The organism is Pseudomonas sp. CCC3.1 (genome assembly GCF_034347405.1).
Classification (GTDB): Bacteria; Pseudomonadota; Gammaproteobacteria; order Pseudomonadales; family Pseudomonadaceae; genus Aquipseudomonas.
Genome location: NZ_CP133778.1, coordinates 4397844 through 4455514, shown reverse-complemented (window position 1 = coordinate 4455514; position 57671 = coordinate 4397844). Strand labels below are relative to the sequence as shown.

Here is a 57671-nt window from a genome sequence, read left to right as displayed (position 1 = left end):
CATGTGCCACGCTCCAGGTTTGGGGCGTGGCGTAGTAGTCCAGCGCCAGTGCCTGCAAGGTCGAGTGGGCGGCGAGAGCGCCGTCGGCACATTGGCTCACGCCGTCGGCAATGGCGAACAAGTAACCCTTGCTCGCCGCCAGTGCTGGCGCCGGAGTAACCCCGCGCAGCGCGTCTTGGTTTTCTGCGCGAGGGCCGGTGGCGCTGGCTTGGGCGAAGCTCAGTTGCAGGCTCATGGCGTGTTTACACGCGGGCTGCGGTGACAGCCGCCGAACCCCAGGTGGTTCTCCAGCGGCGTTTCACCCCGTGCAAGCCAAACCAGGCCAACACCCCCAGACTGGCGAACAACCACAAGGCCAACTGGTAGCTGCCGGTGCTTTGTTTAATGGCGCCCATGCCCGCGGCCAACGCAAAGCCGCCCATGCCACCCGCCATGCCGATCAGGCCGGTTATTACCCCGATTTCACGGCGAAAGCGCTGCGGCACCAGTTGAAACACTGCCCCGTTGCCAGCCCCAAGGCCAAGCATGGTGCACACAAATAACGCCAGTGCCGCGTAGGAATTGGGCAGGTTGAAGCCCACGGCGGCGATGCTGATGGTTGCCACGGCATACATTCCCAGCAAGGTGCGAATGCCGCCAAAACGGTCGGCCAATGCACCGCCCAGCGGGCGCATCAAGCTGCCGCCAAACACGCAGGCGGCGGTGTAGTAACCCGCTGTGACCGGGCTCAGGCCATATTGGTCGTTGAAGTAGCCGGGCAGGGCGCTCGCCAAGCCGATAAAGCCGCCGAAGGTCACGCTGTAGAAAAACATGAACCACCAACTGTCACGGTCTCCCAGCGCTTTGAAATAGTCGGCCATGGATTTGGCCTTGGGCCGTTCGGGGGCATTTTTAGCCAGCCAGACAAACACCATCAGGCACAGGATCAGCGGGATCAGGGCAAACCCGAACACGTTGCTCCAGCCGTAGGCGGCCGCCAGCACCGGGGCCAGCAGGGCGGCGAACACGGTGCCGGAGTTGCCCGCACCGGCGATGCCCATGGCTTTGCCTTGATGTTGCGGCGGGTACCATTGCGAGGCCAGTGGCAGAGCCACGGCGAACGAGGCACCCGCCATGCCCAGAAACAGCCCCAGCAACAGCGCTTGTTCGTAACTGTGAATGCCGTGTTTCCAGGCGACGAATAGCGCGCTGATGACAATGATCTGACCGATCACCCCAGCGATTTTCGGCGACAGGCGATCAGCCAGCAGGCCCATGGTAAAGCGCAGCACGGCGCCCGCCAGAATGGGTGTGGCGACCACCAGTCCGCGTTGCTGGGTGGTGAGGTGCAGGTCGGTGGCGATTTGCACCGCCAGTGGGCCGAGCAAGTACCAGACCATAAAACTCAGGTCGAAATACAAAAAGGCCGCGAACAGGGTCGGGGTATGGCCGGATTTCCAGAAGCTTGAATTCATCGCGCACCTCAACGGTTAAACGTTTAGAAGGAGTCATGAGCTTGCGATGGAGCGCCATAACGGCCGCACCACCGACCCCGTTCACTGGGGCCAAAACGAAAAAACGCCGCTGCCAGATCCGCGAAATGCGCATCAGGGAAGCGACGTCTTTGTCGTAGGTGGGGCAACCGCCGTTGGTTACCGGTAGTGATTACTAAGCTAAATGTGTGCCAACAGACGAAATACCAACCCTGTAGCCGCTGCCGAAGGCTGCGCAGCCCATCGCAGCCTTCGGCAGCGGCTACGGGTATCGGGGCGGCTCAGCTCAGCAGTTCGCTCATGGCGATGATCTGTTCGGCCACCTGAATCAGCTTCTGCTGGCGGCTCATGGCCTGACGCCGCATCAAGGTGTAGGCCTCTTCTTCGTTGCAGGCTTTCATCTTCATTAATAGGCCCTTGGCCAGCTCAATGCGCTTGCGCTCGGCCAGTTGCTGGTCGCGGGCGTGCAGTTGAGCGCGCAGGGCCTGATCGCTTTCAAAGCGGGCCATAGCCACGTCCAGAATCGGTTGCAGGCGTTGGGCTTGAATGCCCTCGACGATATAGGCACTGACCCCGGACTTAATCGCCTGACGCATCACGCCGGGGTCGTGTTCGTCGGTAAACATGACAATGGGCCGTGGCTGGTCGCGAGACACCAGCACCACTTGCTCCATCACGTCGCGACTGGGCGACTCGGTATCGATCAGGATCACGTCCGGACGCACCGTTTCGACGCGTGCCGGCAGATCAATGGTCAGCCCGGACTCGTCGATCACCTCAAACCCGGCCTCAGTCAGTGCGGCTTTGAGCCGCCCGACTTTCTTCGCGGTGTCGTTGATCAGCAGGATGCGCAACATAGGTCAGGCTCCTGTCAGCGACGGGCGTGTAGAGGCGGCTGGGGGCTCAGGGCGTGCAGCGTAAAGCTGTGTGCATAGCCTGCCGGGTCCGAGCCATCCCAGACTTTGCCATCAATCAGTTGGCTGCTGCGCATATCCTGCTCTGGGGCGGCTATGCCCACGGCGCTGGCAGCGTCGCGGTACAGCGCCAGTTGCTGCACCTGACGGGCGACGCTGAGGTAATCCGGGTCTTCACGCAGCAAGCCCCAGCGGCGGAACTGGGTCATAAACCACATGCCATCGGACAGGTACGGCAGATTGACCTCGCCGTCGCCATGAAAGCGCAAGGCGTGGGGGTCGTGCCAGTGATTGCCCAGGCCGTCGCTGTATTCGCCGAGCAAGCGTGGCTCGATGCAGTCCAGGTCAGTATCCAAGTACGCGGGTGCGCTCAACAGGTGTGCGGTGCTGCGCCGGTTTTCGGTGCTCTGCTCAATAAAACGGCTGGCTTCGAGCACTGCCATCACCAGCGCACGGGCGGTGTTGGGGTACTGCTCGACGAACTCGCGGGTGCATCCCAAGACTTTTTCCGGGTGGTCGGGCCACAGGCTTTGGGTGGTGGTCAGCGTGAAGCCCATGTTTTGTTTAACAGCGCTGGCGGCCCATGGCTCGCCGACGCAAAAGCCGTCAATGCGCCCCGCCTGCAAGTGGGTGATCATTTGTTGTGGCGGCACGACGACGCTGTCGACATCTTGCAGCGGGTGAATGCCTTGGCTGGCGAGCCAGTAATACAGCCACATGGCGTGGGTGCCGGTGGGAAACGTCTGAGCGAAAGTCAGTTTTGAATGACGTTGGTGCGCGTGCTGTTGCAGCGCCTCAGAATGGGTCACGCCCAGCGCCTGCAACCCGTGGGAGAGGTTGAGGCTTTGGCCGTTTTGGTTCAGGCCCATCAACACGGCCATGTCGGTGGCCGCAATGCCGCCAATGCCCAAGTGCACGGCGTAGATCAAACCGTACAGGCTGTGGGCGGCGTCGAGTTGGCCACTGACCAGATTGTCCCGCAGGCTGGCCCAGGACGACTGGCGCTTGAGGTTAAGCGTCAGGCCAAAGGGTTGCGCGAAGCCTTGTGTGGCGGCGACCACCACTGAAGCGCAGTCGCTGAGTGCCATAAAACCGAGGTTGATTTCGGTCTTTTCCGGGGCGTCGCTGCCGTTAACCCAGGCCAAGGGACCTGCGGATGGTTCGTTCATGGGGCATGCACCTTCGCGTTAACGTACTGAAAAGGTGCAAGGCATATGCCATGAGCAGGTTGAGGCTTACTTATCCCGCGACTTGCACGGGTAACCATCCGGGCCGACGGTACCGATACAGGCGCGTTCGGCTGGCAAGGCGTCCACGGGCTCGCTCAGGTGGTTGCGATTGTCGGCATCGCGCTCCAGGTCAAAGGCGTCATACAGCTTGCCCGCAGCGGTATAGCTGCGCACTTTGAGGCTTGAGTCCTGGACATCGATGGTTTGATACAACTGGGTTTCTTCGGCGCTGCGATCCGGTTGCACTTGGGCGCGGTCATTGAGGCCATACATCTTCGAACCCGCCACCGACACCATGTACACCGGCCCCTGAACCTGACCGGCAGCACGCGCCAGGCTTGCGGCTTCACGCCCGGCTTCGTGGGTCACGCGGCTGTAGCAATGGTCATGGCCCTGCAACACCAGATCGACCGAGTAACGTTCAAACAGCGGCTTCCAGGCGGCCTTCAACGGCTCGGTGTCTTCGGGGCGGGCGCAGGTGAACACCGGTTGGTGATTGACCACAATGTTCCAGCGCGCCGGGCTGTTTTTCAGGCTCTTCTCAAGCCATTCGGTTTGCTTGGCCAACGTGCCCATGTCGAGGGCCGCAGTGCCATCGAGCACGATAAAACGCACCCCCTGATAATCGACAAAATAAGTCGTGTTCTTCAAACCCGCCACGCCGTTGTCCGGCAACGCAAACTGACGGCTCCAGTGCGGGCTCAAGGTACGGCTTTCACTGCCGTCAGGGTTAGTGCTGTCCAGGTATTCGTGATTCCCGACGGCGACTACTTGGGGAAGCATCGCGTAGTTGTAGCCGCCAGCCTGATTCCATTCGCCCCATTGATCGTCGTGCACCAGGTCATCGCGTTGCGAGACCAAGTCCCCGGCATGCACGACCAACGCCGGGTTGGCGACACTGTGCAGCGCCTGACGAATACTGCGCGAGGCCAGCGACAAGATGTCGTTCTGCATATCGCCCATGTAGATAAAGTTAAACGGTTTGAACGCTTCGGTCGGGGTATGGAACTGCAACCATTCGCTCCAGCCCTCGGCCCCTTTGACGCGGTACACGTAGGCGGTGTCGGGCTGTAAATCATGCAGGCGCACTTGATGGTAAAGGGCGGCACCGTTTTCGGTGTCCAGGCTCACCTGTTTGCCTTCAAGCACATGAGCGGCCTTGTCCAGTTGTGGGCCGTCGAGCGCCACCGCCAACTGCAATTGAGAGGCTTGCTGGTGGGCGTCGGTGCGAAAGGTCACGGCCATTTCCCGAGCGGGATTGGCGCCGGGGGTCAGCACAATACGGTCTGCCAGGCCGCTGGCGGCATAAGGTGTGCCGGGTGAATGCGGCAAAGGTGAAGCGGATTGAGCCGACGCGCAGTTGATCACTGAACACAGCGCGAGAGCCAATAACGTTGGGCGAATCATGGAGCCTCCTTGAGTGGCGAAATGCGCCCAAGGAAACAAATCCCCGTGACATCGGGATGACAGCAGGGGGTCGATTCAGCTCGGTTTTAACCGGTTTTTGAGGTATCTAAAGACGAGGCTGACTAAACGTTGAGGGCTTGGGGGGTCGTTTAAGATCAGGCTTCAGGCCCGTGCTGATCTGTAGGAGCGAGCTTGCCTCGCGATCTTTTGATCTTTAAAAGATCGCGAGGCAAGCTCGCTCCTACAGGGTGTACAGCACCTACTTCGCCGTAATCACTGCCAGCTTGGTGATGCCCGCCCGTTCAATCGAAGCCATGAGTTTGGCGACTTCGCCGTAGCTCACGCTGTTGTCCGCCTGCAATTGCACGCGCACGTCCGGGTTTTTGGCTTTGACCGCTTGCAGGTTGAACTCCAGCAGGTCGGCCTGGATTTCGTCCTTGTTGATAAACACGCTGCCTTTGTCATCGATGCTCACCACCACCGGATCTTTTTGCTCCACCGGGGCTACTGCCTCGGTTTTTGGCAGGTTGATCGGGATGGCATTGGTCAGCAGCGGGGCGGTGACGATAAACACCACCAGCAGCACCAGCATCACGTCTACCAGTGGCGTGACGTTGATTTCACTCAGCACTTCATCGTTGTCTTGGGTTGAAAAAGCCATCTCAGGACGCCTCCTTCACTTTTGCCGCAGGGACAGCTGAGGTGTTCAGCACCGGGTGCAGGTGCACGCGGAAGGAGCTCTTCTGGGCCAGGCTGTAGAAGTCGTGGGCGAAGTCATCGAGGTCAGCGGCGGTCAGTTTCAGACGGCGCAGGAAGTAGTTGTAAACCAGTACCGCAGGCACCGCGACGGCGATCCCGACGCCGGTGGCAACCAGTGCCGCACCAATCGGGCCCGCCACAGTTTCAAGGCTCGCTGAGCCGGCAGCACTGATACCTTTCAAGGCCGACATGATGCCCCACACCGTACCGAACAGGCCGATGAAGGGCGAGGTGCTGCCGATACTGGCGAGGATCGCCAGGCCGGTTTCCAGCGAGCGGCGCTCACGCACGATTTGCTGACGCAAGGAGCGCTCAAGGCGGTCTTGATGATTGATGGTGTGGGCCAGGTCATTGGCTTGCGGCGCTTCGGTGACTTGAATCGCAGCATAGCCGGACTGTGCCACGCGAGCCGCAGCGCCAGGGGCGGTGCTGGCCAGTTCGGCGGCGGAGTCGAGGCTGGTGGCGGCCCAGAATTGCTTGAGGAAGCGTCGGTCCTGACGTTTCAGGCGACCGAACTGCACGCCTTTAAGCAGGAACAGGCCCCAGGTGGCGACCGAGAAAATAATCAGCAGCCAGATGACCGCGTGTTCAATGGACTCGAAGGGGGATGCAATCAGGTTCATGGTGTGGCTCTCCAACAAGGCGTTAAGTCGTGTAGTGCGATGCGCCTTTTGTCAGGTAGCCCGCTATATGCGATTAGGTTCAGTTATTTGATTTTGAAGTCGATGGGGACGCTGACCCAGCCGTCCTGGGCGACGTCGCCCTGTTTTGCAGGGACGAAACTCCAGCGTTTGACCGCGGCTAATGCGGCCTCATCGAGCTGGGTACGACCGCTGCTTTTCTGGATCTGGATCTCGCCCGGTTTGCCGCTGGCCAACACGTGCACACGCAGCAATACGGTGCCTTCCCAGCCGCGGCGCATGGCCAGCGACGGGTATTCCGGCGCCGGGTTATGCAGGTAACCGGCGTTGGCCGACGCCGGGGTGACCGGTTTTGGCGCAGGCGGAGCCGGTGGCGCGGGTGCGGCAACCGGGGGTGCAGGCGGTGCTGGCGGCTGTTCAACCGGTTTGGCGACAGGCTTGGGCACCGGCTTGACCACCGGTTTTGGCTTGGGCTTGGGCGGCGGCGGTGGTTTGACTGCCAGCTCGTCTTCGACGGGCGGAGGCGGTTCAGCCACTGGCTGCGGGATCGGTTCTGGCGGCGGTGGCGGCGTTTCGACCACGGGCGTTGGCTGTGAAAACTCGATGGTCATCGGCGGAATTTCTGGCGGCACGATGGGCAGCACAGGCGCGGGCGACTGGCTGATCCAATAAATCACTGCGCCGTGCAAGGCCAGCGCGAACACCCCGAGCAGCACCGCCTCGGGGCGGCTCAAAATACGCTTGGGTTCGCTTTGCAGCCGCCCCAGCGCCAGCGGTTCGCGATAGACGCGCCCCAGATCGACCAACTCGCCGATCGGTGCCTGGGGCCACAACGCCTCTGGCACAGCGCCTGCGGTTTGGACTTTAGCCATTGAATAACTCCATTAAAAAGTGTTCGTGCAGGGCCCTGTAGGAGCGAGCTTGTCTCGCGATCTTTTGATCGTTAAAAGATCGCTCGCGCCTACAGAGTCCGGCGTTCTGCTTCCTGGCTGGCGCTGCGCGGTGATTGCGCCAGTTCGCCAATTTTTTCCAGCCGGGCCCGTACGATGTTGCGGCTAATGCCCAGCACGCGGCCGGTTTGTAATTGGTTGCCATGGCAAAACCGGTAGGCTTCGCGAAACACCGTTTCTTCGATGTGTTCGTAAAGGTTGGGCAAGTTTTGCTCAAACAATGTGGACAAGGCGTCTTCAAGCGTCGCCGGGGCAAGGCTGGCAGGCGCAAAGGGCGGGGGGCTGGTGGCCCGCACCCCGTGATTGCGCATGTCCACCAGGTGCAAATCCTCTGGCTGCACGCGCTGGTTGCGGCACACCAGTAGCGCGTGGTGAATCGAGTTCTCCAGCTCGCGGATGTTGCCCGGCCAGCTGTGATCCAGCAGTTTGCGTTCGCACTCAGGGCTCAGCGTGGCGCGGTTGTAGCCCAGGCGCTGGCAGTGCTCTTCAAGAAAAAACTCCGACAGCGGCAGGATGTCACCCGGTCTTTCGCGCAACGCGGGCAAACGGATCGTCGCGACGTGCAAGCGGTAAAACAAATCTTCGCGGAAGTTGCCCGCGACCACGGCATCGGCCAGGTTGACGTTGGTCGCGGCAACCAGGCGCACGTTGATAGGAATCGGCGTGCGCGAGCCCAGGCGCACCACTTCACGCTCCTGCAACACGCGCAGCAACTTGACCTGCATGTTCAGCGGCAAGTCGCCGATTTCGTCGAGGAACAGCGTCCCGCCCTTAGCTGCTTCAAACCAGCCAGCCTTGCTGGTGGTGGCGCCGGTGAAGGCACCTTTCTCATGGCCGAACAGTTCGCTTTCGACCAGTGACTCAGCGAAGGCGCCGCAGTTAACCGCGACAAAGGGTTCGTTGCGCCGATAGCTCAGGCTGTGGATGTGCCGCGCGACCAACTCTTTGCCCGTGCCGGTTTCGCCCATGATCAACGCATTGGCGTCGCTGGGGGCCAAACGCTCGATGCGGTTGAGCAATTCCAGGGAACGTGGGTCCTTGAAAACCAGAACGGTTGCGCGAACCGATTTGGTCAGTTCACGGGCATGCGGATGAGTGATCAGTGACATGGGGGTATTCCTGAAGCCAAGAGCGCTGAAGAATCATGCACGATATTTATATAGATTAAAAAAGTCTTAATTAGCATTTAAATATGCTTAAAACGAATATCAGATCTTTTCTGTTCAATCTGTATAAAACCCCCGGCCACAGGGGCTCGCACGGCTGAAAATCCAGCTGTGAAATGACCCCGCAAGGCCATCAAAAGAACCGTGTGGGAGCCAAGCCCCCACAGGTTTTATGTCTGCACGCAGGCCAGCCGGATCACGTTGCGCCGCCTGAACACGTTGATCAGATCGCCAACCGGGTTTTGTCCAGCACCGACTCCAGCGGCCTTGGGTCAACCCAGTCGCGAACGTCAAACGCCTGCTCGATAAAGTGATGGCGGTGCAAGAAGTGCGTCAGGTCTTGCAGGGCCCGTAATGACTTTTCTTCGAGGCGTGTGACCAGTCGGCGGTGGGCGTCTTCGCCGTAGGCGGCCGCAACGAAATACTCACTGGTGTTCAGCTCACGGGCCAGAAAGCGCCGGGTTTCGTCAGCGTGACTCCAGGCCCATTGCTCAGCGCGCAGAACGGTTTCGACAATCAGCGCAGCGGCGTCGAAATGCTCGTCGAGCATGTGCTGGTCGACCGTCAAGGTGCGCGGCGTGCCGATATTGCTGCGCACCATCGGGTCTGGGTGCGAGCCGGTGTCGATCACCACATGCAGGCCGAACTCGTCGGCCAATTGCACGGCATGCGCGCCCTTGGCGAAAATCGCGTCAATGTCGCCGCGCAGCAAGCCGATCAACTCATTGTTGCGGCGTTTGCCCTGGCTGCTTTTAAGCGCGATCTGCGCGCCGAACACATGGCGGATTTGCTCGTCACTGTGTTTGCCGCCGTAGGGGTAGTCCACCAACTCAATATCGCCAATGCCCAGTCCTTCGAGCTGCAAGGCGTTTTCCAGTGCGCGCAAGGCCTGGGCGCGGCCGAAGTCGATCTGCACGTTGGCCCACTTGGGAATGCCAAAACGTCGATCGCGCAAATCGCGGATGGTTTTTACCCCGCTCTCCGGGGTGGTCAGAATCAGTTGCACTTCATCACTCCAGGACAGCCCCAATACGCGGGTATTTTTGCCGCTGGCCTTGGCCCAGATTGCCGGGGTGTTGCCGCCGTGGCGCACGGAGTTGTCGAGGTGATGATCAAAATGGGCTTCGCGGATTTCCCGGTCAGAAGACTCGCGCAGCGCTTGAATATTGGTGCCGTAAGGGCGAAATGCCTCGGCAAGGCGCCCGGATTCAACAGCGATGCCCAGCCCGGTGGGCACGGGGCTGTGTGTGTACCAAAGCGTATCGAGAGGTGTGCTCATGCCATTAATCCAGACCTGTCAAAAAATGAAACGGGCAGGGATCCGACCCTGCCCGCTGCTGGCGCCTCAGCCCGTACGGGTGGCCAGTGACGTGCGCAAGGTGTCGAGTGGACGGGTGTCGATCCAGTCGTTCACGCTGAAGCTGGCCGGGATGAAGTTCCAGCGTTGCAGGAAGTCGGTAAAGTCCTGAACGGCGTTGATCGAGCGCTCATCCAGGTTAGTGCGCAGGCGCTGGTGGGCGTCTTCGCCGTAGGCCGCCGTCACCCAGAATTCGCTGCTGTTGGTTTCGTGAGCGAGGAAGCGGCGGGTGTCTTGCGGATGGGTCCAGGCCCATTCTTCGGCGCGGATCACTGACGACAGAATCGCCACGGCGGTGTCGTAGTGCTGCTCCAGCAGGTGGCTGTCGACGCTCAGCGTGCGCGGGGTGCCGTTGTTGGAGCGGATCAGCGGCTCCGGGTGCGAGCCGGTGTCGATCACCGTGTGCAGGCTGAACTGATGAGCCAGTTGCACGGCGTCTGCGCCCTTGAGGAAAATGGCGTCGACTTCGCCACGCAGCAGGCCCACCAGTTCGGCGTTCTGACCGCCGTCACGGCGGCCGCCGAAACGGGCCACACCGTTGACCACATGGGTGGCCTCATCGCTGAACGTGCCGCCGCGCACATAATCCACCAACTCAACGTCCTTGACCTCAAGGCCCTCCAGCTTGAGCGCGTTTTCCAGGCCGCGAAGGGCTTGGGCGCGGGTGAAATCGATTTGCGCATTGACCCAGTGCGGCAGGCCGAACCTGCGGCCCTTGAGGTCCTTGACGGTTTTAATGCCGCTCGAAGGCAGGGTCAGAATCAACTGAACCTCATCGGCCCACGACAGCCCGATCACCCGTGTGTCACGACCGCTGGCCTTGGCCCAGATCGCCGGGATATTTCCGCCATGGCGCACGGAGTTTTTCAGGGTGTGATCAAAGTGCGATTCGCGCACCGTTTGTTCGCTGGACTCGCGCAACGACTGAATGCGCGTGCCTTGCTGTTGCAGAACTTCCTCCAGCCAACCCTTTTGAACCGCGATGCCCAGACCGGTGGGTACAGGGCAACGGGTGTACCAGAGTGTTTCGAGGGGATGAGACATTGCGCGTTCTCCAGAAAATTCGAGGATCGACAGGTCAAAGAGCAACTTCACAGGTTGCCGGTAAACCTTGATTGCAACGCCCATGCCACGCTTTTGATTGGCGCTCAAGCCGCCTGTTTCCGGGGCTTTGGGGGACGTGACGGGAGAGAGGGGCGAGGCGATTGCTGCTGGAGCAGCAATCGATCAGCAAGACACTGCTCTTGTAGGAGCGAGCTTGCCTCGCGATCTTTTGATCTTTGAATGTCAAAAGATCGCGAGGCAAGCTCGCTCCTACAGGGGGCGGGGATCAGCCTGCGGCCTTGAGGTTGGTGGCTACTGGCGAGGCGTCGACAATTGGGCGCTGATGCACCCGTGGAAGGACTTCCTGGCCAATGCGCAGGGCTTCTTCGAGGTGCGGGTTGCTGGCCAGGATAAAGGTCGAGAAACCGGCATCGCGGTATTCGGCAAGGCGCTCGGCCACGTTTTCGTGGCTGCCCACCAGGCCAATGGTCGGCCCCGGCTTGGCCTTGCCGAAACCGGCCCACAGGTTAGGCCCGATGATCAGGTCTTCGAAGCGCTGTGAGTTTTGGTGATAGGCGGTCTGGCGTGCGGCGCCCACGGAGTCGGAGCCGCTGGCGAAGGTTTTGATGAAGTCGCTGGTCTTGGCGTCGATGCGCTCGTACTGGCGGCGCAGGTCCGCCCAGGCGGCTTCTTCGGTTTCGCGGGCGAACAGGTCGATACGAATCCCGAAGCGCACTTCGCGGCCTTGCTTGTCGGCCAGTTCACGCACGCGTTCGATGTGCGGCTTGAGTTTATCCACAGGCTCGGCCCAGTTCAGGTACACATCGGCGTGGCGTGCGGCGACGTCCAGTGCCGGGTCGGAAAAACCCGAAAAGTACACGCCCGGTTTGCGCTCGTTCGTCAGGCCGCGTGGCAGCGAGCCGTTTTCCAGTTGGTAGATGTCGCCTTCATAAGAGAAGGTTTCGTTCTCCCACAGGCCCTTGATGATGTCGAGAAACTCGCCAGTGCGCTGGTAGCGTTTGTCGTGTTCCAGGAAGTCGCCGTGCGCTCGCTGCGAGGCCGGGTTGCCGCCGGTGATGATGTTCCAGTCCAGACGCCCGTGGCTGAGGTTTTGCAAAATGGCGGCTTGCTGCGCGGCATAGGCGGGCAAGGTCCAGGTGGCCTGGAAGGCGATCAAAAACTTGATGCGCTTGGTTTCTCGGGCCAGTGCTGCCGCCGCAATCCAAGGCTCTGGGCCGGTTGGCAGCAGCGCGCCTTCAAAGCCTGCCAGCTCGGCGGCCTTGGCCACTTGGGCGATGTAGTCAATGTAGGTAAAACCGTCAGGCTCGCCGTTGGGCAAACGGCCGGGGGCGATATTGCCAGGGCGATAAAACGCGCTGCCGCGGGTGTTTTTGTCACTTGCCAAATCATGCCCATCACTGCCCAGAGGCAGGCGCCAGAAGAACTCGGTACTCATGAATAACTCCAGAGTGACAGTGCTCGGGCCCATCACGTCGAGAGCCCTGTAACCGGGGTAATTGCAACGCCTGTGCCAAGGCCCGCAAGCGCTGTAGCACGGGGCTTTGAGCAATCAGCCAACGCCGGACTGCTGGTGCAGCAGCAATTGATCAGCACGTCATGCTGGCGCCGCAGCAAACTCAGCACGGTGCCGTTGGAGTTTTTCGAAGGGTTAAATAAACGTCTTAAAAAACAAGGCGTTAAATTTATTAAATGGGCTGGCACAGGAAGTGCTCTGTCACTCGACATGTTCGGATTGTCGTCCGGCATTACTGACCGATTAACTGGAGCCTGCGCCATGACTCACTCGTTGACTGCTGAACAACTGAACGTTGTTGAGCACACCAAACGTGATTTTGCCAAAGCAACTCGCGTACTCAAAAACACCCGTACGTTGACGGCCACCAATACCTTTCAAGCGTATGTGCGTGTGCCTGAAACCCGTTTGGTCATTGCCCTGCATGCGCCGGGCCCGTGGGCTGAAGATGAAGAAATCCATGCCGTGGTGGCCGACTACGACGGCGAGGTGTATCTGGATGAATCCGTAGAAGGCCCGCTGAGCGGTCGCAAGGCGGGCGGCAATGGCAAACGCTATGCCGCCATTTTTGCCCAGCGCCCGGAAGTGAACGTGGTGGCTCACGTACACACCCCATGGCTGGGCGGTTGGGCCAGCGCGCATCAAGTGTTGCCGATTCGCTATGCGGCTTCGCAACGTGTGACATTGGCGCGGGAATTGCCGATTTACATCGATCGTCGCCAACCGGAATCTGAATTCATCGTGCAGAGCCTGGAAAGCAATCCGCACCTGCCTGCGATTCTGGAAGCCAACGGCGGCGCGACCTTCTGGGGGACGGGGATTATTCAGGTGTCCAAATTGATCTTGCTGATCGAGGAAGGCGCCTGGTTCCAGGGCTTGGCAGAAGGCCTGGGCGGCTCCAAAGAATTCGGTCCGGGTGTGCTGGAACAGCAATGGAACATGACTGGCTTATGGGCTGAAGGCAAAAAACTGCTGGAAAACGCAGCCTGATAACAAACGAATAACCTTGCCTCGCGATCTTTTAAAAAACCAAATGATCGCGAGGCAAGTTCGCTCCTACAGGACGTGGACGAGGTTGTTTTGTGGTTTCAGGCAGGCACCAACGGGCTGGATTCGTTGCGCTTGAAACCCAGTGGCAACAAGAACAACGGCAGCAGGCTGGAGACAATCAGTGCCGCAAAAAACGGCACGCGGGTCGGCAAGGCGAACAACGGGTACAGCAGCACCGGCCCGAGGAACATCGAGATGTACAGCGCTTGTTCGGCCACGCCGCCCGCGCCCATGACGTCGCCATTGCGGGTCATTTTCGGGATGCTGGTAAACACCCAGGCCACCACGAAGCTGCTGAAGAAGCCTTGCGCGACTTTAGCCGCAATCGCCACCTCGACACTGATGCCGGGGATGAATACCAGCACCTCCAGGGTCACGCCAATCAATGCCCCAGCCACCACGCTGATGGGGCCGATCAGCCGCAGGTTGAGGATGAAACCTGCGAACAATCCGGCCACCACGCTGGACAAAATACCCACGGTGGAAATCACCCCGATGGTGGCGGGCGCGACGTTGAGCACGTGGATCAAGTAGTCCGGGGTGATGGTGATCAACCCGAGCGCCACGGTCAGCGGGGCGCCCACGGCAGCGGCCAGACGCAGCGCTGACGGGTCGGCGTAAATCTTGAACACCTGCGACAGCGGTTTGCGCTCGGCACGGTTGGCCAGGTTGATCGACGGCAGCAGCGGGGTGGCCAGCAACAGCAGCAACAGGATGACCGCATGGCCGCTGAACGCGATGCGCCATTGGCCGTTGTCGCCGCCGACGTAAGGCGACACAGCAAAGATCGCAATCGCGCCGCCCAATGGCGACGCCACCGACCAGAACGCCAGGGCGCTGGTGCGGCGCTTGCCTTCGGTGGTGTGTACCAACAACGCCAGGGCGGCGAGCACCACGCTGATGTAACCGGCGCCTTCGATCACGCGCAGGGTCAGTAGCACCGAAAAATCCGTGGTGGTGCTGGCCAGGTAACTGCACAGCGCGGCAACGATCAGGCCGAAGATGATGGCGCGGCGTTCACCCACGCGCGCCACGCCCCAGTTGACGATGGGCGAGGCGATGGCCGCGACGATGGCGACCGCCGAAACCACCCAACTGGCGTGGGAAGGGCTGACCGAATACGCCTTGGCGATGTCAGCGATCAGCAGAATGGTTTTGCCATGGCACGCCGCGATAATCACCGCGAAGGCGAGGGTCAGAATAATTGAGGGCCAGCTACCGGAGCGCATAGGGAGTCCTTGATCAGAAATAAACCAAAACCTTGTAGGAGCGAGCTTTCCTCGCGAGCTTTTTAAAAGATCAAAAGATCGCGAGGCAAGCTCGCTCCTACAGAGGGCATTTAAACGGCAGGGCGGGCGATGTTGAGCACTTGCAGGTCGCTGAAAGCTTCGTAGCCGCGTAATCCGCCTTCGTAGCCCAGGCCGCTCCATTTGTAGCCACCCTTCGGCGCGCCGGGTTGCACTTCCAGGTGCTGGTTAACCCACGCCAGTCCGGCATCCAGGCGCCGGGCAATGGCTTCGCCGCGGGCGATGTCGCGGGTCCAGACCGAAGCGCCCAAGCCATACGGGCTGGCGTTGGCCTGGCGGATGGCGTCTTCGACGTCGCTGAACGGGATCACTGGCAGCACCGGGCCGAACTGTTCTTCATCCACCAGCGCCACACCTGCGCCAATGCCGCTGACGATGGTCGGGGCAAAGAAGTAGCCGGGGCCTTCAGGCTGTTCGCCACCGCTGTGGATGACCGCGCCGTGCTGGCGTGCGTCGGCCACCAGCGCCTTGATCCGCTCCAGTTGCTGGCGATTGGTCAACGGCCCGAGTTCGGTGTGCGGGTCGAGGCCACTGCCCAAGCGGGTTTTTTCAGCCCGTGCGATCAAGGCGTCGATCAGGGGCTGGAACAGGCTCTCGTGCACGTACAGACGCTTGATCGCGAAGCACACTTGGCCGCTGTTCCAGAACGCCCCCCAGAACAACGCTTCGGCAATCGCTGGAACATCGGCGTCTTCGAGAACCAGCGCGGCGTCATTGCCACCCAGCTCCAGGGTCAGGCGTTTAAGGTCGCTGGCGGCGCCCGCGTACAGGCGTTTTCCGGTGGCGACGCTGCCGGTGAAGGTGATGTGGCGAACCAGTGAGTGACTGCTGAGTTGCTCGCCGACTTCGCCGTCGCCGGCAATGATGTTCAGCACGCCTGCCGGGAACACGTCTTTGAGCAGTTGCCCGAGCAGCAGCGTCGACAGCGGCGTGTGCTCGGACGGTTTGGCCACCAGGGTGTTGCCTGCGTGCAATGCCGGGGCGAGTTTGAGCACCAGCAAAATGATCGGCACGTTCCACGGCGTGATCGCTGCAACCACTCCCAATGGACGGCGTTCGATGCTGGCCCGACGTTGGTCGTCGTCGCGCAGTACCTCGCTGCCCGGTGCTTCGAAGTTGGCGTAGTAATCAAATGTGGCGGCAGCCCCCGCGACTTCGCCAAGGGTAAAGCGCAACGGGCGACCTTGCTCGCGGCTGATCAACTCGGCCAGCGATTGGGTGTTTTCGCGCAGCACCGAGGCGGCGAGGGCGAGCGCCTGGCGCCGTGCCTGCGGGTCTGCGGCCCACCCCGCAAAGGCGCGGTGCGCCGCTTTGACCGCCGCATCGACGTGCGCCTGACTGGCGCGTGCGGCATAGCCGACGACCTGTTCGGTGGCCGGGTCGAGCACTTCATCGGCGTGTTTGCCGGTGTGCAGTTGTCCATCAATCAACAAAGCGTAGTGAGTCATGGGGTGATCCTCAGGCATTGGCAAGGATGGCGTCGGCGAGTTTTTCGGCGATCATCACGGTCGGCAGGTTGGTGTTGGCGGTCGGAACCACCGGAATGACGGACGCATCGGCAACGCGCAAACCCTGCACGCCGAGCACTCGGCCAGCGGGGTCGACCACCGCCAGCGGGTCGTCGGCTCGGCCGATGCGGCAGGTGCCGCTGGCGTGCCAGACGCCGCTCACGTGGGTGCGCACATAGCGTTCGAGGGCGTCATCGTCGGCCAATAAAGCGGACAGCAGTGGGCCGTCCAGTGAGGCGTCGGCGAAGCGGTTCACGTGGGGAGGGCCGCTGAACGCTGCCACGGCGGGGTCGGCAAAGACCTTGGCCAGCAGCCGCAAGCCTTCGCGCAGTCGCTCAAGGTCGCGCGGGTCAGAGAGCAAATTGAATTCAATGGCCGGGTAATCTGCCGGGTCGCTGCTGCGCAAACGCAGGTGGCCGGTCGAGTCAGGTTTGTTGACCCACAGCACGGCGTCCGCGGTGCCGAGTGCCGCGTTGCGCGCAACACCCAAGTACAAATCAGCAGGTACATCCGGGTTGACCCCGGACGAGACTCGCGCCGCCAGCAAGTGCGCTGAGCCTGGCTCATCGTTGGCCGGGGCGTTGTCGTGCAGCCGGGCCGTGAGCCCGATGGAGCTGTGGTCCCACAGGTTGCGGCCCACGCCCGGGCGATCGGCGACGACGTCGATGCCCAGGTCGCGCAGTTGATCGGCCGGGCCAATGCCTGCACGCAGCAGGAATGCTGGGGATTGCAGGGCGCCCGCTGCGAGAATCACTTCAGCGGCGCTGACGTCCAGCCGTTGGCCGTTGCGCACGACCTGCACCCCGGTAATGCGCTGGCCTTGAACCAAGAGCTGACGCGCTTGGGTATCGGCCCACAGTGTCAGGTTGCTGCGGGCGCGCACCTCGCTGCTGAGGTAGGCGCGGGCACTGGACACGCGTTGCTGGTATTCAATGCTGACGGCGGGGGCAAAGTAGCCGTCCTCGAAGCGCCCGTTCTGGTCGACGATGTTGTCCAGTCCCAGGCGTTGCAGGGCGTTTGCCGAGGCGCGGGTGAAGCTGCCCCAGCGCCGCGAATCGACCCTGGCAATTGGCAGCGGGCCTGTATGGCCGTGCTGTTCGGGGTCGCTCAAGGCAAAATCGATGTCATGTTCCAGCTTGCGGAAATACGGCAGCACGCTTTGCCAGTCCCAGCCTTCGGCGCCCAGTTCAGCCCACTGATCGTAGTCGCGGGGCAAGCCCCGGTTGGCGACCATCATGTTGACGCTCGAACCGCCGCCCAGAATTCGCGCTTGCTCGTAACGTTGCGGGGCGCGCGGGATGTCGGGGTGCTGGCTGGCGCGCAGCACGCTCAGACCCGGCCAGAAGAAGCGTTCGCCCGCCTGACGCGGCAGCCAGGGTTGCAGGCCGTCGAGAATCTCGCTCGGGGTGTTGCTGTCGGGCGTGTCGGCCCCGGCTTCGATCAGCAGCACGCGCTTGTCTGCGCGTGCCGATAAACGATTGGCCAGCACGCTGCCAGCGGTGCCGCCGCCGACGATGATGAAGTCGTAGTGTTCAGTGCTCATGCAGGCTCCTCGGGGCGGCGGGTTTGCATGCCGCCCCTTTCGATCAGGGACGGTCAGAAACCCACACTCACCGAGGCCACCAGCGAGCGTGGCTGGCCTTTGTAGTATTGAGGTGCGCCGAAGAAGTTAGCGTCGCTCGGGTCCGCGTCGATGGTCCCGGACTTCACGCCAGACAAGTATTGCTTGTTGAAAATGTTGTTGGCATTAAGGCTGACAGTGGTTTCCTTGAGCCCGCTGACCAGGTCTTTGAAGCGATAACCCAGGTTTGCATCGAAGATGGTGTAGCCGCCGATTTTCTGGTTGTTGGCCAGGTCGCCGTAGTAGCTGCCGGTGTAACGGCCCAGGAAGTTGGCGTAGAAGGCTTCGTTGTCATAGCCGATGCCCGCGTTGAACAGCTTGCGCGGTGTATCAAAGAGCTGATTGCCCTTGGTGTCAGCGCTATGCCCGCCCGCGCTGTAATCCGACTGTTGGGTGGCGCTGAGCACAGTCAATGCGCTGAAGTAGTTGAAGTTGGCTGGCAGCTTGCCGTTGATCGACAGCTCCAGGCCTTTGCTGGTGACGTTGCCAGCGTTGAAGTAGGACGTCACGCCGGTCAGTTCCTGATACGCGGCCTGACGATCCTTGAACTTGTCGTAGAACAGCGCGGCACTGACCAAGGTGTTGTCAGTGCTGTAGCGCCAGCCCAGTTCCTGGTTCCAGGTGAGCTCGGGCTTCTGTTTGTCGCCGCCGTTGATATTGCCGTACACCGAGGCAATGGCCGGGACGCGCATGTTCGAGGTGGTGTTGTAGTAGAGCTGGTTTTGCGGGTCGAGCTGGTAGCTGAGGCTCAGGCTCGGCAGGAAGCGGTTGTAGTCTTCGGTGTTGCTGTAGCCTTTCAAGAGATCATCGCCCTTGAGTTCGGTGTGCTGCCAGGCAAGGCCTGCGGTCAGGGTCAGGTCGCTGACGATCGTCCAGGTGTCTTGGGCCCAGAGCTTTTGCGTGGTGATCTGGTTGGCCTGGTTGGTGTTGTAGTAGATGTTGCCGTTGCCATCGCGAATCGGCGTGCTGCCGTCGATGCTCGCAGGCTTGCCATTGCCTTTGATCGGGGTGAAGACGAACTGGTTGCGGGCGTGGGTGTAGTCGGTCCACAGGCCCAGTTGCAGCACGTTATTGTCCGCGAGGGTGAAGTCCAGGGTGTTGCTCGAACCGATGCGGTACTGAGTCGGCAGCAGTTGCAAGGAGGCCGGTACGACCGGGTCCAGCGCATCGCCGTCGTGGTTGACGTCGGTGCCCAGTTTGGTTTCGTTGACCGCTGCGGTGGCGATGGACGCCGTGCCGTCCGTGACCCGGATGTAATACGGGTTCACTTTGAGTTGCACGCCGTCCGACAGGTTGAATACCCCGTTCAGGCCATAGGTCTGGATTTTAAAGTCGGCCCGCGAGTTGGCAGCGCTTTGGCCCGGCACGGTGATGTCGGGGACGCCGTTGGTGCCGCCGTCCGTTGGGTACGCCTTGGTCGGGTAGCCGTGGTCGTATTTGTTGGCGCGGTATTGCGCCAGCGTTGGCGACAGGTAGCTGTTGGTGCGCATCAGGAAGCTGGAGAACAGCGCGTTGATCTGGTTGCCGTCACCCCATTTGTACTGAAGGTTGCCTTCGAAGCGGTTGGACGACAGTTCGCCGTCCGAGTCGTCCCATAAATCGGCCGTGGTGCGCGACCCTGACAACCACGCGGAAAAGCCGTTGTACTCGCCAGTGTTGACCCGCACGAACTCGCGGAACAGGTTGTTGCTGCCGATGCTTTGCTTGTACTCAACCCCGCCTTCCTTGGTGGGCGCGACCGATTTGATCTCGACGCTGCCGCCGCTGGCGGTCAGCGTGGGTGCGTTGATCGAGGCGCCGCCGTAGATCACCGACACCGATTCGTAGTTTTCCGGGTCGCCCAAGAAGTCGGCGTGCGGGGTCAGAAACTGCGGGTCGTTAAGCGGAATACCGTCACGGGTAAAGCCCAGTTGGTCTTGCGAGAAGCCGCGAATGTTCAGCGAGCCTTCGGTGATACCGCTGGAGTCACCGCCGCTTGAGTGCACGCCGGGCAAGTACTTCAGCGCCCCGGTCACTGCACTGTCGAGGCCGACAAACTTTTGCAGTTGGGCCTTGGTCAGGGTGGCTTTGGATTCGGGTGCTTTCTCTTTTTTCGCATCGCCAACCAGGGTGTCACTGGTTTGGTTTTGCCCTTGCACAACGACTGTGTCGAGCACCGAGTCACTGGTTTGCGCGATGGCATGGCCTGAGACCAGCAACGTCCCCGACATTGAAATGGCCAGCCCCGTTTGTTTGATTCCACTTAGATACTGCATGAGTGTGTTCCCCGGTTTGACAGCGTATGAGGGGAGCGTTGCAAGCCATGTGCCATGGCGTTTGGGGCAGTGTTTACGGGGGGTTGAGCCTGTTTTAAGGGTGGGTTGCTGATGCAGCAGCAGCCGTGTGCGGCGAGGGTGCTGCTGGAGCAGCACAGCGCTGGCAAGGTTTTTTTTGTCCAGACAAGACAATTGAAATGAGGGACTAAAGCTCGTTCTTGTGAAAGATTCTAGGGTGCCTAGCAAGCCGATTTTGTAGCAGTTGCCGAGCACCGCGAGGCTACGTCCGATGGCGAAGCGATCGTAAACCCTAAGTGCAGGGTACAACTGATACCCCGCAGTGCTTGGTTTTACGACTGCTGCGCAGCCGGACGTAGCCTCGCGGTGCTCGGCAACTGCTACGAGATTTGCGCGCGGCAGGGGCAGTTTTTTTTGTAGGGGGGCTGGTGTTTCGAAACGGCCGGGGGTTGCCGATAAGAAGGGGTTTTTGGTGTCGCCAAGGCAGGCTTCTTTACGGATCTAAACGCAAATACGGTATGGGTACATCGGTTTGTTTATGCATAAGCAAAGTCTGTGCAAAGTGTCTCCGCGCGCCCTGCCTCTCGCGGTAGCCTCGCGTTCTGAATTGAACACGAAGCAGGTTGCGCCTTGCCATGAAACGTTTGTTATGGAAGCTACTCCCCAAATATCAGCGTGAGCTTTTACTTCACCCCTTGTCTGTTGTTGATCGTCAGGTGGTGAATAAAACATTGTCTGGAACGCCTAAGTTCCCTGGGGTTTTTGATCGCTTGGAATGCATCTTCATTCATGTGCCAAAGTGTGCGGGCAGCAGCGTGGCCATGTCGCTATTCGGCAGCACGCCTACAGGGCATTTGCCTTTGTACTGGTATGAGCAGCAATTCAAAGAGCGTTATACGGACTACTTTAAATTCGGGTTTGTACGTGACCCGTTACAGCGCGCCCTGTCGGCCTACCATTACTTATTGAAAGACCCGCAACCGCGGGACAGGGCAGCTTATGAGTTGGTCAGTGGTTATTCGCGATTTGACACGTTCGTTGATGGCTGGTTAAACGCGGAGAATATTTGCAAGCAAATACATTTCGTACCACAGCATCATTTTTTACAGAACTCGATGGGCCAGATAGCGGTTGATTTTATTGGTCGCCAAGAACACCTGGACACGGATTTTTTTGCGCTGTGTGAGCAGTTGGGCGTCAGTGCGCAGCTTGATCACTTGAATCGCTCACCCCGATCGGCTTTTCAGTCCTCAGGCTTGTGTTCGACTGCGACGCGCAAGCGGATTCGTGAGGTGTATGCCCGTGACTATGAGCTGTTCTCCTATGACTGAGCCTCGGCCGCTGCTTGTCGCGCCTGAGATGAGCGTGGACCAGACCCAGCGCGAAACCATGAAGCATCAACGGGCTTGCTGCATTTGGCTGACAGGATTGTCCGGAGCGGGGAAATCGACGCTGGCAAATAAACTGGACCAGACCCTGCAAAACCATGGTTTTCACAGCTATGTGCTCGACGGCGATCGGGTGCGCAATGGGTTGTGTCAGGACTTGGGAATGAGCGACCTGGATCGCAGGGAGAACGTGCGGCGTCTGGGGGAGGTGGCCAGGCTGATGGTCGATGCGGGGCTCATCGTGATTGTGTCGGCGATCTCGCCGTTCCGCGCTGATCGTGATGCCTGCCGCACGCATTTCACCCCCGGTGACTTTATCGAAGTACACGTGAGCACGCCGTTGTCGGAATGCATTCGGCGCGATGCCAAAGGGCTTTATCGTGCTGTACGCGAAGGCAAGATACGCAACTTCACCGGGATCGACAGCCCGTACGAAGAGCCGTTGGCCCCAGAATTTGTGATCGATACCCGGACAGGGGATGACAGTGAACTGGTTGATCAACTGCTGATGCTGCAACGCGATCTGTTGACCGTTTAAACGATCAACAGATCGCAGTCTGCGATAGCTCCCACGTTTTAAAACGGTTCTTTTGCAAAATACCGGCTGGGTACTTCGCCCAATACCCGGCGAAAAACGCCGGTGAAGGCGCTCGGGCTGCTGTAGCCCAAATCAGTGGCAACGCGGGTAATCGCTTCGCCGTTTCCCAAACGCACCACGGCCGCCATCAGGCAGGCTTGTTGGCGCCATTCAACAAAGCTGATGCCGGTCTGTTGGCGAAACAGCCGGGTGAAGGTGCGACGGCTCATGCCCACTTGCCGGGTCATGTCATCTATCCCGATTTCCAGCGACGGTTGCGCCAGCAGATGACGGCAGGCAAGCACCAGCCTTGGCTCAGTGGGCAGAGGGGCGTTGAGTGACAGGGGCGTCATGTCGGCTATCTCGTGCAGCAGCAGGCTCATCACCAGCCCTTCGCGCAGGGCTTCGTCATACAGCGCAGGAATGTCCATGGCCTGCATCAGCAGTTGACGCAGCAGGGGCGATACGCCGAAGACCTGGCAGTGCGCAGGCAGCCTCAGTCGTTCAGAGGCAGGGTTGCTGATGTAGGTGTTCAGCATGGTCACCGGGCCCGCCATGCTCATTTCGTGCGGGACGCCCGCCGGTACCCAGATCGCCCTTTGGGGCGGCACCACCCAGTTGCCTTGGCGGGTGAACACGGTGATCACGCCGCAGGCGGCATAGGCAAATTGCCCGCGTTGATGGGTATGTAACGCAAAGTGCTGCCCGTCGTGGTAGTCATTGGCCGTGACCACCGCGTCGCGGGGCGTGTTTTCGTAAGGGGCTATCTGAGTTTCGCGCATGGCCCGAATTTAATGACTTATGACCTTATAGTGCAAGCGGGCCTGCTCTCCCATTGTTCATAGTGGCGACCGGCTGGTGCTTATCGCCACCAGCGCTGCCTATTGGACGTGGAACACTGTGCAAAGAAAACACCTGCTCCTGGCCGTTTTGGTCACGGCGATCTGGGGTCTCAATTTCCCCATTACCAAACTGAGTCTGGCGGCGGTTGATCCGCTGTTGCTGACGGCACTTCGATTTACCCTTGCGGCGCTGCCGTGGGTATTTTTTGTCAAACGCCCGCCGATCGCCATCCAGTGGCTGGCGGCTTATGGATTGATTTTCGGGGTGGCGATGTGGGCGCTGATCAATCTGGGCATCGAAATGGGTGTACCGCCCGGAACCGCTGCGCTGCTGATTCAGTTCAGTGCTTTTTTCACCATGGGCTGGGGGGTGTTGCTGTTTCGCGAACACCTGAGCCTTGGGCAGACACTTGGCGTTGGGCTCGCCGTGTTGGGGTTGGTCAACATCATTGCGGCCAGCCCCGGGCAGGGCACCACGGTGGGCTACGGTTTGTTGCTGGTCAGTGCATTCAGCTGGAGTGTTGGCAACGTCATCATCAAACAGTCGAAGGTGAGAGAAATGTTTGCCTTTGTGGTCTGGGCGAGCCTGTTCGCGCCGATTCCGCTGTTAGCGCTCACTTGGCTGGTGCACGGGGCTGAACCGTTTACCAACGTCGTCAGGCATTTCGAGTGGGTGGCGCTGTTCTCGCTTTTGTTTCAGGTTTATGCAGCCACGCATTTTTGTTACTGGGGCTGGAACGTGTTGCTGCGCGAGTACCCGGTGTCCAAGGTCGCGCCGTTGTCTTTGCTGATTCCGGTGTTCGGGGTTGTGGGCTCGATGTTGATGCTTGGGCATCGGGTGGGGGTGAACGAAGGGGTTTCGATGGGAGTGATTTTGCTGGCGCTGGTGGTGGGGATAGTGAAGTGGCCGCGACGGCTTCGCAGCCGCACGTAGCCTCGCAGAGCGGCGGTCCTGCGGGCCGCATCGCAGCCTTCGTGCCTCGTCAGCGGCTCCAGGCAGTCTTTGAATCAGGAAGAAAACGCTCTGGTGCGTTGTGGTACGTGGGCTGTGTGTTTGAACGAATGCTGCCAGTCCAGTTGCGCCTGGACATCACCGACGGCATCCAGGACGCGCTGCGCCCAGTTCTCATCTTCGGGATGAACGACCACAACGCGAAAACCGTGATCATGGCCTTCAAGCTTCACGCCCTCGGAGTCATCGACATGCAAGTCGATATCGAAGGCTGGCGGGAATTTCGAGGGAGAGTTTTCAAGTCCGTGGGCCGCCAGGGCATGGCCATGGCTAACACTGTTGACCACGCCGTCAACACGAATGCCGTGCAGTAACAGCCAGCGTCTGATGTAAGACGGGGTTCGGCCGGACGAGGTATAGACCCAGATGCTGCAACCCTGGCGACGCAGTTTTCGGGTCAGGGAGCGCGTTCCGAACCGCAACGGCTCACCCAGCCAGCGGTGCACAAAGTTCGGCAGCCAGCTGTGTTCAACGTCGCAGTGGTGGAGCTGGCAGGCCAGGGTGTCATCGATATCAAATGAAATACGGATGCGCTGGCGCTTTTGCAGCGTCACCGGGAGGCTGACCTGGAGGGCCTGCTTGAGTCGACCGACGACCGTTGGGCCTTTAACGAGCGTGGATTCTCTGTTCATCAGTGCCTTCCTTGAATGACGGTCAAGGGTTTGTCTTTAAGAAAAAACTTTCTTGGAGCCGGTGACTGATCTTCCAGGAAAGCCGCGTACTTCTTCTTGATCTTGGGCAACTCATACAACGCTCTGACGCCATGCTTGGCAGAGTTGCGTATGACCGATGACGGGTTGAAGTAGCCTTCAGCGTTTTCCAGCGTCAGTACAAACGGCGGCAAGCCCTCACGCATGAGCAAATAGCTGACGATCAGTGAACCGCTGCGGTGATTGCCTTCGATAAACAATTGCGGCTCACTGAGAATGCGCACATAGACACCGGCCGCACGCTTCCAGACTGATTCGTTGCGGTGCGCGCCGTACCAATTGAACAAGTCCTTTATGCCTCCCTCAACGTTGTTGAAGAAGTGCTCCTCGGTCGCCAACAGGTGCTGAGCGTATTCCTGGCGACGCTGCGGGTCGCTGCCACACAGAACGGTCGCATTGATCTCCAGCATCAGGTTCAGTTGCTGAAGGTCAAACAGGTCCACGCCACGGGCGACATAATCGTCAATCAGCGCGTAGCCTTCAAGTACATTGAGCAGCACTTCGTCAGTCAGAGGATCACGCGGCTCGGTAAAGTGCTGGCTGAGTTCGGCAAAGCCGCTCTGTACCTCACGGAGTGAGTGTTCAATCGCTGGCAGGTCAAGACGACGCGATGCAGGCATTGGCGTTCCTGAAAAACGGTGTTCGAGAATGAAAAGCGACCGTACGTCCGACAACGCTTTTAGGCGTTTGGCGCACGTACAGCCTTGAGCAGAGATCGATGGCTTAGCTGAACTTGCCGGTGATGTAGTCACTGGTCATTTGTTCGCGTGGGTTATCGAAGATCTGGGTGGTAGGCCCCATCTCAACCAGATAGCCGGTGCGCGTGCCCTGCGAAATATCCACCGAGAAAAAAGCCGTTGTATCCGCCACACGAATGGCCTGCTGCATGTTGTGGGTCACCAGGGCGATGGTGTAGTCCTTCTTCAACTCCACCATCAGCTCTTCAACCCGGCGGGTCGCGATCGGGTCGAGTGCCGAGCAGGGCTCATCCAGCAACAGCACTTCAGGTTCGGTCGCGATGGCGCGAGCGATACACAGACGTTGTTGCTGACCACCGGAAAGGGACAAGCCGCTGACCTTGAGCTTGTCTTTGACTTCATCCCACAGCGCGGCGCCTTGCAGGGCGTGTTTGACGCGGTCGCCAATGTCGCCCTTGTAGCGGTTGAGGCGCAGGCCGAAGGCGACGTTGTCGAAGATGCTCATCGAGAACGGGTTCGGTTGTTGGAACACCATGCCGATGTAGCGGCGCACGACTACCGGGTCAACGCCCTTGCCATACACGTCTTGCCCGAGGAAGTGCACGTGGCCCTCAAAGCGAAACCCTTTGACCAGGTCGTTCATGCGGTTGAGGCTGCGCAGCACAGTACTTTTGCCGCAGCCGGAAGGACCGATGAAACCGGTGATCTTGTTCTTTTCAATCGGCACATGGCTGTCACGGACGGCCAGGAAGTTGCCGTAGAAAATCTTGTCCAGTTTGCAGTCCATGACCACAGGTGCCTGGGTGATAAACGGAGCGGCTATTTGCGCAGATGATACGTTCAAAATTCAGATGCTCCCGTTCTCAATACTTGGGCTTGCCGAAAATACGGCTGACGATATTCACGACCAGTACGATCATTACCAGTACCAGCGAGGCCGCCCAGGCGAGCTCGAGCTGGTTGTCGAAAGGCATGCCGGAGAAGTTGTAAATCAGTACGGCAAGCGACGCCGTCGGGTTCATGACTGCCAGGCTGCCGTCGTGGAAGATCCAGTAGTTGCTGAACAACGCGGTAAACAACAAAGGTGCGGTTTCGCCGGCGGCGCGGGCCACGGCCAGCATCACGCCGGTCAGGATGGCCGGCATGCCGGTAGGCAATACGATTTTCCAGATCACCTGCGAGCGGGTGCAGCCCATGCCGTAGGCGGCGTCCTTCATGATCTTGGGCACCATCTTCATCGACTCTTCAGCCGTCAACACGACGATGGGCAGCATCAGTACCGCCAGTGCTATGCCACCGGCCGGTGCCGAGTAGGTCCCGGTGGTCATTACCACCAGGGCGTAGGCGAATACACCCGCCAAAATGGAAGGCAGACCTGTCAGCATCTTCGCGGCAAAGCGCGAGGCGTTTGCCAGTTTGCTGTCGGGCCCCAGTTCGGCCAGAAACACCGCCGCCATGATGCCGACGGGGACCGCGATGGCGGCCGCAATGCCGACCATCACAAACGTACCGGCCAGCGCGTTACCAAAACCGCCGCCCGTCTCGAAACCGGTGGGTGGCAATTCGGTGAACACTTCGAGGCTCAGGCGTGCACCGCCGCGGGTGATCAGCATGTAGAGCACGGAAATCAGCGGCACGCTGGCGATCACGGCGCCTGCCCAGACCAGCGTGGTCAACACCAGGCTGCGCAGGGCGCGGCCTTCAAACTTGCGTTGCAGGCTTGGCAAGGCGGCGATTGGGGACGTGAGATTTGTCATTGTTTGTGACCCCGCTGGGCGTAAAGCATGATCATGGAACCGAGGACGTTGACCAGCAGGGTGATGAACATCAGCACCAGGGCTGCGTACATCAACACTTCGATCTCGTTGGGGCCGGCTTCGGGGAAGTTCAGTGCCAACAAGGCCGCCAAGGTATTGGCCGGCGCAAACAGAGAGAGCGAAATGTTGTTGGCGTTGCCGACCAGCATCGCCAGCGCCATGGTTTCACCCAGCGCGCGACCCAGACCGAGGACCAGAGAACCGAAAATACCGGTGGCAGCGGAAGGCACCATCACTTTGAGAATCGCTTCCCAGTGAGTGGTCCCCATGCCGTAGGCGGCTTGCTTGGTTTTCATCGGCACTGCGGTGAGGGCGTCCTGCGAAACAGCAGCGATGGTCGGCAGAATCATGATCGCCAGTACCAGTGCGGCAGGAAGCAGTCCGGGGCCGCTCAACGATGTACTGAAAAAAGGTATCCAGCCCAGTTCGCTGTTCAACCATGCGGTGAGCGGTCGAATCGCCGGGATCACCACGTAAATCCCCCACAGGCCGTACACCACACTCGGGATGGCGGCGAGCAGTTCGACGATGGTGCGAAACACAGCGGCCAGCTTGGCTGGCAAGAAATCCTGGGTTAGAAAAATCGCCATGCTGACGCCGAAAACCCCGGCGATCAGCAGTGCGATCAGGGCGCTGTAAAGCGTGCCCCAAATAGCTGGCAGAATGCCGTACTTGCCTTGGTTAACGTCCCAGACGCTACCGAATATCACGTCAAAACCGTGTTTTTCCATACCTGGAAGGGCTTTGCGTCCCACCTCGAACACCAAGGCGAAGACCAACGCCAGAATCAGAACCACCCCTATTCGCGAAAGCGCGCGGAAAGTGCGATCAACCAGAAAGTCCTTCGCAGAGGGCGGTTGGCAGGCAGAATCCGGGTTAACCGGTACGACAAAAGGTGTGTTCATTGGCTAATTCCGGAGCAGGGGGGAAACTCTCTCGGCAGGGCTGAGCGCACATGCCGAGAGAGGCCTCACGAGCGTTACTGGATGTTGGCGGAAGCTTTGCGAACTTGATCAACAACCGAAGGTGGCAGCGGGATGTAGCCCATCGAGTCGGAGATTTTCTGACCTTCAGTCAGGCCGTACTCAACCATTTCACGCATGGCTTTGGCCTTGCCCGGGTTTTCGTTGTGCTTGCGGAAGATCATCCAGGTGTACGTGGTGATCGGGTAAGACTTGGCACCGTCCGGATCCGGCAGCCAGGCCACCAGGTCTTCAGGCATCTTCACCGCAGCCAGGGCTTCGGCGCCGCTTTCAGCGTTAGGCACCACATACTTGCCTGCCTTGTTTTGCAGTTGAGCGAAGTCAACTTTAGCCAGCTTGGCGAAGCCGTATTCGATGTAGCCAATCGCGCCAGGGGTCTGGCGAACGGTTGCCGTCACACCATCGTTTTTCGGCGATTTGATGAACTTGTCGCTGGCAGGCCAGTTAACGGTGTTGCCTTCACCCAGGTCTTTTTTGAACTCAGGGTTGATGGCGGCCAAATGCTTGGTGAAGACCGCGGTGGTACCGCTGGAGTCAGCACGCACAACCACAGTGATTGGCAGGTCTGGCAGCTTCAGGCCAGGGTTGGCGGCGGCGATCTGTGGATCGTTCCACTTGGTGATCTTGCCCAGAAAGATGTTGGAGTAAACATCGCGTGGCAACTTCAGCTCTTTAGGATTGCCTGGCAGGTTAAACGCCAACACGATTTCACCGGCGGTCATCGGCAGCAGCTGCACGCCTTCGGCAACCTTGGCGATGTCTTCTTTACTCATCGCCGAGTCGCTTGCTGCGAAATCAACGGTCTTGTTCAAAAAGTCTTGTACACCCGCACCGCTGCCCTTGGACTGATAGTCCACGGTGACGCCTGGGGTTATCTTGCTGAAATCCTTGAACCAAGTCAGGTAAATCGGAGCCGGGAAGCTGGCGCCAGAACCTGTCAGACGTACACTTTCAGCAGCAAAAGACATTGAGGTTGCACAAAGAGAAACCGCAACGGCCAGTGCAGCAGACTTCATTAAACTTTTCATCGAAGGAGTTCCGTGTGAGATCGGGCCCGAGAACTTTGCAACAATGATGTGACACTTTTATGAATGGCGAACGGTCCTACAGGCTCCGGGGTGAGTCAGATGGGGGCCAACACAGGGGTTGCAGCCTTTAAAAGGCTGAACTTAAGGCCCTCGGGGATGAAATATCTTCGTAACAAATTACGACCGAATCATGGCGAAATTCTTCGCCATTTGCCTCAGCAAGCCCGAAATTCCATCCCAAATGCTCGCGTCGACGGGCTGATCGGACCCTAGACATCAGCACCCACTGACGTTCATGGCCTCGATGACCTTGCTGGCGGCACACACACACACACAGCCATGAATATGACTAATGTTTCAGTGAAATCAATTCATTGTTCCTCATGCAAAGGCTCGGCATAGAATGCGTCTTAATGAAAGAAACTATAAGTACGGCTCATTAGAAAGCAGAAAAATAATTGAGCGGTGCTAGTAAGGCCGGAAGTAGATTCAGGTCATCTCAGAATTAGGGCGTCAGATAATCATGAGCAAAGAATTTGCATTTACGATTAAAAGTATTTGTTTTGATGAGGACTATCAGCCCTCAGACACTACGCGTACTACCACCAACTTTGCCAATTTGGCCAGGGGCGAGAGTCGCCAAGAGAATTTGCGCAACACGCTAACGATGATTGATAACCGTTTTAATGCCTTGGCGCATTGGGACAATCCCGAAGGCGATCGTTATACGGTTGAGCTTGACATTATTTCCGTTGAGATGAATGTTGCTGTTGAGAACAGTGATAATGCCATCCCTTTGATTGAAATACTGAAAGCGACTATTGTTGACCGTAAAACCAACGAGCGCATTGAAGGTATTGTCGGGAACAACTTCTCATCTTACGTGCGTGACTATGACTTTAGTGTTCTATTGTTGGGGCACAATAAAGGTCGGGCCGAATTTAGTATTCCAGACGATTTTGGTGATCTGCATGGAAAATTGTTCAAGTGTTTTGTGAATTCAAGTGCTTATAAAGAGCACTTTAATAAGCCGCCGGTTATATGCCTGAGTGTTTCGAGCAGCAAGGTCTATCAGCGTACTGAAAATCAGCATCCGGTATTGGGTGTTGAATATCAGCAAGACGAATACTCATTGACGGATGAATATTTCAAGAAGATGGGGTTGAAGGTTCGTTACTTCATGCCTCCCAATAGTGTTGCGCCTTTAGCTTTCTATTTTTCCGGTGATTTGTTGGGTGATTACACTCCTCTTGAACTCATCAGCACCATCAGCACCATGGATACTTTTCAGAAGATTTACCGGCCTGAAATTTACAACGCGAACTCTGCCGCCGGGAAGTGCTATCAGCCAAGTTTGAAACATCAGGATTATTCATTAACGCGAATTATTTATGATCGAGAAGAGCGCAGCCAGCTGGCTATCGAGCAGGGGCGGTTTGTTGAGGAACACTTTATCAAGCCCTATCAGACGACGCTTGAGCAGTGGTCCGCCAGTTACGCGCTTTGACTCATCCCAAATACAAGGTATTTATTATGAAAAAGTTATTACCCACATCAACGGCTGGCAGCTTGCCTAAACCTTCTTGGCTAGCACAGCCTGAGACACTTTGGTCACCTTGGAAGTTACAAGGTGAAGAATTGATTGAAGGCAAGCAAGATGCGTTGCTTTTGTCATTGCAAGAACAGCAACACGCGGGGATTGATATTGTCAGTGATGGTGAGCAAACGCGCCAACACTTCGTCACAACGTTTATTGAACACCTCAGTGGCGTAGATTTTGAGAAACGTGAAACCGTTAGGATTCGTGATCGCTATGATGCGAGCGTACCGACGGTAGTGGGTGCTGTTACTCGGCAAAAGCCGGTTTTTGTTGAAGATGCCAAGTTCCTGCGTCAGCAAACCAAGCAACCCATAAAGTGGGCGCTGCCAGGTCCGATGACAATGATCGATACGCTTTATGATAGCCACTATAAAAGTCGCGAAAAACTGGCGTGGGAGTTCGCTAAAATCCTCAATCAGGAAGCCCTGGAGTTAGAGGCTGCCGGCGTTGACATTATTCAGTTTGATGAGCCCGCCTTTAATGTGTTTTTTGATGAGGTAAATGATTGGGGAGTTGCAACGCTAGAAAGAGCCATTGAAGGCCTTAAGTGTGAAACGGCTGTGCATATTTGCTATGGCTATGGCATCAAGGCCAATACCGATTGGAAAAAGACGCTGGGCTCAGAGTGGCGACAATATGAAGAGGCTTTCCCGAAACTGCAAAAATCCAGCATCGATATCATCTCGCTGGAATGCCATAACTCTCATGTACCAATGGATCTTATTGAACTGATTCGAGGTAAAAAAGTCATGGTCGGGGCCATTGATGTGGCTTCCCACACCATCGAAACGCCCGAAGAAGTAGCCAATACCCTACGAAAGGCACTTCAGTTTGTGGAGGCTGACAAACTTTATCCTTGCACTAACTGTGGCATGGCCCCATTGCCTCGCCGAGTTGCAAGAGGCAAGTTAAATGCTCTAAGTGCAGGTGCAGAAATCGTCCGCCGAGAACTTTCGAACTAATCGTGGAGTGTCTGGGGGGATTGCCGGGATGCCTCAGGCCTTTCGAAATGCCCCCACTATTCAGGACTGCCTATGTCACTACTCAGTACGGCTATCGAGCCATTGAGCTTTCGCGAAGCGCTCGGGCATTACGCATCCGGCATCACGGTGATTACTTCCCACCTTGATGACGAGCCGATTGGCTTCACCTGCCAGTCGTTCTACAGCGTGTCAATGAACCCGCCGCTGGTGTCATTCAGCGTCATGTCCAGCTCGGCCAGCTACCCCAAAATTCGTCAGGCAGGCCGATTCGCGGTCAATATCCTGTCAGGTGAGCAGGTCAGGATCTCCAACCAATTCGCCCGGCGCGGCGCGGACAAATGGCATGGAGTCCAATGGCAGCAATCGCCGCTGGGCAATCCGGTCATAGCCGGCAGCCTGCACTGGCTAGATTGCGAAATTCACGCCGAATACCCCGCAGGTGATCACCTGATCGTGATTGGAGAAGTGAAAGCGTTAAACCTGCAAGACGCTGCTGCGACACAGCCATTGCTGTACTTCAAAGGGCAGTATTGCAACCTTGAGGCGCATAGCGGGGTTTGAGCGTTTAGCTGCGCCGTCCTCTTTTACGCGTCAATCAATCGAGAGCTTTAGCCTGGCCAGACGTCGAATCTTGCGGTTCGAACCATGCAGGCCAGGAACTGCAGTGCCTGTTATCTGCTTCTATGGCAGGAATCAACGTTTGCGCAAGCACGGGTAGCAAACGATAGCGTCAATGATTGCTGTGCTGGTTAAGCCGACTCTCGAAGTATTGCGCAGTCTCTTTGTCGGTGCAGTACAGGTAGCAACCCTTCATCCCGCGTGTCATCAGGGTTCGGTATGTATTTTTGATAATCACGTCTGTTTCATTTTTCGCGAGGGTAGGTTGCTCTTTCATCATTTTTTTCCAGCCGCGAATCGATTTATCGTGCTTGTCGCGCTCATCCGGGGATGTCACTACCTTACCGTCACGTACGACTAGGTCTGGCCCGATGATCACCCCGATGTAATCGACTTCCAAACCTTGGCAGGTATGAATGCAGCCAACCTGCTCGATGGAGTTCTCAGCGATGATCCATAGGCTGCCATCCTGGTCCAGGTTCCATTGGCGTTTGTAGTCACCAATGACGATATCAACAGCGGAGGGGTCTTTCTTGCTCAACCAAGGCCAGCAATAGCCCGCGACCACACGAGCCTTGTTTCCATGGTTTTTCTCGTCAATGGCGTTATGCAGCGCCTGAGGTGAGTCGAATACCTTGAACTCGTACTCCGAGGTGCTGAGCGTCGGATTTGCTGTCGAGCGAATGCCAAGCACGTCATCCAGCCATGCCATGTAACCGTCAGAACCACTGCAGCGAAACTGTGAAGACAGCACATATTCCTCGACTACAGCACCCTTGGCTTTGGCAAAGGCGCGTATTGCCTGCTTGCTGCCTATGTCGCTCAGGGTCACACGCTGGTCTTCATCGATGAAGAAAATTGAGCATTTCGCTGATTCAATCAGCTCCTTGATCTGGTTTTCGCCAAGGTTCCCATAAAGACCGCTTTTCTCATTCAGCCGGTGAGCTTCGTCCACGATAAGCGCATCGAATGTGTTGGGCTCAGTGTCGATGAACGCCCCAGAGCCTGAAAAGAAATTCGAGAAATGGCTGCGTTTTATGGTGCCAACCAGTTTGCTTTCGTAGACCTTGCGTGGGGCGGCATTCTTCGAGACATATTTGCTTAACAGCCTCAATTCTGTGAGCCTCACCAGTAAATTGATAGCTAGAACAGTTTTCCCGGTGCCCGGCCCCCCCTCAATGATCAGCACCTTTGGTGCCTGGTCCGAGGCTTCGCTTGCTGCCGCAAGCGCTGATTCAAAAATTGCTTTTTGATCGTCAATCAATACGAACTCTGGCTTGCCTGTCATCAGCCCTTCGAGGGCTTCGGCTAGCGCTTTGGATGGACGGATTTTCCCATCGGACAGTTCGTAGAGAACCTCTTTGTTGTCGCCGTGAGCAATATGCTTTTTCAGGAAGCTTCTGAGTTTGGTGAGCTCATCCGGCCCTTTCAGGAACAGTGGGGCTTTGCTGATGTGGGGCTCGTAGTGAGCTGAGTCGATGATGCCGTCGCTGACGTAGTTATGAAGGTAGGCACACGGACGGATTTCGATGCTTTTGTCATACACCGCTTCGTTGAAGCCTTCCAGCAGCGCGGCGTATGACCATACTTGATAGGACGGGTGAATGGTCTCAACGAGGCCGCCACCCAATGCCGTTTTGACGATGGCATCCTTGGTAGTGGCGCTGGCCTTGCTCCATTGCTTCAATTCGATCAAGACGGCTTTTTTTGCCTGATTTTCGTCGCGACCGGTGAGCAGAAAATCGATTCGCTTCGACGACTGCGGAATGTGCAGCTCAATGGCCAGGCCCGCGTCGCTCGGCAGGCCTTCATCCCTAAGGACCTTGGCCATATACGTTAGAGATCCTTGCCACGACCTGATTTCCGACCTGCTAACGTTCTTGCCGGTGGCTTCCTTGAAATGCCTGAGGATCACGTCCTCGATGTCATCGTTATCGTTGTCTTTTAGAAATTGCTGTTTGGTCGCAGCGTAAACGATCACGGGTTGTCCTTAGATTCGGGTTGATCAGAGTCGGTCGTACTTTTTGCTGCTGCTTTTGGCTTTATCCACGGGGTATTTCTGGCCGTTCGAGGCGAGTTTCCGTGTCACCGCCTCGTTGAGGTCGATGCCGAGCACGCTGCTCAGGCGAACCAAATACATCAGTACGTCCGCCAATTCGTCTTTTACGGCGAGGCCGATTTCGGGATCTTTAGCTACGGAGAGCGAATCGGCATCGCTCATCCATTGGAAAATCTCGCACAGCTCTCCCACCTCCCCAGTGAGCGCCAAGATGAGATTTTTGGGGGAGTGGAACTGCTGCCAGTCGCGATCATCTGCGAAACGCTGAAGGGATGCGGCAAGCTTCACTACATCAACCAGTGGTGCGGATGAGCTGTCTGAGTCACTCACGGGGCTATCTCTTGGGCATTAGTGGGGAGAATGTGTAGGAGATCCGGCCTTGGATTGTAAGAGTTTTTTCTGCTTTCGCAGATTTTTTTGCGTTTTTCTCACATGTTAGCTGCCGGCAAGAATTGCTAGCTAAGAAAGAGCTTGGTCAGGAGTCGATAGGGGGGGGGCGATCTACTCAATCGCTTGGCACCAAGGCAGTCATCAATGAACTTTGGTTGTTAACCGGGGGGGGCGGGCTAGCCACCCGCGTGCCCTAGGGCCCGGCGGGTGAAACGACGAATTTTGGACGGGCTGTCACAGGTTGGCATCGAGCAGTCGGCAATAACGATTGCATTCGAGAATGTGTCAGTTGAGATGTGGGACGTAATGTGGAGATTAAGAGACCATGAAAACGCAAAAACCCCCGGAATCTGAGTGATTTCGGGGGTTTTCGTTGTTTCATTTGGTGGGCCGGGGTAATCTGAATTGATTCTGTATCATATTGATTTTTATTGATTATTTTCGGTTAGATTTTCTATTGGAATACCTTATGGAATACCATTCGAGAATCTTCTGAAATTCCTGCCTTTACGTCGACCAAAGCTCAATTCCACAGCTGTACTTCGGATTTCGCCTTTGAGTGGAACCAACGGCTACTGATAGCGATTGCTGGCGCTTGGTTCATTCCTTCACTCGCTCTGGCGAGTCGGCGCGTGCCTTATTGCTGTCGCGTACGGCAAATGCGCTCGTGCTCCAACTCCTCAAGATGTCGCTCGTATTGAGCTGATGGTTCGCGAATTGGCTGTGCAGAATCAAAGTTTCGACACGGATTAAATTGCAGAGGGGCTGGAGGGGATTTGGTGTCTCTGTACAGTGGTCGCGGAGCACGCACCCGATAAGCCTATCGGATCTCTCAGATCAGGGATCCATTGATCGCGTCCGGCTTTACGACGGTCAAGGCTCAGGCTAAGGTGCTGGCATAAGGACATGATTTTCTAACATTTGTCCACGGAAGGTTCCTGATCAGTCGTAGTGAAACTACCGCCCTTCCTTTCCGACTTTGTTGTGCCCTGAAAAACGCGTGCCGAGCAAGGTGCTGTCATCGATCACCAACGGGATTGGCGATTGACGCATCAATGTGGTTGTTGCAAGCGTCCCGAACATCAAAAAATTGCTAAATTGAAGGCGGAAAGTATGGATTTTTCGACGCTGTTGCATCTATGGGGTGCAGCAAGCTCCGAGCAGCTGATCGCGCCAATAACGGTAGTTGGCTTCGTTTTCATTTTGTGCGCTTGGTACTTTGTCCGTTATTTTTGTCCATCCTTCAAACTTAGCAGTCAGCTGAAAAAACTGACTAAACGTGTGCACGGTGTGAAAGCGCTCGCCCCGTCTCAACGGCGCTCTGAATTGGAGCAACTGTTCAATGGAAGCAAGCTGGAGCACTCTTGGCACGAATACGCTGAAACGCTGCACGACCAGTTTGAGTTTCAAGAAGGCGAACAGGTTCTTGTCCGGTCGCGCGCCACCGCCGGAGCCGCGCATTTTTTCTCACCTCAAAGCGTGGTTGATACCCCGCTGGGAACCGAGTTCTATAAACACCTGCCTGGTATTTTGACCGGCATCGGTATTGTCGGAACCTTCTTCGGCTTGATGCTAGGCCTACAGCATTTTGATCCAAGCACCCCTGAGCAGGTAAATGCCAGCGTCGATAAGCTGCTCAAGGACGTGTTGTTTGCGTTCATCGGCTCCTTTATTTCAATCATGGCCTCTATAGCCGTCACTATTACTGAAAAGTGGCGTTTGGGGCAGTGCTATAGGCTCCTTGAGGCTTTCAACGAAACCATCGACGGGCTTTTCGACAGCGGTGTCGGTGAGGAATATCTAGCGGAGCTTGTGCGCTCGAGTGCGGAAAGCTCCGTGCAAACCCGTCAGCTCAAGGACAGCCTGGTAACCGATCTGCGGGAAATGCTGCAGAACCTCGTTGATACCCAAGTCCGCGAAAGCCTCAAATTAGCGGATACCTTGTCAACGACTTACCGTGACTCTGGGCAGTTGTTGGCCGATCAGGTAAGCAGTGCGATTGAGAACAGTCTCAAATCCCCCCTTGAAGCTATCGCGGGTGCGGTTCAGGCTGCCAGTGGCGATCAGTCAGGGCAAGTACAGAACCTTCTTCAGGATGTTCTAGTTGCCTTCATGAACAAGCTGGAAGGTACGTTCGGCCAACAGTTCAACGGTCTACACGAACTGATGGGCCAGTCCGTTGCCGCCATGCAGTCGATGCAGCAGGGCTTTTCGACGCTGATCCAGGATATGCGTTCGGCTAGCGAGTCCTCGACCCAAAACAGCTCGACCATGATCGCCCAGTTACTCTCCGATATGCAGGCCGGACAGAACGCCATGCAAGCGGGGATGAACGAGATGCTCGCCAATCTCCAGGCTTCGGTTGCCCGGATCGGCAACGAAGGGGAGGGGGCAGGTGCTCGAATGGCCGAGCAGTTGGAGAAGTTGTTTGCTCAAAGCGAGACTCGCCAACAGGCAATGGCTGAGAATCTCCAGGCTTTTGTTGAGTCGATCAAGCAGAACATCGGCCAAGGTCAACAGGACACCATGGCGAAAATTGCGGGCTCCGTTGAGGTGCTGGGTGAGCAACTCTCGGCAGTCTTCAAGCAATTGGAGCGCGGCCAGCAGCAGATGGATCAAACCACCCGCGCTGCACAGGCTGACCTGCATCAAGGCACCCGTGACTTGGTGGGCGGTCTTGACGAACAGGTCAAGGCGTTGCTGCAAACAGTGTCAGAGCAACAGAAATCTGCACAGGACACCGTTAAGGCATTGAGTGCCCAAACAGAGCAGCATTTGCAGAGCATGCAGCTAGGCGCAGACAAGATGCGGGCGGCGGCTGAGCGGTTTGAAACGGCCGGACAAAGCGTTGCGCGAGCCAGCGAGTCGACCGCTGGGCTGATGGGCACAGTCCAGGGCGCAGGTACTGAGCTTGCACAGGCATCACGTGAGTTGAACACCGTGGTCGCGGACTATCGAAACAATCGTGAAGCGCTTGCAAAAACTCTCGCGGTCATCGAAGGGGTTGTCGCAAGCGCACAAGGTGAGGCCAGCGGTCGCAGTCAGTATCTCCAGGACCTGAAGGTGCAAAGCGAGCGGATGCAGGCGCTTAACCGTGAAGTGTATGAATACCTGGAAAACATCAGTGGTGTGCTGGGTAACGGCTTCAAAGAGTTCGGTAATGGCATGGAAAGCGCATTGAAACAAACTTTGGGCAGCTTGGATAACGAGCTTCATAAAGCGGTGACTAGCCTCGCGGGCGGTGTAGACGGGGTCAAGGACAGTCTCGAGGAGTTTGGTGAAATCATGGAAAAAATCAGGCGATAACGGAGGCTAGTCGATGTTTGGTAAGCAAATGCCTTCGGTTGCCCGTTCAAAAGACGAGGGAGAGAAGCCTTTCTGGATCTCCTTCGCTGATTTGATGACCGCTATGATGATTCTATTTCTTGTGGTCATGGTGGCAGCTTTGAGCTCTGTGACACAGCGCATTAACCAAGCGGAGCAAGGAGAGAAGCAGCGTAATAGGGACATTAGTCAGATCTGCGAGGACCTGAGCCTTAAGGCGAAGACTGCCAGTAAAACTATCGTCGTGGATTGCAAGGACAACCGAATTAGCTTCGGGGATGCTGGCCGCTTTGGTCATAACCAGTACGCGCTGAGCAACGATGGCCAGTCGGCACTTCAGGAGGTTGTGCCAATGATTCTGGACGCGGCTAACAGTGAAGAAGGCCGAAAGTGGTTCAAACAGGTTGTGATCGAGGGATCGACAGACACCGACGGTTCTTATCTTTATAACCTGCACCTTTCACTGCAGCGTTCAGAGTGGGTGATGTGTAGTCTGCTCGATAGCCGCAGCCCGCTCCAAGTCGGATTGTCGGGGGAGCACCAACAGCAAATCAGATCGATTTTCCTGGCGGGCGGTGTGTCGTTCAACAATGCAAAGGACACCAAGGAAGAAAGCCGGCGAGTGGAGTTGCGCATGCAGTTCTTTGGCTTGAAGGAAAAGGAGGACAACCTCAAGCCAGAGGTACCGGTGTTCAATAACACTGATATGGAAAAGTGTCAGTTGGCGATGAGCCGATGACTAGCCCAATCGCGAGGCTTTCCGCCGCTATTAACCTGAGTCTGTTGGCACATCGCACGGGGCCGGCGCCTGAACCGTTGGCGCGATTCCCCCGTCTGGGTGCTGCGGGAATTGATCTTTACGAAAGATTCGAACGCGCTGAAAAAGCTTTGCCGCCACCTCAGGAAAAACGCCGCGCTGCGATAAACAAATTCCGCAATGTACTCCCACTCAACGCCTCAGAATGGCGTTTGGTTTTTGCCGGTCTCTCGGACAAGAGTGAGCGAGTCGGACCGATACTGGACGATGACCAGCTTTTTGACCGAGTGCATAAAGAAATCCATCACCGCATTGAAAAACGGAGATTGAGCCGCCGAGATTGGTTGGCGCTGTGCTTTAGCTACTTTGGGTACGAGGCCGCCACGCCTGATCAAAACGCCAATTGGTGTGTGTTGCGGGCAGACGTTCAGCTTGGCTTCGAATGCGTCAGAGGTCAGCAAAAACGCGAGAAGGAATGGGTGCATATCGTCCAGCAGCATCAGGAGCTTTTTTCCGAGCAGGCAGGTGCCAGGCTGGGTGACCAGATGTTCAAGGGAGAGATCAGCGACCTTTCGGCATTGCAGACGATTGCGCAGATCCCTGACAGCAGTTGGCTGTGGCGAAGGATCTTTAACGTACTTATCTCTCGTATTTTTATGTTGGATGACGCCGAGTTTTCTCAGCGCTTAGCCGACCTTGTCGACATCGGCCGGCAGCATCCGCGGCACATGAACGACATTCTGAGTGCATGCCTGTCGCGTTATCACTTGGCAGCGTATCGAGAGAAGCCGTCGTCGCTGCTCAAACAGGTCGCCCTCGACAACTGGGGTAGCCCTCAGATCCGTTCCAGACAAAACAGCTGGCTGCAGTACGTTGAAAAAGATGTCTGTGCAATGGTCGTTGCGTGGTTCGCGAAGGAAGATCTGGAGCACTTCTTCAACCTGTTGAAGGGAGACTCCGAGGTTGATCAGTCGCGCCTGTATTACTGGCTAAGATTTGCCAACCAAATGAGCTACACCCGAATCGTCATGGGCTCCGACGCCTGGCAAGACAGTGGGCGGGACTTCGTTCATTTCCGTGAGAAGAACAAAGGGCGCTTGAGCAAGTTGGTAGGCGGTCCCGGGCACAATAATGCTGTAGTCATGCAGATTGGAAACTACTTTTTCGTGGAGTTTTCTGGAACAGGTAATGCCTGCTATGTGTACAAAGCAGATAATTCACCGTTCAATCCGGACAAATCTCAGCTTGCACTTAAAGCAGATCTGAAGCAGGCAAGTGCTTTCAATCCTATGCGGCATTCACCTGCACCTAGCCGCCCAAATCGCGTAGAGGGCTGGCTCAGCAAATTCGATGATGCCCTCGAGAAATTGGGTATTCGTGTGCAAAGTCAGGCCGGAGCGCCAGGTTCAGCCAAACCATTGCCTTTCGAAGACCAAGTCCGTGACGCCCTGAAGTCGGTCAAACACAAAGTCTATGACCAGCGCGCGCGCGGCGGTGCGTTTCAGGTCCAGCTCGATGACAACGATCTGGCCGCTGTTGCTGCGCTCCAACGCCTGGGCTTCAAGCCCGTCAATCACCAGCCACTCCGGTTCTGGAGACAGTAATGCTCAAGCGTTTCCTCAAAGGCATTGGCCTGCAGCCGAATTCGGCGGTAGAAAATACTGAGCCTGTTTTTTCCATTGAGGAGCAGGGCATTTGTTATCCCCTGAGCTTGGCGGAGAATACGGAGTCCTGGCCGCTGGCAAGCTATCTAGATCAGTTGGAAGAAGAAGAGTTCGTCTCCCAACTCAGCGATGGCTGGCTGCTGACATGGGATGAGCTCTATCGGCTTCTGGATGAACCAGAGCACTTAACAAGCGTGCCGCTATTGGGCTTGCCATCAAAGACTGCACTCATTCCTCAACTGAGCAGCCAGGGCAGTCTTGCCTCCGACGACTTCAAAGTCTCCATCAGTGGATGGCGTGACCCCCAGTCCAATGCAAATGTGCAGGTGCAGCGTACGGGCGCCATTGTCCAGTATCACGGAACAATGGAAGTTCTGCCTGAGTCGTGCTGGAAACTGACTGGTGCGGTACGACAACTTTATCTGGCTCAACAAAGTGAGCCAGGTGAATTAACCAACCAGGTCGGCTGGGCCAGTATCAGGAAGCTGGCGCGCAAGGCGGGTGCCGGTTTGGATGGTTTCCTGGATAAGACCGTCGTTATCAAACCTGAAAGCTTGCGACTCAACCCGCGAAAATCGACAGTAGGTAATACGCCGGTTATCGAACTGCAACCAACTTTCGAAGGTCAGCCGGCAAACTGGCTTGAGAGTTTTGACGGTGCCAATCAGGTTCAGGATCGATATCGGGTGATCGGTGATGATGGATCGTTAACACACGTCCTGATTGAGCCCGAAGTCAAATCAGTATTGGACTATGTGCGCTCGTTGCCCGGGCGTCGGGTCGCTGGCGACGATGCTCTTTCATTCGTCCGCAATCCGTACAGCGTACTCGGCGAAAGTGCCGCGCAAGTGCTGGATACCGAGACCTATGAAGACGACCTGGCTGAGGCTGGGATTTTCTTTCACCGCTTTCATCTGGAACCCAAAATGGATGAAGCGGAACATCGCATCGAGCAGGTAAACCTGACGCTCGAACCGATCTCGCAAACCCCGCAAGCGCCCATCGAAGTCGAGTTCAAAGCGGCTTATGAACTCGCGCCATTCGTGCATGAGTTGCAGCTGAAATTGGCCGCTGGCATGCCAGCTGGTTTCTGGCAGGGCTATGAGCTGGAACTCAGCGATTTTGATTTGCGCCAGTTGGCAGGCATCAGCGATCTGCTTAAGCGTTGGCAAAACGAAGCGGCCGGTACTGAGTTCGACTCAGTCCTAGACCTGTCTCTTTACGGCGACCGTGTGACTGGCATCGGGGAAGCGGAAAGAATTACTTCGCCTTTCCTCGTCAAGGAGGCGACCGAGAACTGGTTGCCGAAGGATGTGGCGGCGCTGGGCATTGACGCAGAAATTTTTGGGCGTTGGGATCCATCCGACCGTGCTCAATTTGAAGCGTTTGAGCAGCGGCTGGACGAAGCTCGCGCTGCCGGTGATGAAACGGTCTGTTTGCCAGAGTCCGAAACACCGCTGTCGATTGCCGCCGCCGAGCAACTGTTTAATGCCTGGTCCAAGAAGATCGCCCCTGTCGAGACCGGCCTGGTCCAGCAACAGGAAAAAGTTGGTCGCGCCGTACTGCAAATCGGCCACAACATCGACGAACCGACCTACGTTGAGATTCGCCAAGCAGCATTACGCGCCGCTTTGGATGCAATACCAGAGTTGCCCAGCTTGCTCAAGCCTGAGGTCGTATTGCGTGAGCACCAGCTTCAAGGCGTCGCGTGGTTGCAGCATTTGTTCCGCTTGTCCCCCGCGGACGTGTCAGGTTGCTTGCTCGCTGATGATATGGGGCTTGGGAAAACGATCCAGTTGCTCACCTTCCTTGTCTGGTACCTGGAAAAATATCCACAAGACAAACCGACACTTATCGTCGCCCCAGTTTCGTTGCTTGATAACTGGGAGCGTGAGCTTCATCGGTTCTTCTTCGCTGATGCGCTACCAGTGTTGAAGCTCTATGGCTCAGCCTTGAGTGCAGTGAAGTTCAAGAAGGAAGAAATCCCTGCTGACTTGAAAGCCAAGGGCATCAAGAATTTGCTGCGCCCAGGTTGGGTGGGCGGCGCCCGAATCGTCCTGACGACTTACGAGACACTTCGCGATCAGGAGTTTTCCCTGGCGCGCCAGCAGTGGTCGATCGTCGTGTGCGATGAAGCGCAGAAGCTGAAGAATCCCGCGGCACTGGTGACTCAAGCGATCAAAGCCATTCCTGCAAGATTTCGAGTGGCGTGTACCGGTACGCCTGTCGAGAACACCCTGATCGATCTCTGGTGTCTATTCGACTTCATTCAACCAGGTTTTCTAGGGGGATTGAACCAGTTCGGTCGCGAGTATCAGCGCCCAATCGAAGCCGCGTTGGAGCGTGACACGGTTGCCCTGGAGCGCCTTCGAGGGCTTATCGATCCGCAGACTTTGCGCCGAACCAAGCAGGACATTGCCAAAGACCTGCCCGCCAAAATCGAAGACACAGCATGCCGTTCACTTAGCATGCATGCCTTGCAACGCAATCTGTACCTGTCCGAAATATCCGCGTACAGCCAGAAGCAGCAGATCGAAGAACAGCTCGATCAAAAGACCTCCGGCATGCTCGGGTTGCTGCACAAGCTCAAGCTCATTTGTGCTCATCCTTACAGCGTTCAGCCAGACAAGCGATTGCGCGACAACTCGCCGAAGCTGCAATGGTTGATGCAGACCCTTGAGTCGATCAAAAGAGCTGGAAATGGCGACAAGGTCATTGTCTTTACCGAGTTGCGTGATATTCAGCGGGAGTTGCAGCACTCGATCCAGGAGCATTTCGGGTTTCGGGCAACCGTCATCAACGGCGATACCAGTACCAGCAGCCAGAGTGCGAATAGCCGGCAGCGGCTGATCGACCAATTCCAGGAGCTGCCGGGATTCGCAGTCATCATTCTGTCGACCATCGCTGTCGGGTTTGGGGTGAACGTGCAGGCAGCCAACCACGTCATTCACTTCACCCGTTGCTGGAACCCGGCCAAGGAAGATCAAGCAACTGACAGGGCTTATCGGATTGGGCAGGAGAAGGATGTCTATGTGTACTACCCGACGGTTCGTGATGCGCAGATGCCGACGTTCGAAGCGACACTCGATGAGTTGTTGAGTAAGCGGCGGGCGTTGGCGCGGGACATGTTGAGTGGGGCTTCGGATATTCAGGCTTCGGACTTTGAGGCGCTGCTGAAAACACGCTGAGCCCGACTTGCAGGAAAACGTTGCTTGGCGATATGTCAAATATAAGTACAGGTAAGCACCTGCTCGGGTTTGCAAATAGGCAAAAACCAGCCAAGTGGCGCTTGTCTGGTACAACCTGTGAGCGGATTGCTTACCTGTGCACACGTCCAGTATTGGCGCCGAAAGCTCAGCGGCTTACTGTGCGCAGCATCCGAGTCTGCTGCCCACCTTAACCCGCTCTCCTGAGCAAGGCATGATGCAAGAACTCCTAACCGGAAGAACCCGACTGCTATGACCAATCTGAGCACGGAAGCGATTCACCTGCCGCAACCCACTGAACTATCCAGCCAGATCGTCAGTGTCTATGAACTGCTTATGGATTCTGCGCTGGATGTTCCCCAGTACCAGCGTCCCTACAAGTGGACCGGGAAGAATATCAACCAACTGTTCTCCGATATCGCCATCCACAAGGACAAGTCCGCCTACCGCTTGGGCACTATCGTTTTTCATCAAGAGGGTGGGACAAGGAACATCGTCGACGGCCAGCAGCGGACTGTCAGCCTGCTGCTGGCGGCCCGTGCGTTGATTCAGCGTAACAAAGAAAAAAAGCTCGAACGCAACGACCTGCAAGAGCGCCTGCTTAAACTTGAGCAAGCGATGGTGAACCCAAGCTTTAGCAGCGAGATCTCGCAGAAGAACATCCACAGCAATTACCTTGAGGTGGCCCGCATAGTTTCCCGTGCGGACTTCACCGAGGTGCATATCGACTTCTTCCTGAACAAGTGCCAGGTCGTGGCCGTGGCCTTGAACGATGTGTCGGAAGCCTTCCAGTTCTTCGACTCGCAGAATGCGCGGGGCAGGGACCTGGAGCCCCATGATCTGCTCAAGGCTTATCATCTGCGTGAATTCGGCCCGCATGACGAGCCATTGAAGGCGGCAACTGTAGCGCGTTGGGAGAACAGCGACTCCAAGGAGTTAGCCACACTGTTCTCCCAGTACCTGTACCGCATCCGCAACTGGTCGAAAGGGATTTCGGCCCGTTACTTCAGCAAAGATGACAGCGACTTGTTCAAGGGCGTGAACATCGACACGGTGGCCAGCTATCCCTATGTGGAGCAACTGCGCATCGCTCACCATTTTGTCGATAACTACAACGGGCAGTACGAGCGCAAGATCGACTCGCGCGAGCTCGGTTTTCCCTTCCATCTGGATCAGATCATCATCAATGGCCGGCGTTTTTTTGAGCTGATCAGCCACTACCAGAGCAAAGTGGCGCGGATCAGCGCCGAGTCCTGGAACGGGCATGAACTGGCGGGGGCTGAGGGGCTCGATGGCTATGCGAAAACTATCATGGATACCCTCAATACTTACCCGGCAAGAACCCGAACCGGCGATTGTTATGTACGGGCGATGTTCGATTGCCTATTGATCTATTACATCGACAAGTTTGGTCACGCGGATATCTCCCGCGCCATCGAAAAGGTTTTCGTCTGGGCCTATAGCCTGCGCCTGAAGATGCAGGTAGTGCAGCTGGCAAGCATGGATAACCATGTGCTGGAGAACAATCTCTTCAGGTTGATCAAGGAAGCCACACGTCCTTGCGACTTTATAAACTGCAGCCTGGCGGTGTTGAGCGGTACGAAGTCAACCAGGACCGGTGAGATCGAGGCTCTGTTCAAGGCGATGAAATATTATGAGTAATGAAATCAGCCAGCTTTCCATCAAGGCGCTGCTGAGCGGTAGCGTTGAGTATGTTATCCCGATGTATCAGCGTAATTACGCCTGGGAGGAGGGTGAGATCACTCAGCTCATTCAGGACGTGATCGACTACCTGCCAACGACCTCTGATAAAGCGCGCAATTACTACATTGGCACTCTGGTGGTGTATGAGCGCCCGGATAGCAAAACCCCGGTGTTTGAAACCATTGACGGCCAACAGCGGCTGACGACCCTGTCGTTGTTGACGTCGTATCTGAAAAACACCCGGTTGGTGGATCTCGCCTGGTATTCGACTTTGAGCATTCACTTTGACAGCCGCGAGAATTCGCGCGCGACCTTTGCGGCCATCTTCGAGGGGAAGTTCAACGACGATCCTGCCGAGGTATTGGTCGAGAGGCAGATCAATACCGGCATCCTCAATGGCTATCGGCTGATCCAGAAAGTCTTGCCTCAGAAGCTGAAGGAGAAGGGGATTTCGCCTCAGCAATTCGCCGACTACTTGTTTGACTACGTACAAATCATGCGGGTAAAGGTACCGGCTGATACGGACCTGAACCATTACTTCGAGATTATGAACAACCGCGGTGAGCAGCTGGAAAAGCACGAAGTGCTCAAGGCGCGGATGATGGAGAAGTTGCAGGGTTGCGAGCAGAGTCAGAATTGCTTGCACGCAGTATGGGAAGCCTGCGCCAACATGGAGCGCTATGTGCAAATGGGCTTCACGCCTGGCCAGCGAGGCAGCATTTTTGGCGAAAAAAACTGGGGACAATTTGAACTCGCTGACTTCGATTCGCTTCGGGCTGCGTTGCACAGTACGCAAGAGGTGGCTGCCCAGCAGGACAATCGCTTGACCCTTGATCAGATCATTGCCAAGGCACCAGTCGCTGCGAAGCAGGATGAGCCAAGTGAGGACTCGCCAGAGCGTTTCAACACGATTATTAACTTCCCGAACTTCCTGTTGCATGTGCTGCGCGTCGATATCCAAGCGGACATCCCTCTGGATGACAAGCGCCTGCTCGACACCTTTGAAGAGTACGTATTAAAACAACCCGACCCAGTGGCCGCGGTGAAGCGTTTTACCTTCAGCCTGCTGCGCTGCAAGTATCTGTTTGACCAGTATGTAATCAAGCGCGAGTTCATCAAGGGCGCTGATGGCTGGAGCTTCAAACGCTTCAAGTGGAATGAGGGCGGTGAGCGCAGCCGCGCTGGTCGAGGAAGTTATGTGAATACCTTCGGCGAAGAGGACGGTAATGAAGGCATCAACCGTCGCATTCTGATGCTGCTGTCGGCATTTCATGTTTCTACGCCAACGCTGGTCTACAAACACTGGCTGAATGCAGCGCTGCATCACCTGTTTCATGCTGATCAGATTGACGCTCAAGCTTATCTTCAGCACATGGAGTCGGTCGCCAAGGCGTTTGTCTTTGACCGATTTCTCGCTCCAGAGACAGGCCTGGATTACTACGCGATCATTTATCAGAACAAGGGTGGATGTCAGACACGTCGCGAAAGCATTACCGCGGAGAAAATTGAGTCCAGATTGACGTTTGGCAACATCGAAAACAACCTGGTGTTCAACTTTCTGGACTACCTGCTTTGGCTTGAGCACGGCGCAAGCGAGCCGGTTAAATCCTATGAATTCACTTTCCGTAGTTCGGTAGAGCATTACTACCCGCAGCATCCATTAGACGGACAAGTTCAGCTCGACGCTGGCGCGCTGAATTCGTTCGGCAATCTCTGCCTGATCAGCCATGACAAGAACTCACGCCTGAGTAATTTCATGCCCGCGGCTAAGAAAGAGTTTTATAAGAACAACACCATCGACAGTGTTAAGCAGTATCTGATGATGGAAGCAGAGCCTTGGGAAGCCGGTGCTATATGCACACATTCCCAACACATGAATAACGTGTTGCTCAGGAGCCTCGCCAGTAAACACGAAACCGAGTAAACCCTGCAGGATGCATCTGGTTACTCAAGAACCTCGCTCTGAACACCGCATCCGGAATGGCGCTCAGACCCAGGATGCGGTTCTCAGCGAAAACTGTCGGCTCAACCGTTCACGACACTCCCTGTCGCGAAGGCCCCTCATGCTTCTCTCATCAACAGGCAAAACGATGGTTTTCATCGACCCGAGCCACTGAGATCTGTAACCCCGAGAGGCCGCACCATGAAAAATCTGTTCGCAATTGTTGGCGTCATCGTCGTCGCCAAGAAAGGCTACGAGTTCTTCCGTGAATACATGGAGATGAAACAAGAGCTGGAAAAACGAGCGGCTGAATCGGCCTGACAACTGCGGCACTGTCGACCGCGTTTTTTTCACCACCAGCAGGTTGTTCTCTAATGCCCTGGCCACCACATCCCTTCACATTCACCTGCCCCCAATGCCATTGGCATAAAACAACTGTGCCACCTAGCGATGCGTTGCGTGAGGGCAAAGACTGGTTTTCAGCTTGCCCTGCATGCCAGCATGTCGACCTGGATGTCCGGCCTGCGACGGGGCTGGAAATCTTCAAGGCCAAGCTGGCGCGACCGTTTAGCTAAAGTCTCATTCAGTTCGAGGTTTGCGATGTGTAAAGATCAAGCTGAAGGTTACCCGGACACCCCATCACCCTCGGTAGTCGAAGCAGAGGGTGAGGTCGAGTACAGCGAGGAGTTCGCCGCCATGATCCTCGAACAGGAGCAGAGCGGCTGTTTCCAGGAAATTGATGTCGACGACATGCTCGCAATGCTCGACCGCATGATCCTTGAGGCCCAAGGCTTGGGCAGTGTGCATTAGCTCTCCAAGCAGAGCGTCAACAACTGATCCAGCTTGCATGGCGAGACTTGGCCGTCCATGCCCCAATGATCGCAGGAGTATGTGCCGCCGCGCACCGCTTTGCCTTCGTCGTCATAGACGGCAATGACCGCGTTCCACAGTGATGCCTTTGGTGCTTCGCTCAGAGGATCCAGGCACAGCAGATGAGTGGGTTGGTAGACACCGCCATCCTCATAGCCCTGATGCCCCACGACCATCAACCAGTGGCCTTCCAGCTTCGACCAGCTCACGCAGACCAGGACGACAGCGTCGCTTTTAATGGCGTCCTGTACAGCGTCGACGATCTCTTTCTTATTTCCATTGATCAGCTCAGACAAAATTCCCTCACCCCGAAAATGCCCCGCCAGGCCAATCAGGTCCTTGGTGGTTGTGCCCCGGGAAACCAGTGCGCCATGCTCTCGAAGTGCATTACGGAATCGGCCATCGCGACTGCGTCCATCCCAGTCGCCCATGTAGGCGATATGTTCCCTCTCAAGCGCACCCAGGGTAATCAGACCCATCATCAGGGCGTAGGGTCCGCAAGCGGCATCAGCATCTCCTTGACGCATGTGTATCAGGCCCGGTTTGTCGAGGGCGCTGGTAACAGGGCCGTCGGGGGAAACCATTAGCCAGGGACTGACAAACATTTTATTCATTGCAAATTTCCTTGTCGCAAAGCTTTGACCGCAAAGCGGTTGCTTCCCTTGATAGATGGATGTGGCAATCAGCGGTACTGACTGCGGACGTCAGACCCGGACCACCGGGTAGCAGGCGTCTCCCCAGAGGGTGGCGGGCTTATCAAGCATTAACTCAATGACCAACGGGACCAGCTTGCCGAGCAGATTGCTGCAGTCGCGCAACTGAGGTCGATTGATGCTGCTGTCCCAGGTCGCACCGCCGTGCATGATCTGATTACGCAAGGTGTAGATTCGATTGAACAGCACCGCGAGCACTTCAGCGGTATCGCGCTGTGCCAGCGCTGCCTGCGCTCTGCGTCGGCCATCGGCAAAACGCTCGGTCCATTGCTGTTCGCTGATCTTGCCATTCTGGTAATCCCAGAAACTCTGAAAAACGTACTGATTGTCCAACAGCACGCGAATGCTTCCGGAAAATTCAGACCACACCAATTTCTCAATCTGCCGCCCCTGGTCCAGGTCGCACAGCTTGCGAAGAAAGGCGCGGAAGGTTTCCTGCTCCGAAAGTCGATAGTTCTCATCGATGTCAGTCGCATAGGCCGCGTTGAAGGCAATCCACAAGAAGACGAAACGGCCGTCGGCGTCGTCTGCCTGCTCTGCCCGCTGCAGCCAGCTCAAGGAGCGGTGTACACGCAAAGTGAGATTGACGTGATGAGTGTCGCGTTCAAGGCGGTGACGCGCCTTAAGGGTCTGGAAATCCATGAGGGCTGACTCGTTAGGCAGATAGGTGGTTGTCGTTCACATCGTGGTGTCATGCAAGGCCAGACTTTGGCGCTGACTGTCGATCAAGGACTGGCGTAGAGTCTTTGGCTCGTCGATACGGATGGCGCCAGCTTGTGACAGCAGCCACCATTTCAGCTCCCAGCTGTTGTTGATCGTGGCGGTCAAGAGAGCACCGTCCGATTCATCAATCAGTTTCATATCCTCCGACAGCGGAGTCTCGCGCAGGCGTTTGGCGAGAGTGGGGTCGACCCAGGCGCGTAACTGGATCATCTGGCCTTCGCCAAACTGCATGGCACCACTCTGGACGTAATCGGCTAGCTTGAAGTCCGCGGGTCTTCGGCCGGGTTGACTGAGAAGAGTGACGGCTTCGAAGCGATGGGCTGCGTACAGTCGAACGTCGTCGAAGACCTCGGCGCAGGCGACCAGGTAGGTGATCTGCCCGCGCTGCACCAAACCCAGTGGACTGAGCGCGAGTTCATGCACGCGATTTTTATTCGCCGACCGGTACCGGCAGTGCAGTTGCAAGTCTTCGAGCAGTGCTCGATGCAACTGGTCCAGATGCTCTGCATTGATTTCCGGGGCAATCAAGTTCAGTGCCGGTTGTACGCTGGCGACCTTGTCGACCCAGCGCGCCGAAGCGCTTTCCTCACCAAGAGCCGTGAGCTTTTGTCGCGCTTGACTGAAGCGAGGTTCAAGGCTCTTGAGCATCAGCCCGGGTACCAATGGGCGAATGCTGTCCTCCACCAAACGCAGGGTCAGCGCTTCTCCCACCGTGATTCCAGGCAGGTCGATGGAGCGTCCAGGTTGCCAGTACCAACCATAAGGCGTGCCTTTATCGTTGCAGTGCAATGGAAACAGGCTCGACAGTTCGTTGAGGTCTCGCTCAACCGTACGTTTTGTCGTGCGATGGCCGGCCTCTTCCAACTGTTGGAGGAGTTCGGCGGCAGTAAGGCCTGGGGCACGATTTGGAAGCAGTTTGAGCATTTCCCATTGGCGGGAGATGGTTGTGCGGGTGGAGTGCGTGGGCAACGCTGGTTTCCTTACTCTGGCTCACGAACCGCAGAGCATGGCGTCAAGCGTGAGTAATATCAACTGGCCATAAGCTCGAGGCAAAAAAGTCATCTCAATGTCCGGGGAGCCTCTGCCTTTACCTTTGGATGAAGCACATTGCACTCATGCGCGTCACACCTTGTCGCCGAGTGAGGAACAATGGATGTCGACTGAATTGATGGTGTGCCTGAATTCTTTACATATGGACGCGGCAAACTCTGCGCGCAAAGGAATAGTGTCTATCCGGGGCTCCGGACCTGTTCCGTTTGTTTACCTGTATGAACAAACAACGTGGACGTAGCCTGTTCTTTTGCTTAGGGTGTGGCCTTTCGACACTACTTGGAAGGGCGCGGGATGAAGCGCAAACAGTTCCTGGCACAACCTGAAGTTCAGTCTTTCATTGCATGGCTGGAAGCGAATTTGCCGACGCTCACGTTCAAGCTGCGTTTCAAGTCCAGCAAGTTCGTACCTGACGGTTTGGTGACTGATGTCCAAGGGTTCGAGCAGGTCCTTGAGCACTATTGCTGGAAGGCAAGTTGGCTGGACACCCACCCAAGCGCGGTGGATTCACAAACCTGGCCTGAAACCCGGCGCTCTCTCGGGCAGCTTCGCGAGTGGCTGACAAGTGCAGTCAACGCGGGCGATGAACAACAAGCTTTGCAGGCGTGTTTGCAAATCCTTCGTTGGGGTGGCGTGCGTGGAGCCATTCCCTTTTTGCATCGTTTGGCCGCAAATAACGAGTTGTCGCGTTATTTGAAAAAGTTGGCCGTGCTTGTGTCGCTTGACGGTAGCAATGATCTTGATGATCTCGATACGAGTAGCGTCGAGCGTTTCGATGCTGGCCTGACCAAGATTCACGCCTTGTTGGATATCTCGGGATCCCCCATTTATGACAGTCGCGTAGGCGCTGCGATTGCCATGTTGTATTCGATGTTTCGTCAACAATGGGTGGGAGTTGGCAAACCCTTGCTCGCATTCCCGTCCGGAGCCGCTCGTGGCAGCCAGATTCGCAACCCGGGAGCTTTCTTGAACGGGCTGGCGGCGCCGCAGTTTTCGGCGATCGATTATGCAGAATGGGCACGTTGGCAAGTGCGCTTGGGCTGGATTATTCGAGACCTGCTTGAACGTACCAAATGGTTCGCCGAGCAAGGGTCAATGCCCGCGCGTTGCCACGCCTTCGAGGCCAGTCTGTTTATGCTCGGCTACGACCTGCGGTGCTTCGGTGCGATGCTGGCGACTGATCCGAATCCAGCATTGCCAGAGATCGAGGTGAAGACGCGGGAAAGTGACGGCAATGGTTGGGTACCTACGGGGCACCCCTTCAGTCAGGTCCTCAAGGATTATCTGACGTTCCGTCACGGCGGCGCACTCGACAGTAAAGCGTCCTTCGTTGCCTGGCTGATGGCCGACCCAAACAATGATCAATCACTCAAGCGTGCTACCGCCCTGGGCTACTGTTTCCCGTTTACGATCCAGGAGTTCGACCTGTTCGGTCGGCCGCTCGAAGAGCTTGAGCGAATCGTTGCTGGTGGCAAGGATGGATTGTGTGCGGCACTGGCGACCGAGACATTGGAGCCATTCTCTCTGGGTGATGAACGGGTAGGTGTCTGTTTGGTGGATGTATTGATCACGGGCAATGCGTATCTGCGTGCGACGACCGAGAAAGAGCGCATCGACTACATCATGAGTGCCGGGTATGCAGGTACCGCGAACTCCGCAAGGACGTTGATGGCATTGGGGCGTAACGTGGGCAAGCACTTCGGTCTGCTGGATGAACAACATTTGCCGACGACTTTGTTTGGGCAATTTTTCTGCGAATGCTTGCTCGACGCCTGACTCCCATACGACATTGAACCAGCGTGACGCGATCCAGGTCGCTTCACCGGACCGGAGCGACCATGCAAACCCGAAACGGAATTCAGCTGTACTCCGCCTCAGATATCTGCGGTTTTCTTGAATGTCAGCACCTGACGGCGCTAGACCTTCAGAACCTTGTCTTGCCCATGGCAAAAGCGGCGGCGAGCGATCAGAACCGATTGATACAGGACAAAGGCCTGGCCCATGAGGCGGCCTTTTTCGAGCGGCTCAAAAGCGAATATGCCAACGTAGTCGACATTGCCCAGGGCAATCCGAGTTTCGCGCGTCGGGTGGAACTGACTATCCATGCCATGAAGGCCGGTGTCGACATCATCTTCCAGGCGTCGCTTCAGGAAGGCGCATTTATTGGTCATGCCGACTTTCTGCGTAAAGTGCCGCTGGCGTCGGCACTGGGCGACCACAGCTATGAGGTGATCGACACCAAGCTGGCGAAAACGGCCAAGGCCAAGTTCCTTGTGCAGGTTGCGCTTTATTCACGAATGCTGATCTCGATCCAGGGTGTGCAGCCAGCGTTTATGTATGTCGTACTCGGTGATGCTGCGCGTACCGAACAGGCCTTTCGGGTCGCCGCCTACGCCGATTATCTGGAGCATGTGCTGCAGCGTTTCGATGCGTTCGTGAACAGTGCCGAACCGCCATTCACCTATCCCGAACCATGCGGGCATTGTGGGTTCTGCGCCTGGCGTGATCGCTGCGACGAACAACGACAGCAGGACGATCACCTCTCGGCGGTAGCGGGTATCAGCCGTTCGCAAATCAAGAAGTTACAGAGTGCCGGCGTGACCACATTGCACCAGCTGGCGGACAGTGCCGACGACCTGCGCATTCCGAAATTGCAGGCAGAGTCGTTGAGCAAGTTGCGGCATCAAGCGCGTTTGCAGTTCCAGGGGCGTTCCAGTGATGTCCCGTTGTTCGAACTTCTGCCTGTCTCCGGTGAGCGGCGTGGCTTCCATCGGATGCCCAAGGCGGTCGAAGGTGATCTGTTCTTCGACATGGAGGGCAATCCGCTGGAGGAGGGTGGCTTGGAATACCTCTTCGGTCTGTACATCGACGAAGCTGGGCAGCAAACCTTCAAGCCCTTCTGGGCGCATACCCGAGAAGAAGAAAAGGTCGCCTTCGAGCAGTTCCTCGACTGGGTCATCGGTCATTTCAAGCGTTACCCCAACGCGCATATTTACCACTACGCCAGTTACGAAGAGACGGCCATCAAGCGCCTGATGAGCCAGCATGGGACACGCGAAGCACAAGTGGACTGGTTGCTGCGCAACGGCAAACTGATCGATCTGTACAAGGTCGTGCGCGAAGCGATCCGGGTTTCGGAGCCCAGTTATTCGATCAAGAATATCGAGCACTTTTACATGGATCAACGCGACGGCGATGTCACCAATGCTGGCGCGAGTATCGTGTTTTATGAGCGGTGGAAAGAGACCGGCGAATCGGTGTTGCTTGAGCAGATCGAGCGCTATAACGAAGACGATGTGCTATCCACGTACCTTTTGCGCAACTGGCTGCTGAAGATCAAACCGTCAAATTCCGGCGTTTTTATCGGAGCTCAGGCCGAAAGCGAGAAGTCGGTCGTGGAGCAAAAGGAAATCGAGATTCTTCTGGAGAGTTATCGCGTTCGTCTGCTCGGTGGCCTGCCAATCGAGGAAGAGGCCATGAGTGACGAGGATCAGGTCACCTTGCTCACTTTCCAGTTACTCGACTTCCACCGCCGCGCAGATAAACCGACGTGGTGGCAGATGTTCAGCCGTCTGGACATGACGACCGAGGAGCTGCTGGAGGATATCGAGAGTCTGGCCGGATTGCAGCGTACAAAAACACCTGCGGAACCGATCAATCGGTCTTATCTGTATGAGTACAGTTTCGAGCCTCAAGAAACCAAAATGCGTACTGGCTCTCAAGGTCTCATCACCGAGTCCTTGGCCAGCGCACAGTTGGTTGATCTGGACCATGACAACGGTCTGGCGACATTCAAGGCAACAGAGAGAAATGCACCGCCTGATTACTTCGACATGATCCCCGGCAAGCCAATCCCGTCCACTTCGCTGCGCAAGGCGTTGTTCCGTTATGCCGACAGCCTCCTGGCAGGCGAACAGCGCTTCCAGGCGGTTACAGACTTCCTGCATCGACGCGCCCCACGGGTGAAAGACGTTGAGCCTGGTGCGCCACTGCTTGATCCCGGTCTGCCGACCATTGATGCCATCAAGCAAGTGGTACGCAACCTCGATAACAGCGTGCTGTTTATTCAAGGACCGCCGGGTGCGGGTAAGACCTATACCGGTTCCCATGTCATCGTGGACTTGCTCAAGGCAGGCAAGCGCATAGGCGTGACATCCAATTCGCACCACGCCATCAATAACCTGCTGGCGGCTGTCGAGTCTCGCGCGCAAGAGGAGGGATTCACTTTCAAGGGTTTGAAAAAATCCTCGGAGGGAGAGGGTACGGAATTCACTGGCCGCTGCATTCGTTCGATCGAGGACAAAACCGAATTTCTCGATGCTTGGGGGCCGAACATTGATTTGACGGCCGGCACTGCGTGGCTGTTTGCCGATCCCGCCTTCACCGAGCAACTGGACTATCTGTTCATCGACGAGGCTGGCCAGGTGAGCGTGGCGAACCTGGTCACGATGGGTATGGTTGCAAGCAACATCGTACTGATGGGCGACCAGATGCAACTGTCACAGCCGGTGCAAGGCGTGCATCCGGGCCGCTCGGGCGATTCCATCCTCGACTATCTACTGGATGGCACACCCACTATCGCACCTGATCGCGGAGTGTTCCTGGCGCAAACCTGGCGCATGCACCCCAGCGTGTGCTCGTTCATTTCGCAGGCTGTGTACGAAGGTCAGCTTTCTTCTGCGCCCGGTACCGAACAGCGGGTGTTGGTGCTGGATGGCCAGCGACCGGAAGTGCCGACTAGCGGGCTGATGTTTTGCCCTGTGGAGCACGATGGCAACAGTCAGAGTTCGGCCGAAGAGGCGGCACAGGTCAAAGACCTTTACGCATACTTCTTGCGCCAGCGTTATGTGGATAACAAGGGCGTTGAGCACGAGATCTGCATCGAAAACATCCTGGTAGTAGCCCCCTATAACCTGCAAGTGCAATTGTTGAAACAAGTGCTGCCAGCGGGCGCTCGAGTCGGTACTGTGGATAAGTTTCAGGGGCAGGAAGCAGAGATCGTCATCGTGTCGATGGCGACCTCGAATGAAGATTATCTGCCCCGAGACATTGGTTTTCTGTACTCGAAGAACCGCTTGAATGTGGCCGTCAGTCGGGCGAAGTCACTGGCATGTATTGTAGCCAGCCCTGATCTGACAGCCATTCGTTGTCTGACTCCGCACGACATGAGCCTGGTAAACGGATTGTGCATGGCTGTCAGGTATGGAGCGGTTACCAGCGCCCCTGTTCGTCGTGCATAGCAATCCCAAGGGGCTTTACATCTATCAGGCAAACCTGGCTCGAAGTGTGCTCGTGGCCTGGCCGAATGTGGACTGACCGCAATGACCGCTAGCCCACACTCGACCATGAGCGAAACACCTTGGAAAAGGGGATGCGCGCGCGTCAGTCATTCATGAGCCAGGGGCGCAACTCCTTGAGGTTGGTTGCCACGATTTGCTGTGCCTCGGGGTTAGTGGCCTGATTTCTCGGGTCGATCTGATAGCGTTGCAATACATACTTCACCAGCGCTCTACGACTGGGCACTACCAGCTGGCCATCAGTCATGCCAAAGTCGGTTTCGATGATTGACTTCTGCGCCGCGTTCAGCCGTCCATCGGCTGCAAAAATGACGGGAATCTCGGTATTCCAGTCTTCATCCAGCTCGCGAGTATTCTGCGATTCATCGAGCAAATCCGGCTGGCCCCGCAGGCGGCTGAGTACAAAGTCGCGGTACTGGCCGTTCTTCTCGCAGTAAGCCCGCACATGCCAGCGCATACCGGTGTAGACCAGTGTGTGAGGGGCGATCAGTCGAATTTCCACGTTTGGTGTGTTGAGCGATACGTACTCGGTTTCCAGGCGCAGGCCATCGCGACAGGCCTTGAGCAATGGGCGCAGGACTTCCGGCCGGATCGGGCGATCCGGGACTTCCAGCACCTTGGTGTGAGCGTAAGCCAGGGCGAGCCCATCAATGTGAGGAGCGCGTTCGTTGTTCTGGTAGAGCAGGTGCAAATAGGCGCTTGCGCTGTCGTCGATGAACAGCGGCGTGAACGCCTTGCCGGGCACGTAGCCTTTTATTTTTTTGTCATATGTAAGGTTTTTAGGCGCATGTTCCGTGATGTAGGTGTTGATGTCCTTGGACGCCTGCTGGCGACTGATACCGAAGCTCTGCATCAAGTGTCCCGTGGTCAACCGGCCCTCCCACCAGGCAACGGTCTCAATCAAACGATAGCGAAGTGCCAGATCCCAGCGGACCTGTTCGATGGACTGCTTGCGTTTCATACCCTCTCCATGTGCGCGAATACTTTACCTGTATAAGTCTACATTCTAGACCTGTCGCTTAACACTACATATCGTGTGTCTGTCTTCAAAATGAATTGAAGTCACGAAAGGAAGTGGACATGAGTATGTCGGAAGCGGTTTCGACGGGTGCATTGCTGATGATGGGAGCAATCCTGCTGGTGTTACTGCATCAGTGTCTGAGATTGCGTGAGCTCTGGCAGATGGCTATGGGCTGCCAAAAAAATGCGCGCTGGGCGCGGATTTGGGAGGCAGAGAACCGCGAGTTGCGTTCGGCACTGCGCGCTGAAAAAGCACATATCGAGCAGTTGCAAAGAAAGCTGGTGATTTTGCAGGAATTGATCCCGGCTGAGGGATAAGGGAATGGACATGAACAGACTTGAACGGATCAAAGGCTGCCTGCTGGGAGGCGCTGTTGGCGACGCGTTAGGCGCCCCAGTGGAGTTTCTCGAGTGGTCGGTAATCGAAGCCAGGTTCGGTCCACAGGGAATCATCGATTTTGTTC

General features: G+C 56.8%; 47 protein-coding genes (2 of these 47 cut by a window edge). 18 read left to right on the top strand and 29 right to left on the bottom strand.

The features are described from left to right. The 12 genes from RHM56_RS19580 to RHM56_RS19525 all read right to left on the bottom strand — a co-directional run. Positions 1–235, bottom strand: the beginning of a protein-coding gene (locus RHM56_RS19580) for a bifunctional protein-serine/threonine kinase/phosphatase (RefSeq protein WP_322235125.1). The gene continues 1436 nt to the left of window position 1, outside the view; only the first 235 of its 1671 coding nucleotides appear in the window; the start codon lies at positions 233–235; its stop codon lies beyond the left edge, outside the window. A gap of 7 nt (positions 236–242) precedes the next feature. Further along, positions 243–1454, bottom strand: a complete 1212-nt coding sequence (locus tag RHM56_RS19575; RefSeq protein WP_322235123.1) for a nitrate/nitrite transporter — start codon at positions 1452–1454, stop codon at positions 243–245. A 299-nt stretch (positions 1455–1753) separates the two neighbouring features. Then, positions 1754–2329, bottom strand: a complete 576-nt coding sequence (locus tag RHM56_RS19570; protein WP_322235119.1) for an ANTAR domain-containing response regulator — start codon at positions 2327–2329, stop codon at positions 1754–1756. A 14-nt stretch (positions 2330–2343) separates the two neighbouring features. Further along, positions 2344–3555 carry a CmpA/NrtA family ABC transporter substrate-binding protein gene (locus RHM56_RS19565; RefSeq protein WP_322235116.1) on the bottom strand — a complete coding sequence of 404 codons (1212 nt, stop codon included), beginning with the start codon at positions 3553–3555 and terminating at the stop codon, positions 2344–2346. Between the two features lie 66 nt (positions 3556–3621). Next, positions 3622–5022, bottom strand: a complete 1401-nt coding sequence (locus tag RHM56_RS19560; RefSeq protein ID WP_322235113.1) for a metallophosphoesterase family protein — start codon at positions 5020–5022, stop codon at positions 3622–3624. 259 nt (positions 5023–5281) lie between these two features. Then, on the bottom strand, positions 5282–5683 hold the full coding sequence (locus RHM56_RS19555; RefSeq protein ID WP_322235110.1) for a biopolymer transporter ExbD: 402 nt from the start codon (positions 5681–5683) through the stop codon (positions 5282–5284). Between the two features lies 1 nt (position 5684). Continuing rightward, complete coding sequence (locus RHM56_RS19550; protein ID WP_322235107.1) at positions 5685–6404, bottom strand: MotA/TolQ/ExbB proton channel family protein; 720 nt, start codon at positions 6402–6404, stop codon at positions 5685–5687. Positions 6405–6487: 83 nt separating this feature from the next. After that, positions 6488–7294, bottom strand: a complete 807-nt coding sequence (locus tag RHM56_RS19545; protein ID WP_322235105.1) for an energy transducer TonB — start codon at positions 7292–7294, stop codon at positions 6488–6490. Positions 7295–7383: 89 nt separating this feature from the next. Next, positions 7384–8481, bottom strand: coding sequence for a sigma-54 dependent transcriptional regulator (locus RHM56_RS19540; protein WP_322235102.1), 1098 nt, complete (start codon positions 8479–8481; stop codon positions 7384–7386). A gap of 280 nt (positions 8482–8761) precedes the next feature. Continuing rightward, positions 8762–9817 (bottom strand): ABC transporter substrate-binding protein, encoded by a 1056-nt coding sequence (locus tag RHM56_RS19535; RefSeq protein ID WP_322235100.1) that lies wholly within the window; start codon positions 9815–9817, stop codon positions 8762–8764. A gap of 66 nt (positions 9818–9883) precedes the next feature. Next, positions 9884–10939 carry an ABC transporter substrate-binding protein gene (locus RHM56_RS19530; RefSeq protein ID WP_322241816.1) on the bottom strand — a complete coding sequence of 352 codons (1056 nt, stop codon included), beginning with the start codon at positions 10937–10939 and terminating at the stop codon, positions 9884–9886. A gap of 286 nt (positions 10940–11225) precedes the next feature. Further along, complete coding sequence (locus RHM56_RS19525; protein ID WP_322235097.1) at positions 11226–12395, bottom strand: LLM class flavin-dependent oxidoreductase; 1170 nt, start codon at positions 12393–12395, stop codon at positions 11226–11228. A gap of 339 nt (positions 12396–12734) precedes the next feature. Here RHM56_RS19525 and RHM56_RS19520 point away from each other — a divergent pair, with 339 nt between their 5' ends. Then, on the top strand, positions 12735–13463 hold the full coding sequence (locus RHM56_RS19520; protein WP_322235094.1) for a class II aldolase/adducin family protein: 729 nt from the start codon (positions 12735–12737) through the stop codon (positions 13461–13463). A 98-nt stretch (positions 13464–13561) separates the two neighbouring features. Here RHM56_RS19520 and RHM56_RS19515 read toward each other — a convergent pair whose 3' ends face one another. The 4 genes from RHM56_RS19515 to RHM56_RS19500 form a co-directional block, all read right to left on the bottom strand. After that, entirely contained in the window at positions 13562–14752 is a 1191-nt protein-coding gene (locus RHM56_RS19515; protein ID WP_322235091.1) for an MFS transporter, read from the bottom strand. 110 nt (positions 14753–14862) lie between these two features. Beyond that, positions 14863–16278: an aldehyde dehydrogenase family protein gene (locus RHM56_RS19510; protein ID WP_322235089.1), complete on the bottom strand. Its 1416-nt coding sequence runs from the start codon at positions 16276–16278 to the stop codon at positions 14863–14865. A gap of 10 nt (positions 16279–16288) precedes the next feature. Further along, entirely contained in the window at positions 16289–17881 is a 1593-nt protein-coding gene (locus tag RHM56_RS19505) for a GMC family oxidoreductase (RefSeq protein ID WP_322235086.1), read from the bottom strand. Between the two features lie 53 nt (positions 17882–17934). After that, the gene (locus tag RHM56_RS19500; RefSeq protein WP_322235083.1) at positions 17935–20214 is read right to left on the bottom strand and encodes a TonB-dependent receptor; all 2280 of its coding nucleotides are present in this window, start codon (positions 20212–20214) and stop codon (positions 17935–17937) included. A gap of 653 nt (positions 20215–20867) precedes the next feature. On the opposite strand from RHM56_RS19500, the gene RHM56_RS19495 reads away from it, so the two are divergent. Continuing rightward, entirely contained in the window at positions 20868–21563 is a 696-nt protein-coding gene (locus RHM56_RS19495; RefSeq protein WP_322235080.1) for a sulfotransferase family 2 domain-containing protein, read from the top strand. Continuing rightward, positions 21556–22158 (top strand): adenylyl-sulfate kinase, encoded by a 603-nt coding sequence (cysC, locus tag RHM56_RS19490; protein WP_416194865.1) that lies wholly within the window; start codon positions 21556–21558, stop codon positions 22156–22158. The genes RHM56_RS19495 and cysC overlap by 8 nt, the downstream gene beginning before the upstream one ends. Before the next feature lie 38 nt (positions 22159–22196). Here the strand turns inward: cysC and RHM56_RS19485 are convergent, their stop codons facing one another. After that, complete coding sequence (locus RHM56_RS19485) at positions 22197–22979, bottom strand: helix-turn-helix transcriptional regulator (RefSeq protein ID WP_322235077.1); 783 nt, start codon at positions 22977–22979, stop codon at positions 22197–22199. Positions 22980–23097: 118 nt separating this feature from the next. On the opposite strand from RHM56_RS19485, the gene RHM56_RS19480 reads away from it, so the two are divergent. Then, the gene (locus tag RHM56_RS19480; RefSeq protein WP_322241814.1) at positions 23098–23973 is read left to right on the top strand and encodes an EamA family transporter; all 876 of its coding nucleotides are present in this window, start codon (positions 23098–23100) and stop codon (positions 23971–23973) included. A 74-nt stretch (positions 23974–24047) separates the two neighbouring features. On the opposite strand, the gene RHM56_RS19475 is transcribed toward RHM56_RS19480, so the two are convergent. The 6 genes from RHM56_RS19475 to pstS form a co-directional block, all read right to left on the bottom strand. After that, positions 24048–24683: a hypothetical protein gene (locus tag RHM56_RS19475; RefSeq protein ID WP_322235074.1), complete on the bottom strand. Its 636-nt coding sequence runs from the start codon at positions 24681–24683 to the stop codon at positions 24048–24050. Then, positions 24683–25381 carry a hypothetical protein gene (locus RHM56_RS19470; RefSeq protein WP_322235071.1) on the bottom strand — a complete coding sequence of 233 codons (699 nt, stop codon included), beginning with the start codon at positions 25379–25381 and terminating at the stop codon, positions 24683–24685. The genes RHM56_RS19475 and RHM56_RS19470 overlap by 1 nt, the downstream gene beginning before the upstream one ends. A gap of 103 nt (positions 25382–25484) precedes the next feature. Then, positions 25485–26246 carry a phosphate ABC transporter ATP-binding protein PstB gene (pstB, locus tag RHM56_RS19465; protein WP_019410462.1) on the bottom strand — a complete coding sequence of 254 codons (762 nt, stop codon included), beginning with the start codon at positions 26244–26246 and terminating at the stop codon, positions 25485–25487. Positions 26247–26322: 76 nt separating this feature from the next. After that, positions 26323–27216 carry a phosphate ABC transporter permease PstA gene (gene pstA / locus RHM56_RS19460; RefSeq protein ID WP_322235067.1) on the bottom strand — a complete coding sequence of 298 codons (894 nt, stop codon included), beginning with the start codon at positions 27214–27216 and terminating at the stop codon, positions 26323–26325. Beyond that, positions 27213–28181, bottom strand: coding sequence for a phosphate ABC transporter permease subunit PstC (gene pstC / locus RHM56_RS19455; protein WP_322235064.1), 969 nt, complete (start codon positions 28179–28181; stop codon positions 27213–27215). The genes pstA and pstC overlap by 4 nt, the downstream gene beginning before the upstream one ends. Positions 28182–28255: 74 nt before the next feature. Next, positions 28256–29287 (bottom strand): phosphate ABC transporter substrate-binding protein PstS, encoded by a 1032-nt coding sequence (gene pstS, locus RHM56_RS19450; protein ID WP_322235061.1) that lies wholly within the window; start codon positions 29285–29287, stop codon positions 28256–28258. 523 nt (positions 29288–29810) lie between these two features. On the opposite strand from pstS, the gene RHM56_RS19445 reads away from it, so the two are divergent. The 3 genes from RHM56_RS19445 to RHM56_RS19435 all read left to right on the top strand — a co-directional run bounded on the left by RHM56_RS19445 (position 29811) and on the right by RHM56_RS19435 (position 32431). Continuing rightward, positions 29811–30794, top strand: coding sequence for a DUF1852 domain-containing protein (locus RHM56_RS19445; protein ID WP_322235058.1), 984 nt, complete (start codon positions 29811–29813; stop codon positions 30792–30794). Between the two features lie 26 nt (positions 30795–30820). Beyond that, entirely contained in the window at positions 30821–31849 is a 1029-nt protein-coding gene (locus tag RHM56_RS19440; protein ID WP_322235055.1) for a methionine synthase, read from the top strand. A 72-nt stretch (positions 31850–31921) separates the two neighbouring features. Then, complete coding sequence (locus RHM56_RS19435) at positions 31922–32431, top strand: flavin reductase family protein (protein ID WP_322235053.1); 510 nt, start codon at positions 31922–31924, stop codon at positions 32429–32431. Between the two features lie 169 nt (positions 32432–32600). On the opposite strand, the gene RHM56_RS19430 is transcribed toward RHM56_RS19435, so the two are convergent. Both RHM56_RS19430 and RHM56_RS19425 read right to left on the bottom strand, forming a co-directional pair. Then, complete coding sequence (locus tag RHM56_RS19430) at positions 32601–34469, bottom strand: DUF2075 domain-containing protein (protein ID WP_322235051.1); 1869 nt, start codon at positions 34467–34469, stop codon at positions 32601–32603. A gap of 24 nt (positions 34470–34493) precedes the next feature. After that, positions 34494–34877, bottom strand: a complete 384-nt coding sequence (locus RHM56_RS19425) for a nucleotide pyrophosphohydrolase (RefSeq protein ID WP_120731560.1) — start codon at positions 34875–34877, stop codon at positions 34494–34496. A 1173-nt stretch (positions 34878–36050) separates the two neighbouring features. Here RHM56_RS19425 and zorA1 point away from each other — a divergent pair. The 7 genes from zorA1 to RHM56_RS19390 all read left to right on the top strand — a co-directional run bounded on the left by zorA1 (position 36051) and on the right by RHM56_RS19390 (position 48344). Then, a complete protein-coding gene (zorA1, locus tag RHM56_RS19420) occupies positions 36051–38243 on the top strand; it encodes a type I Zorya anti-phage system protein ZorA1 (protein ID WP_070413305.1) in 2193 nt (730 codons plus the stop codon). Between the two features lie 13 nt (positions 38244–38256). Continuing rightward, positions 38257–39000, top strand: a complete 744-nt coding sequence (gene zorB1, locus RHM56_RS19415; RefSeq protein ID WP_070413306.1) for a type I Zorya anti-phage system protein ZorB1 — start codon at positions 38257–38259, stop codon at positions 38998–39000. Further along, positions 38997–40622 (top strand): type I Zorya anti-phage system protein ZorC, encoded by a 1626-nt coding sequence (gene zorC / locus RHM56_RS19410; protein ID WP_106116481.1) that lies wholly within the window; start codon positions 38997–38999, stop codon positions 40620–40622. Before zorB1 ends, zorC begins: the two co-directional genes overlap by 4 nt. Beyond that, positions 40622–43870: a type I Zorya anti-phage system protein ZorD gene (gene zorD / locus RHM56_RS19405; RefSeq protein ID WP_070413307.1), complete on the top strand. Its 3249-nt coding sequence runs from the start codon at positions 40622–40624 to the stop codon at positions 43868–43870. Before zorC ends, zorD begins: the two co-directional genes overlap by 1 nt. Positions 43871–44140: 270 nt before the next feature. Further along, entirely contained in the window at positions 44141–45550 is a 1410-nt protein-coding gene (locus RHM56_RS19400) for a DUF262 domain-containing protein (RefSeq protein ID WP_070413308.1), read from the top strand. Continuing rightward, the gene (locus RHM56_RS19395) at positions 45543–47516 is read left to right on the top strand and encodes a GmrSD restriction endonuclease domain-containing protein (RefSeq protein WP_070413309.1); all 1974 of its coding nucleotides are present in this window, start codon (positions 45543–45545) and stop codon (positions 47514–47516) included. The genes RHM56_RS19400 and RHM56_RS19395 overlap by 8 nt, the downstream gene beginning before the upstream one ends. Positions 47517–48134: 618 nt before the next feature. Further along, entirely contained in the window at positions 48135–48344 is a 210-nt protein-coding gene (locus RHM56_RS19390) for a hypothetical protein (protein WP_070413310.1), read from the top strand. On the opposite strand, the gene RHM56_RS19385 is transcribed toward RHM56_RS19390, so the two are convergent. From RHM56_RS19385 to RHM56_RS19375, 3 genes are all read right to left on the bottom strand, one after another. Further along, positions 48341–49018: a hypothetical protein gene (locus RHM56_RS19385; RefSeq protein WP_070413311.1), complete on the bottom strand. Its 678-nt coding sequence runs from the start codon at positions 49016–49018 to the stop codon at positions 48341–48343. The two genes, RHM56_RS19390 and RHM56_RS19385, sit on opposite strands and share 4 nt — an antisense overlap. A gap of 90 nt (positions 49019–49108) precedes the next feature. Beyond that, on the bottom strand, positions 49109–49759 hold the full coding sequence (locus RHM56_RS19380; RefSeq protein WP_070413312.1) for a HEPN domain-containing protein: 651 nt from the start codon (positions 49757–49759) through the stop codon (positions 49109–49111). Positions 49760–49795: 36 nt separating this feature from the next. Beyond that, complete coding sequence (locus tag RHM56_RS19375) at positions 49796–50809, bottom strand: helix-turn-helix transcriptional regulator (protein WP_070413313.1); 1014 nt, start codon at positions 50807–50809, stop codon at positions 49796–49798. Between the two features lie 375 nt (positions 50810–51184). Between RHM56_RS19375 and RHM56_RS19370 the strand changes: the two genes are divergently transcribed. Together RHM56_RS19370 and RHM56_RS19365 are read left to right on the top strand one after the other, a co-directional pair. Beyond that, complete coding sequence (locus RHM56_RS19370) at positions 51185–52666, top strand: hypothetical protein (RefSeq protein ID WP_070413314.1); 1482 nt, start codon at positions 51185–51187, stop codon at positions 52664–52666. A 62-nt stretch (positions 52667–52728) separates the two neighbouring features. Beyond that, positions 52729–56130 carry a TM0106 family RecB-like putative nuclease gene (locus RHM56_RS19365; RefSeq protein WP_322235045.1) on the top strand — a complete coding sequence of 1134 codons (3402 nt, stop codon included), beginning with the start codon at positions 52729–52731 and terminating at the stop codon, positions 56128–56130. A gap of 142 nt (positions 56131–56272) precedes the next feature. Here RHM56_RS19365 and RHM56_RS19360 read toward each other — a convergent pair whose 3' ends face one another. Further along, positions 56273–57148 (bottom strand): WYL domain-containing protein, encoded by an 876-nt coding sequence (locus RHM56_RS19360; protein ID WP_019582650.1) that lies wholly within the window; start codon positions 57146–57148, stop codon positions 56273–56275. 119 nt (positions 57149–57267) lie between these two features. On the opposite strand from RHM56_RS19360, the gene RHM56_RS19355 reads away from it, so the two are divergent. Together RHM56_RS19355 and RHM56_RS19350 are read left to right on the top strand one after the other, a co-directional pair. Continuing rightward, entirely contained in the window at positions 57268–57525 is a 258-nt protein-coding gene (locus tag RHM56_RS19355) for a hypothetical protein (RefSeq protein WP_069673146.1), read from the top strand. Positions 57526–57535: 10 nt separating this feature from the next. After that, positions 57536–57671, top strand: partial view of an ADP-ribosylglycohydrolase family protein gene (locus RHM56_RS19350; RefSeq protein ID WP_070413365.1) — the beginning only. Its footprint extends 917 nt past the window's final position; the window shows 136 of its 1053 coding nt (coding positions 1–136); its start codon is at positions 57536–57538; the stop codon falls past the right edge of the window.

Bases quoted from the DNA above. Each gene is read 5' to 3' on its own strand.
- RHM56_RS19575 (WP_322235123.1), bottom strand. From the start codon at position 1,454: ATGAATTCAAGCTTCTGGAAATCCGGCCATACCCCGACCCTGTTCGCG.
- RHM56_RS19570 (WP_322235119.1), bottom strand. From the start codon at position 2,329: ATGTTGCGCATCCTGCTGATCAACGACACCGCGAAGAAAGTCGGGCGG.
- RHM56_RS19565 (WP_322235116.1), bottom strand. From the start codon at position 3,555: ATGAACGAACCATCCGCAGGTCCCTTGGCCTGGGTTAACGGCAGCGAC.
- RHM56_RS19560 (WP_322235113.1), bottom strand. From the start codon at position 5,022: ATGATTCGCCCAACGTTATTGGCTCTCGCGCTGTGTTCAGTGATCAAC.
- RHM56_RS19555 (WP_322235110.1), bottom strand. From the start codon at position 5,683: ATGGCTTTTTCAACCCAAGACAACGATGAAGTGCTGAGTGAAATCAAC.
- RHM56_RS19550 (WP_322235107.1), bottom strand. From the start codon at position 6,404: ATGAACCTGATTGCATCCCCCTTCGAGTCCATTGAACACGCGGTCATC.
- RHM56_RS19545 (WP_322235105.1), bottom strand. From the start codon at position 7,294: ATGGCTAAAGTCCAAACCGCAGGCGCTGTGCCAGAGGCGTTGTGGCCC.
- RHM56_RS19540 (WP_322235102.1), bottom strand. From the start codon at position 8,481: ATGTCACTGATCACTCATCCGCATGCCCGTGAACTGACCAAATCGGTT.
- RHM56_RS19535 (WP_322235100.1), bottom strand. From the start codon at position 9,817: ATGAGCACACCTCTCGATACGCTTTGGTACACACACAGCCCCGTGCCC.
- RHM56_RS19530 (WP_322241816.1), bottom strand. From the start codon at position 10,939: ATGTCTCATCCCCTCGAAACACTCTGGTACACCCGTTGCCCTGTACCC.
- RHM56_RS19525 (WP_322235097.1), bottom strand. From the start codon at position 12,395: ATGAGTACCGAGTTCTTCTGGCGCCTGCCTCTGGGCAGTGATGGGCAT.
- RHM56_RS19520 (WP_322235094.1), top strand. From the start codon at position 12,735: ATGACTCACTCGTTGACTGCTGAACAACTGAACGTTGTTGAGCACACC.
- RHM56_RS19515 (WP_322235091.1), bottom strand. From the start codon at position 14,752: ATGCGCTCCGGTAGCTGGCCCTCAATTATTCTGACCCTCGCCTTCGCG.
- RHM56_RS19510 (WP_322235089.1), bottom strand. From the start codon at position 16,278: ATGACTCACTACGCTTTGTTGATTGATGGACAACTGCACACCGGCAAA.
- RHM56_RS19505 (WP_322235086.1), bottom strand. From the start codon at position 17,881: ATGAGCACTGAACACTACGACTTCATCATCGTCGGCGGCGGCACCGCT.
- RHM56_RS19500 (WP_322235083.1), bottom strand. From the start codon at position 20,214: ATGCAGTATCTAAGTGGAATCAAACAAACGGGGCTGGCCATTTCAATG.
- RHM56_RS19495 (WP_322235080.1), top strand. From the start codon at position 20,868: ATGAAACGTTTGTTATGGAAGCTACTCCCCAAATATCAGCGTGAGCTT.
- cysC (WP_416194865.1), top strand. From the start codon at position 21,556: ATGACTGAGCCTCGGCCGCTGCTTGTCGCGCCTGAGATGAGCGTGGAC.
- RHM56_RS19485 (WP_322235077.1), bottom strand. From the start codon at position 22,979: ATGCGCGAAACTCAGATAGCCCCTTACGAAAACACGCCCCGCGACGCG.
- RHM56_RS19475 (WP_322235074.1), bottom strand. From the start codon at position 24,683: ATGAACAGAGAATCCACGCTCGTTAAAGGCCCAACGGTCGTCGGTCGA.
- RHM56_RS19470 (WP_322235071.1), bottom strand. From the start codon at position 25,381: ATGCCTGCATCGCGTCGTCTTGACCTGCCAGCGATTGAACACTCACTC.
- pstB (WP_019410462.1), bottom strand. From the start codon at position 26,246: ATGGACTGCAAACTGGACAAGATTTTCTACGGCAACTTCCTGGCCGTC.
- pstA (WP_322235067.1), bottom strand. From the start codon at position 27,216: ATGACAAATCTCACGTCCCCAATCGCCGCCTTGCCAAGCCTGCAACGC.
- pstC (WP_322235064.1), bottom strand. From the start codon at position 28,181: ATGAACACACCTTTTGTCGTACCGGTTAACCCGGATTCTGCCTGCCAA.
- pstS (WP_322235061.1), bottom strand. From the start codon at position 29,287: ATGAAAAGTTTAATGAAGTCTGCTGCACTGGCCGTTGCGGTTTCTCTT.
- RHM56_RS19445 (WP_322235058.1), top strand. From the start codon at position 29,811: ATGAGCAAAGAATTTGCATTTACGATTAAAAGTATTTGTTTTGATGAG.
- RHM56_RS19440 (WP_322235055.1), top strand. From the start codon at position 30,821: ATGAAAAAGTTATTACCCACATCAACGGCTGGCAGCTTGCCTAAACCT.
- RHM56_RS19435 (WP_322235053.1), top strand. From the start codon at position 31,922: ATGTCACTACTCAGTACGGCTATCGAGCCATTGAGCTTTCGCGAAGCG.
- zorA1 (WP_070413305.1), top strand. From the start codon at position 36,051: ATGGATTTTTCGACGCTGTTGCATCTATGGGGTGCAGCAAGCTCCGAG.
- zorB1 (WP_070413306.1), top strand. From the start codon at position 38,257: ATGTTTGGTAAGCAAATGCCTTCGGTTGCCCGTTCAAAAGACGAGGGA.
- zorC (WP_106116481.1), top strand. From the start codon at position 38,997: ATGACTAGCCCAATCGCGAGGCTTTCCGCCGCTATTAACCTGAGTCTG.
- zorD (WP_070413307.1), top strand. From the start codon at position 40,622: ATGCTCAAGCGTTTCCTCAAAGGCATTGGCCTGCAGCCGAATTCGGCG.
- RHM56_RS19400 (WP_070413308.1), top strand. From the start codon at position 44,141: ATGACCAATCTGAGCACGGAAGCGATTCACCTGCCGCAACCCACTGAA.
- RHM56_RS19395 (WP_070413309.1), top strand. From the start codon at position 45,543: ATGAGTAATGAAATCAGCCAGCTTTCCATCAAGGCGCTGCTGAGCGGT.
- RHM56_RS19390 (WP_070413310.1), top strand. From the start codon at position 48,135: ATGTGTAAAGATCAAGCTGAAGGTTACCCGGACACCCCATCACCCTCG.
- RHM56_RS19385 (WP_070413311.1), bottom strand. From the start codon at position 49,018: ATGAATAAAATGTTTGTCAGTCCCTGGCTAATGGTTTCCCCCGACGGC.
- RHM56_RS19380 (WP_070413312.1), bottom strand. From the start codon at position 49,759: ATGGATTTCCAGACCCTTAAGGCGCGTCACCGCCTTGAACGCGACACT.
- RHM56_RS19370 (WP_070413314.1), top strand. From the start codon at position 51,185: ATGAAGCGCAAACAGTTCCTGGCACAACCTGAAGTTCAGTCTTTCATT.
- RHM56_RS19365 (WP_322235045.1), top strand. From the start codon at position 52,729: ATGCAAACCCGAAACGGAATTCAGCTGTACTCCGCCTCAGATATCTGC.
- RHM56_RS19360 (WP_019582650.1), bottom strand. From the start codon at position 57,148: ATGAAACGCAAGCAGTCCATCGAACAGGTCCGCTGGGATCTGGCACTT.
- RHM56_RS19355 (WP_069673146.1), top strand. From the start codon at position 57,268: ATGAGTATGTCGGAAGCGGTTTCGACGGGTGCATTGCTGATGATGGGA.